This window comes from Rhizobium sp. BT04, assembly GCF_030053135.1.
Lineage (GTDB): Bacteria > Pseudomonadota > Alphaproteobacteria > Rhizobiales > Rhizobiaceae > Rhizobium > Rhizobium binxianense.
On sequence record NZ_CP125651.1, the window covers coordinates 519044 to 575434 of the forward strand.

The 56391-nt window shown below is 61.7% G+C and carries 54 protein-coding genes and 5 pseudogenes (2 of these 59 only partly in view); 35 read left to right on the forward strand and 24 right to left on the reverse strand.

Annotation, left to right across the window (positions count from 1 at the left end; all coding sequences use genetic code 11):
• Positions 1–780, reverse strand: partial view of a glycoside hydrolase family 38 C-terminal domain-containing protein gene (locus QMO82_RS07640; protein ID WP_183609726.1) — the 5' portion only. 2247 nt of this gene lie to the left of the window's left edge; only the first 780 of its 3027 coding nucleotides appear in the window; its start codon is at positions 778–780; the stop codon falls past the left edge of the window.
• A gap of 242 nt (positions 781–1022) precedes the next feature.
• On the opposite strand from QMO82_RS07640, the gene QMO82_RS07645 reads away from it, so the two are divergent.
• From QMO82_RS07645 to QMO82_RS07655, 3 genes are all read left to right on the forward strand, one after another.
• Positions 1023–1208, forward strand: a complete 186-nt coding sequence (locus QMO82_RS07645; protein ID WP_183609725.1) for a hypothetical protein — start codon at positions 1023–1025, stop codon at positions 1206–1208.
• Positions 1120–1308: a hypothetical protein gene (locus tag QMO82_RS07650; RefSeq protein ID WP_246718390.1), complete on the forward strand. Its 189-nt coding sequence runs from the start codon at positions 1120–1122 to the stop codon at positions 1306–1308. Before QMO82_RS07645 ends, QMO82_RS07650 begins: the two co-directional genes overlap by 89 nt.
• Before the next feature lie 207 nt (positions 1309–1515).
• On the forward strand, positions 1516–2655 hold the full coding sequence (locus QMO82_RS07655) for an ROK family transcriptional regulator (protein WP_183609724.1): 1140 nt from the start codon (positions 1516–1518) through the stop codon (positions 2653–2655).
• Positions 2656–2666: 11 nt separating this feature from the next.
• On the opposite strand, the gene QMO82_RS07660 is transcribed toward QMO82_RS07655, so the two are convergent.
• Positions 2667–3713 carry a Gfo/Idh/MocA family protein gene (locus QMO82_RS07660; protein ID WP_183609723.1) on the reverse strand — a complete coding sequence of 349 codons (1047 nt, stop codon included), beginning with the start codon at positions 3711–3713 and terminating at the stop codon, positions 2667–2669.
• Positions 3714–4086: 373 nt separating this feature from the next.
• On the opposite strand from QMO82_RS07660, the gene QMO82_RS07665 reads away from it, so the two are divergent.
• The 9 genes from QMO82_RS07665 (at position 4087) to repC (ending at position 14475) form a co-directional block, all read left to right on the forward strand.
• Positions 4087–5385, forward strand: coding sequence for an ABC transporter substrate-binding protein (locus tag QMO82_RS07665; RefSeq protein ID WP_183609722.1), 1299 nt, complete (start codon positions 4087–4089; stop codon positions 5383–5385).
• 86 nt (positions 5386–5471) lie between these two features.
• A complete protein-coding gene (locus tag QMO82_RS07670; protein WP_183609721.1) occupies positions 5472–6401 on the forward strand; it encodes a carbohydrate ABC transporter permease in 930 nt (309 codons plus the stop codon).
• Positions 6398–7240 carry a carbohydrate ABC transporter permease gene (locus QMO82_RS07675; protein WP_125848928.1) on the forward strand — a complete coding sequence of 281 codons (843 nt, stop codon included), beginning with the start codon at positions 6398–6400 and terminating at the stop codon, positions 7238–7240. Before QMO82_RS07670 ends, QMO82_RS07675 begins: the two co-directional genes overlap by 4 nt.
• A gap of 42 nt (positions 7241–7282) precedes the next feature.
• A complete protein-coding gene (locus tag QMO82_RS07680; protein WP_183609720.1) occupies positions 7283–8518 on the forward strand; it encodes an ROK family transcriptional regulator in 1236 nt (411 codons plus the stop codon).
• 26 nt (positions 8519–8544) lie between these two features.
• Positions 8545–9399 (forward strand): sugar phosphate isomerase/epimerase, encoded by an 855-nt coding sequence (locus QMO82_RS07685; protein ID WP_183609719.1) that lies wholly within the window; start codon positions 8545–8547, stop codon positions 9397–9399.
• A gap of 22 nt (positions 9400–9421) precedes the next feature.
• Positions 9422–10483 (forward strand): ABC transporter ATP-binding protein, encoded by a 1062-nt coding sequence (locus tag QMO82_RS07690; protein WP_183609718.1) that lies wholly within the window; start codon positions 9422–9424, stop codon positions 10481–10483.
• Between the two features lie 240 nt (positions 10484–10723).
• Positions 10724–11932, forward strand: coding sequence for a plasmid partitioning protein RepA (gene repA / locus QMO82_RS07695; RefSeq protein WP_183609717.1), 1209 nt, complete (start codon positions 10724–10726; stop codon positions 11930–11932).
• Between the two features lie 70 nt (positions 11933–12002).
• Entirely contained in the window at positions 12003–12977 is a 975-nt protein-coding gene (gene repB / locus QMO82_RS07700) for a plasmid partitioning protein RepB (RefSeq protein WP_183609716.1), read from the forward strand.
• A 211-nt stretch (positions 12978–13188) separates the two neighbouring features.
• A complete protein-coding gene (repC, locus tag QMO82_RS07705; RefSeq protein ID WP_183609715.1) occupies positions 13189–14475 on the forward strand; it encodes a plasmid replication protein RepC in 1287 nt (428 codons plus the stop codon).
• Between the two features lie 11 nt (positions 14476–14486).
• Here the strand turns inward: repC and QMO82_RS07710 are convergent, their stop codons facing one another.
• The 3 genes from QMO82_RS07710 to QMO82_RS07720 all read right to left on the reverse strand — a co-directional run bounded on the left by QMO82_RS07710 (position 14487) and on the right by QMO82_RS07720 (position 17945).
• Positions 14487–16292 (reverse strand): methyl-accepting chemotaxis protein, encoded by a 1806-nt coding sequence (locus QMO82_RS07710; protein WP_183609714.1) that lies wholly within the window; start codon positions 16290–16292, stop codon positions 14487–14489.
• Between the two features lie 9 nt (positions 16293–16301).
• Positions 16302–17288: a cytochrome-c peroxidase gene (locus QMO82_RS07715; RefSeq protein ID WP_183609713.1), complete on the reverse strand. Its 987-nt coding sequence runs from the start codon at positions 17286–17288 to the stop codon at positions 16302–16304.
• Between the two features lie 174 nt (positions 17289–17462).
• Positions 17463–17945 carry a ProQ/FINO family protein gene (locus QMO82_RS07720; protein ID WP_097620563.1) on the reverse strand — a complete coding sequence of 161 codons (483 nt, stop codon included), beginning with the start codon at positions 17943–17945 and terminating at the stop codon, positions 17463–17465.
• 233 nt (positions 17946–18178) lie between these two features.
• On the opposite strand from QMO82_RS07720, the gene panC reads away from it, so the two are divergent.
• From panC to QMO82_RS07735, 3 genes are all read left to right on the forward strand, one after another.
• Positions 18179–19114, forward strand: a complete 936-nt coding sequence (panC, locus tag QMO82_RS07725) for a pantoate--beta-alanine ligase (RefSeq protein WP_183609712.1) — start codon at positions 18179–18181, stop codon at positions 19112–19114.
• Positions 19111–19932: a 3-methyl-2-oxobutanoate hydroxymethyltransferase gene (panB, locus tag QMO82_RS07730; protein ID WP_183609711.1), complete on the forward strand. Its 822-nt coding sequence runs from the start codon at positions 19111–19113 to the stop codon at positions 19930–19932. The genes panC and panB overlap by 4 nt, the downstream gene beginning before the upstream one ends.
• A gap of 99 nt (positions 19933–20031) precedes the next feature.
• Positions 20032–20448 (forward strand): hypothetical protein, encoded by a 417-nt coding sequence (locus QMO82_RS07735; RefSeq protein WP_183610957.1) that lies wholly within the window; start codon positions 20032–20034, stop codon positions 20446–20448.
• Between the two features lie 146 nt (positions 20449–20594).
• Here QMO82_RS07735 and QMO82_RS07740 read toward each other — a convergent pair whose 3' ends face one another.
• A complete protein-coding gene (locus QMO82_RS07740) occupies positions 20595–21512 on the reverse strand; it encodes a hydrogen peroxide-inducible genes activator (protein ID WP_183609709.1) in 918 nt (305 codons plus the stop codon).
• A 144-nt stretch (positions 21513–21656) separates the two neighbouring features.
• On the opposite strand from QMO82_RS07740, the gene katG reads away from it, so the two are divergent.
• A complete protein-coding gene (katG, locus tag QMO82_RS07745) occupies positions 21657–23846 on the forward strand; it encodes a catalase/peroxidase HPI (RefSeq protein WP_183609708.1) in 2190 nt (729 codons plus the stop codon).
• A 64-nt stretch (positions 23847–23910) separates the two neighbouring features.
• Here katG and QMO82_RS07750 read toward each other — a convergent pair whose 3' ends face one another.
• From QMO82_RS07750 to QMO82_RS07765, 4 genes are all read right to left on the reverse strand, one after another.
• Positions 23911–24321: a type II toxin-antitoxin system VapC family toxin gene (locus QMO82_RS07750; RefSeq protein WP_183609707.1), complete on the reverse strand. Its 411-nt coding sequence runs from the start codon at positions 24319–24321 to the stop codon at positions 23911–23913.
• Complete coding sequence (locus QMO82_RS07755; protein ID WP_183609706.1) at positions 24318–24578, reverse strand: antitoxin; 261 nt, start codon at positions 24576–24578, stop codon at positions 24318–24320. Before QMO82_RS07755 ends, QMO82_RS07750 begins: the two co-directional genes overlap by 4 nt.
• Before the next feature lie 121 nt (positions 24579–24699).
• Positions 24700–25257, reverse strand: coding sequence for a DUF3299 domain-containing protein (locus QMO82_RS07760; protein ID WP_183609705.1), 558 nt, complete (start codon positions 25255–25257; stop codon positions 24700–24702).
• A 210-nt stretch (positions 25258–25467) separates the two neighbouring features.
• Positions 25468–25935 carry an SgcJ/EcaC family oxidoreductase gene (locus tag QMO82_RS07765; RefSeq protein ID WP_183609704.1) on the reverse strand — a complete coding sequence of 156 codons (468 nt, stop codon included), beginning with the start codon at positions 25933–25935 and terminating at the stop codon, positions 25468–25470.
• Between QMO82_RS07765 and QMO82_RS33790 the strand changes: the two are divergent.
• The 3 genes and pseudogenes from QMO82_RS33790 to QMO82_RS07780 form a co-directional block, all read left to right on the forward strand.
• A pseudogene (locus QMO82_RS33790) lies at positions 25928–25999 on the forward strand (hypothetical protein); the annotation flags it as partial. The gene QMO82_RS07765 and the pseudogene QMO82_RS33790 sit on opposite strands and share 8 nt — an antisense overlap.
• Before the next feature lie 184 nt (positions 26000–26183).
• The gene (locus tag QMO82_RS07775) at positions 26184–26810 is read left to right on the forward strand and encodes a sensor histidine kinase KdpD (RefSeq protein ID WP_283196508.1); all 627 of its coding nucleotides are present in this window, start codon (positions 26184–26186) and stop codon (positions 26808–26810) included.
• Between the two features lie 2 nt (positions 26811–26812).
• Positions 26813–27279: pseudogene (locus tag QMO82_RS07780) on the forward strand (response regulator).
• Between the two features lie 11 nt (positions 27280–27290).
• On the opposite strand, the gene QMO82_RS07785 reads toward QMO82_RS07780, so the two are convergent.
• Positions 27291–28436, reverse strand: a complete 1146-nt coding sequence (locus tag QMO82_RS07785) for an ROK family transcriptional regulator (RefSeq protein ID WP_183609703.1) — start codon at positions 28434–28436, stop codon at positions 27291–27293.
• A gap of 119 nt (positions 28437–28555) precedes the next feature.
• On the opposite strand from QMO82_RS07785, the gene QMO82_RS07790 reads away from it, so the two are divergent.
• From QMO82_RS07790 to QMO82_RS07810, 5 genes are read left to right on the forward strand one after another with little or no spacing between them, the layout of a single operon-like run.
• Positions 28556–29626, forward strand: coding sequence for an ABC transporter ATP-binding protein (locus QMO82_RS07790; protein WP_183609702.1), 1071 nt, complete (start codon positions 28556–28558; stop codon positions 29624–29626).
• A gap of 53 nt (positions 29627–29679) precedes the next feature.
• Positions 29680–30498 carry an ABC transporter permease gene (locus QMO82_RS07795; protein WP_183609880.1) on the forward strand — a complete coding sequence of 273 codons (819 nt, stop codon included), beginning with the start codon at positions 29680–29682 and terminating at the stop codon, positions 30496–30498.
• Positions 30498–31322 (forward strand): ABC transporter permease, encoded by an 825-nt coding sequence (locus QMO82_RS07800; RefSeq protein ID WP_183609701.1) that lies wholly within the window; start codon positions 30498–30500, stop codon positions 31320–31322. Before QMO82_RS07795 ends, QMO82_RS07800 begins: the two co-directional genes overlap by 1 nt.
• A 32-nt stretch (positions 31323–31354) precedes the next feature.
• Positions 31355–32446 (forward strand): ABC transporter substrate-binding protein, encoded by a 1092-nt coding sequence (locus QMO82_RS07805; protein WP_183609700.1) that lies wholly within the window; start codon positions 31355–31357, stop codon positions 32444–32446.
• A gap of 16 nt (positions 32447–32462) precedes the next feature.
• The gene (locus tag QMO82_RS07810; protein ID WP_183609699.1) at positions 32463–33200 is read left to right on the forward strand and encodes a DUF1868 domain-containing protein; all 738 of its coding nucleotides are present in this window, start codon (positions 32463–32465) and stop codon (positions 33198–33200) included.
• 66 nt (positions 33201–33266) lie between these two features.
• Here the strand turns inward: QMO82_RS07810 and QMO82_RS07815 are convergent, their stop codons facing one another.
• The gene (locus QMO82_RS07815) at positions 33267–33731 is read right to left on the reverse strand and encodes a nuclear transport factor 2 family protein (protein ID WP_183609698.1); all 465 of its coding nucleotides are present in this window, start codon (positions 33729–33731) and stop codon (positions 33267–33269) included.
• A gap of 136 nt (positions 33732–33867) precedes the next feature.
• On the opposite strand from QMO82_RS07815, the gene QMO82_RS07820 reads away from it, so the two are divergent.
• On the forward strand, positions 33868–34239 hold the full coding sequence (locus QMO82_RS07820) for a helix-turn-helix domain-containing protein (protein WP_183609697.1): 372 nt from the start codon (positions 33868–33870) through the stop codon (positions 34237–34239).
• Positions 34240–34258: 19 nt separating this feature from the next.
• On the opposite strand, the gene QMO82_RS07825 is transcribed toward QMO82_RS07820, so the two are convergent.
• Complete coding sequence (locus QMO82_RS07825; RefSeq protein WP_183609696.1) at positions 34259–35227, reverse strand: zinc-dependent alcohol dehydrogenase family protein; 969 nt, start codon at positions 35225–35227, stop codon at positions 34259–34261.
• A 53-nt stretch (positions 35228–35280) separates the two neighbouring features.
• Between QMO82_RS07825 and QMO82_RS07830 the strand changes: the two genes are divergently transcribed.
• The 5 genes from QMO82_RS07830 to QMO82_RS07850 all read left to right on the forward strand — a co-directional run bounded on the left by QMO82_RS07830 (position 35281) and on the right by QMO82_RS07850 (position 40000).
• Positions 35281–35691 carry a thioesterase family protein gene (locus tag QMO82_RS07830; RefSeq protein ID WP_183609695.1) on the forward strand — a complete coding sequence of 137 codons (411 nt, stop codon included), beginning with the start codon at positions 35281–35283 and terminating at the stop codon, positions 35689–35691.
• Between the two features lie 28 nt (positions 35692–35719).
• On the forward strand, positions 35720–37243 hold the full coding sequence (locus tag QMO82_RS07835; protein ID WP_183609694.1) for a class I adenylate-forming enzyme family protein: 1524 nt from the start codon (positions 35720–35722) through the stop codon (positions 37241–37243).
• Entirely contained in the window at positions 37221–38420 is a 1200-nt protein-coding gene (locus tag QMO82_RS07840; protein ID WP_183609693.1) for a thiolase family protein, read from the forward strand. Before QMO82_RS07835 ends, QMO82_RS07840 begins: the two co-directional genes overlap by 23 nt.
• Positions 38421–38788: 368 nt before the next feature.
• Positions 38789–39553: an SDR family oxidoreductase gene (locus QMO82_RS07845; protein WP_183609692.1), complete on the forward strand. Its 765-nt coding sequence runs from the start codon at positions 38789–38791 to the stop codon at positions 39551–39553.
• A gap of 33 nt (positions 39554–39586) precedes the next feature.
• Entirely contained in the window at positions 39587–40000 is a 414-nt protein-coding gene (locus QMO82_RS07850; protein WP_183609691.1) for a cupin domain-containing protein, read from the forward strand.
• Positions 40001–40048: 48 nt separating this feature from the next.
• Here the strand turns inward: QMO82_RS07850 and QMO82_RS07855 are convergent, their stop codons facing one another.
• Positions 40049–41332: a cystathionine gamma-synthase family protein gene (locus tag QMO82_RS07855; RefSeq protein WP_183609690.1), complete on the reverse strand. Its 1284-nt coding sequence runs from the start codon at positions 41330–41332 to the stop codon at positions 40049–40051.
• Positions 41333–41418: 86 nt separating this feature from the next.
• On the reverse strand, positions 41419–42489 hold the full coding sequence (locus QMO82_RS07860) for a YihY/virulence factor BrkB family protein (RefSeq protein ID WP_183609689.1): 1071 nt from the start codon (positions 42487–42489) through the stop codon (positions 41419–41421).
• 286 nt (positions 42490–42775) lie between these two features.
• Between QMO82_RS07860 and QMO82_RS07865 the strand changes: the two genes are divergently transcribed.
• Positions 42776–43204 (forward strand): hypothetical protein, encoded by a 429-nt coding sequence (locus QMO82_RS07865; RefSeq protein ID WP_183609688.1) that lies wholly within the window; start codon positions 42776–42778, stop codon positions 43202–43204.
• A gap of 295 nt (positions 43205–43499) precedes the next feature.
• Positions 43500–44120: pseudogene (locus QMO82_RS07870) on the forward strand (transposase); the annotation flags it as partial.
• A gap of 1025 nt (positions 44121–45145) precedes the next feature.
• Here the strand turns inward: QMO82_RS07870 and QMO82_RS07875 are convergent.
• A pseudogene (locus QMO82_RS07875) lies at positions 45146–46037 on the reverse strand (protein-L-isoaspartate O-methyltransferase).
• 295 nt (positions 46038–46332) lie between these two features.
• A complete protein-coding gene (locus QMO82_RS07880) occupies positions 46333–46842 on the reverse strand; it encodes a GNAT family N-acetyltransferase (RefSeq protein WP_183609687.1) in 510 nt (169 codons plus the stop codon).
• A gap of 119 nt (positions 46843–46961) precedes the next feature.
• Here QMO82_RS07880 and QMO82_RS07885 point away from each other — a divergent pair.
• Positions 46962–47261 (forward strand): annotated as a pseudogene (locus QMO82_RS07885) (FCD domain-containing protein); the annotation flags it as partial.
• Between the two features lie 159 nt (positions 47262–47420).
• Positions 47421–47741, forward strand: a complete 321-nt coding sequence (locus QMO82_RS07890; protein ID WP_183609686.1) for a hypothetical protein — start codon at positions 47421–47423, stop codon at positions 47739–47741.
• Positions 47742–47834: 93 nt separating this feature from the next.
• On the opposite strand, the gene QMO82_RS07895 is transcribed toward QMO82_RS07890, so the two are convergent.
• From QMO82_RS07895 to QMO82_RS07925, 7 genes are read right to left on the reverse strand one after another with little or no spacing between them, the layout of a single operon-like run.
• A complete protein-coding gene (locus QMO82_RS07895; protein ID WP_272784387.1) occupies positions 47835–47969 on the reverse strand; it encodes a hypothetical protein in 135 nt (44 codons plus the stop codon).
• Between the two features lie 55 nt (positions 47970–48024).
• On the reverse strand, positions 48025–49089 hold the full coding sequence (locus QMO82_RS07900; RefSeq protein WP_183609685.1) for a GDP-L-fucose synthase: 1065 nt from the start codon (positions 49087–49089) through the stop codon (positions 48025–48027).
• Positions 49082–50185, reverse strand: a complete 1104-nt coding sequence (gene gmd, locus QMO82_RS07905) for a GDP-mannose 4,6-dehydratase (RefSeq protein WP_183609684.1) — start codon at positions 50183–50185, stop codon at positions 49082–49084. The genes QMO82_RS07900 and gmd overlap by 8 nt, the downstream gene beginning before the upstream one ends.
• Positions 50186–50206: 21 nt before the next feature.
• Positions 50207–52486: a tyrosine-protein kinase domain-containing protein gene (locus tag QMO82_RS07910; protein WP_183609683.1), complete on the reverse strand. Its 2280-nt coding sequence runs from the start codon at positions 52484–52486 to the stop codon at positions 50207–50209.
• Positions 52483–53625, reverse strand: coding sequence for a glycosyltransferase (locus QMO82_RS07915; RefSeq protein ID WP_183609682.1), 1143 nt, complete (start codon positions 53623–53625; stop codon positions 52483–52485). The genes QMO82_RS07910 and QMO82_RS07915 overlap by 4 nt, the downstream gene beginning before the upstream one ends.
• Positions 53619–54719: a glycosyltransferase family 4 protein gene (locus QMO82_RS07920; protein ID WP_183609681.1), complete on the reverse strand. Its 1101-nt coding sequence runs from the start codon at positions 54717–54719 to the stop codon at positions 53619–53621. The genes QMO82_RS07915 and QMO82_RS07920 overlap by 7 nt, the downstream gene beginning before the upstream one ends.
• The gene (locus tag QMO82_RS07925) at positions 54716–55666 is read right to left on the reverse strand and encodes a glycosyltransferase (RefSeq protein WP_183609680.1); all 951 of its coding nucleotides are present in this window, start codon (positions 55664–55666) and stop codon (positions 54716–54718) included. Before QMO82_RS07925 ends, QMO82_RS07920 begins: the two co-directional genes overlap by 4 nt.
• Positions 55667–56291: 625 nt before the next feature.
• Here QMO82_RS07925 and QMO82_RS07930 point away from each other — a divergent pair.
• Positions 56292–56391, forward strand: partial view of an O-antigen ligase gene (locus QMO82_RS07930; RefSeq protein WP_183609879.1) — the beginning only. 1220 nt of this gene lie beyond the right edge of the window; the window shows 100 of its 1320 coding nt (coding positions 1–100); the start codon lies at positions 56292–56294; its stop codon lies beyond the right edge, outside the window.

The window sequence follows — 56391 nt, forward strand, 5'->3', positions numbered from 1 at the left end:
GAGCCAGGCGAGATCGATATGCGCATGACCGGTCAGCAGCAGTTCGCCATTCGGGGGAAAACGCTTCTGCAGCTCCTTCAGCCGCGCCGTCAGAACCTCGAAAGCCGACGCCGCCGAGGCGCTCTGCTCATCGCTCAGTCCCGCCGGGTTAGCTTCAAGCTCCGGCAGCTCCCAGATCTTCTGCTGCATGACCGCGTCAGAGGTGCGCGAGACATAAGCCGCCGTATCCGACGGCCAATCCAGGCTGCGCAACGCGTGTTCTGCGGCATGCATGAGATGCGGCACGACTTCATGCTCGCCAAGCACGTCGATTGCCTCGGCGACCTGCTTCAACAGAAGATGCAGGCGATGGGCCGGGCCGTCGAGCCAGATAAACCGGGCCTTGTTCAACCTCGGCGCCCGGTTCGGTTCGCCGAACGGAAAACGGGCAACGCTTTCCGTCGCGATCGAAAAGCGGCGGCCTTTCAGCGGAAATTCCTGGTGATAGGGATCAAGGCCGAATGTCTCCGTCTCTCCGTCGGGATAGCTTAGCGTGATCAGGCTCTCGCCGCCGAGGTCGAGTTGCAGCCGGATATCTTCGAGCGGCCAGCCCTCCGGCGCCTCGGCGCTTACGGCAAAATGCACCACGCCCTGGCGATGCGGCCAATCCTGATGATGGCCGATCGGCTCACCCTCAAACGTCCAGCCATCGATCGCGGCGCTGTGCCGATCCCGCCAATGCGCCAGCTCGGCAATACGGACTTTCAGGCGATCGAGGCGTTGAGTAATGGTCAGAGGCATGGCTTATCCTGTTGAAAAATCGGCGGCGAACGATCCGGAGTCATGGCTTTGGGAGATGAAGATGGTGCGACGGATATCGCGAATTGCCGGCCCCTCCTCCCAGCGAGTCCAACCAGCCCTTTAGATTAAGTAACTTTGATTTGTCGTCAAGTCTGCACGGTATCCATTCGTTCGGCATGCAGATGTCATATCCCATTGCGCAATCGAAGCCCGCGACAAGGCTCCCAGGAAATAACGGAATCTTGATCGACGACGACAGTTACCGGATGCCGAACCGGCCCTACTTGCCCGGCAATGACGCTGAAATCGCTGCCCCTGGCGAGCGATGGGGAGGGTGGGATGCTTCGGATTCGCAAATTATTGGCAGCGGTCACAGCCGTTATCGTGATTGCCGTATCGTCGTCATCCTGCACGACGACCTCGAATGACTCGATGCAAACCGGATCGGTTGGATACACCGGCGCCGACTTTTCACTCAGACCTGCCTGCCGTGATGGATTCGGCAACGATCATCCTTGCAGCTATTAGCGATCGATGGAGCGAAGCTCCGATTGCCGTGTCGTTTCGACGATTTGTTGCCGCGTTTGCGACATCGCCCGCCGCGCTTCGTCAGCGCCGTAATGGCCCTGTCCCGATTGATATGATGTTCGGCCCAAAAAGCGGCTGCCAAGTCCGGCTTTCCCATAGCCCGCGGATGAAGTACACAATCGCGATGGTGCTCTAGGAAAGACGGTCATGCGGTATCTTCGGTCAGGGCCGCGTCGGCTTTACACCCAGGAGATGGGCGGTCCGCGCGCCAAAACGGTGGGTCTGAGGTCGGGGGAAATCGCCGACCGGAATATTCGCGTCATCCTGGAAGCGATCCGCCGGCATGGACCTCTGACCCGGACCGAGCTTGGGCGGCATAGCGGGCTGACCGGGCCCGGCATTACCAATATTCTGCGGCGGCTGGCGGAGGAGAAACTCGTCACGTCAAACCGCCGCAATGGGCTCGGGGGTGGCGCAACCGCCACCGAATTCGCGCTTCGGCCGGAGGGTGCCTTCTCGGTCGGGGTCAAGCTTCGCCAGAGGCGTGGCGAGATGGTGCTCATCGATCTCAGCGGCCAGGTGCATGACCGGGTCTATTTCGGCCTGGATCCAGCAGACAAGGTCGCGCTGGTGCATGCGGCCGTCAGAGAGATGGTCGATCGCCACGCGACATTGCCGATCATCGGGCTCGGCATCGCCGCCAGCGATTGGACGGACGATCAAAGCGATCAAATCGCCGCGATGTCGACGATCGCTCGTCCCTATGTCGAAAACGAGTGTACCGCGGGCCTTCTCGCCGAGCGCACGATCGGCAGGGCCATGCGGGAAGGCGGACTGGCGATGATCATCATCGATGACGACGTCCAAGCCGGCTTTCTCATTCGGGGCGTACCCTATTCCGGCGTGCATGGCCGGGCGGGCAGCATCGGCGAAATGCTGACCGGCCCCGACAATGTCCAACTGAACACGGTCGTCGGTTTCGAGGCCCTGCGGTCGCGGATCGGTGAGGACGAATTCATCCGGCTGCTGCAAGGCCAGCAGGTCTCCTCCCCGTCGCTGTCGCAATGGATAAGGGACGCTGCGGGCCATCTGCTCGACCCGATCATCGCCATGGCCGGCTTCCTTGCCCCGAGCGTCGTCATGATCGGCAGCGATCTGCCGCAGGGCGTGATCGAAGCGCTCATCCATCAACTCTCCATCGAGCGGCGCGACACCTCGACGAGACCGTTGCTGACACCCTGGATTTCGCCGATGAAGCCGGCAAGCTTCAGCGGCGGCGGCGTGGCGCTCGGTGCCGCCCTCCTGCCCTTCCTCAACACCCTGCTGCTGCCGCCGGCTTCGGCGTGATGCATGCCAGCTCAGCCGAGCGCCTCGTCGGCGTGGCTGAGGTCGGAGGCGATCGCCTTGTCGAGGACTTTCTGGATATTGGCGGCGCGGCGGAACGACGGTTCCTGGGTCTTGCCGGCCCGGACCGCCTGGACGAAACGCTGGTAGTTGGTCTCGACCGGATCGAAGGGCACATCACGCCAGGTCGCCGTGTGCACATCTTCGCCGAGACAGGCGCGCAGCGTCGATTGGCCGGTATCGTAGATCATCTCGACCGAGCCGGTTTCGCCATAGACCCGCAGGCGAAGCTGATCCATCTGGCCGGCGGCGGTGCGTGTCGCCTGGATCGTGCCGATCGCGCCATTGGTGAAATCGACATTCATGGTGAAGCTGTCATTGGCATCGAGATCATATTCGCCAATCCTGTCGCCTGGCGCTTTATTGAAGGTCTTCAGCCGCGCGAAGACATGGACGACGTCGAGGCCGGAGCCGTAGGAGGCGAAATCGACGATGTGGATGCCGATATCGCCGAGCGCGCCGTTCGACCCATGCTTTTTGCTCAGCCGCCACAGCCATTTGCTTTCGCTCCTCCAGTCGCCCCAGTGGCGGCCGACCAGCCAGCTCTGCAGATGGGAGGCCTCGACGTGGCGCACCGCGCCGATCTCGCCGGCGAGTACCATCTGCCGGCCTTTCTGCAGGGCGGGCGAGTTGCGATAGGTGAAGTTGACCATGCCGACCTTGCCCGCTCGCTCGATCGCCTCGGTCATTTCCATGGCTTTGACCGCATCGGTGGCGAGCGGCTTTTCGCAGAAGACATGCTTGCCGGCGGCGATCGCCTGAAGCGTTGTCGGGTGGTGGATGCTGTCAGGCGTGACATTCGCCACCGCGTCGAATTCGCCCCAGGCGAGCGCCTCTTCGAGCGAGGTGAAATGTTTGGCAATGCCGTGTTCGGTGCAGAAGGCAGTCAGCCTTTCCGGGACGACGTCGACGCCGCCGACGACGCTGACGCCCTCGATCGCCTTGAAGCGCGCGGCGTGCTGGTTGGCCATGCCGCCGGTGCCGAGAATGAGTAGACGCATCTTCTCCTCCATGGAATTCGAGTTTCCGGCCGCCGTGGCAGCCGGGCCAAAACCAGAGCGACACCATCGCGGCCATCCGCGATCGGCTCGCACTCTTCTTCAGGAAAATTGCAGTTGGATGTGTTGGGCCTCCGTGAGGCGCGCGCCGACACTTTCATTTAGCAGTTTAATTTGACGCGCATCCCTTTCGAAAATGCAGATGCGCGCTAGCTGCTGTTGAATGTCGCCAGCATCTCAACCTCCCAGGCTCTCGCCCCCAAGCTGTGGCTTGACATCAAATCAAAGTAACTTAATCTAATTAATGCAGCACGGAAATGAGGAGAGGTCAACCGACCGCCAGGCTGTATTCGTTCAAAATGGGGAGGAGACCCAGATGAAGAGCGCCACCGTCAGCGCATTGACGCTGAGCACTGTCTTATTTTCAGCATCCACGATTTTTGCCCAGGAACTTGCCACCAAAGACCGGATCGGCCTTGCCGATGCGCCAAAGACCCTCGTCGTCCGCCTGACGAACGACAGCCCGAACAATTCGGATCCCAATATCGCCGAGGGCTACCAGAAGCTCTTCGTCGACTTCATCAAGAAGCACCCGGACTGGAAATTGCAGATGCAATTCATGTCCTCCGACATCGGCACCGAACAGGCCAAGATGCTGGAGCAGGCCAAGGCCGGCAACGCGCCGGATTGCGCCGCCGTCGATTCCTTCGTGCTGTCGCAGTTCATGGTCAACCACGTGCTGGCTGATTTCACGCCCTATTTCTCCAAGGAAGAAGTGGACGATCTCTTCCCCTTCATCCGCAACGGCATCACCGACAAGGACAAGACCGTCCGCGCCTGGTGGTGGGATACGGACCTTCGCGTGCTCTACCGCAACAAATCGGTCGTCGCAGATGCGCCGCAGACCTGGGACGACCTGAAGAAGGCGGCCCTTGCCTCCACCAAGGAAGGCATGGAAGGCGTTCTCTTCAACGGCGGCCGCTGGGAAGGCACGACCTTCGATTGGCTGGCCAACTACTGGGCGCTCGGCGGCAAGCTCGTCGACGACAGCGGCAAGCCGGTGTTCGGCGAAGGCGAGAACAAGGAGAAATTCCTGAAGGCGCTGAGCTATTTCAAGGATCTCGTCGATTCCGGCGCCGCACCCAAGCGCGTCACCACGATCGCCAACTACGACGACATGAACGCTGCGGCCGCAGCGGCAACGACGGCGCTCTTCATCGGCGGCAACTGGCAATATGCGCAGCTGAAGGCAACGCTCGACGAAGACGAATTCAAAAACTGGACCTTCTCGCCGATCCCCGGCCCCTCGGCCGACCAGAAGTCGACAGGCACCGGCGGCTGGACGATCGCATCCTTCAGCAAGGACAAGGACAAGGTCGAGATGTGCGCCAATCTCGCCCGCGAAGTCTATATGGGACCGGCAAACGCACTGCAGCAGCAGCTGCCGACCCGCAAGTCGCTCTTCGACAAGTATGAGGTCTTCTCGACGGAAGCAAACAAGACCTTCGCCAAGGCTCTGGTCGACGGACAGGCGCGCCCGGGCGTGCCGATCTATCCTGAAATCTCAAACCAGATCCAGATCATGATGGGCGACGTGCTGTCGGGAACGAAGAAACCGGAAGAGGCCCTGGATGCCGCATTCAGCGCGGCGATGGAGGCTTACAAGCGGCTCTGATCCCGGGCGTGCATGACCCTTGCGACCGTGACGGCGCCTGTCCTTGAGGCGCCGTCGACAGTGCCAAACCCGGACAGAGAAGCCAAATGAGCCCCATTGCCATCGAGGCTGACAGCCCGCCTCAAAGCAGAACGTTCATGCGCCGGTTCGCCGGCGCGCCCCTGCCCTGGATCATGCCCGTGATCGTCGTGATCGGGATATTCTATCTCTATCCCGTCATCGACGTTTTCCGGCTCTCCTTCACCAATGCGACGCTGATCGGCGACAATCAGGACTATACGCTGGGGTCGATCGCCAATGCGCTGAGCTCGCCGCAGCTGCCGGATATTCTCTGGGCGACCCTGATCTTCGTCGGCGGCAGCGTCATCGGCCAGCAGATCCTCGGCCTTGCGGTCGCCGTCACCGTCATCCGCGGCGAAAAGCGCGGCCTGTTCGGCACCACGATCCTGAGGACGACGGCACTCGTCGCCTGGGTCGTGCCGGGCATTGCCGGCGGCATCATCTGGCAGATGCTGTTTTCCGAAGCGCCTTACGGCGCGCTGAACAGCATTTTGAGGCTGATGCACATGCCGACCGTTGCCTGGCTTTCGGACCCCGCAATGGCGCCATGGTCGACACTGATCTCGAACATCTGGCGCGGCACCGCCTTTTCGATGGTCGTCATGTATGCGGCGCTGAAGGCGATCGATCCCTCGCTTTACGAAGCGGCCGAGGTCGATGGCGCCACGGCATCGCAGCAGTTCTTCTTCGTGACGCTTCCGCAGCTGCGCGCCGCCATCCTTGTCAACATGATCCTGATCACCATCCAGACGGTGAACACTTTCGATGCGATCATCACGCTGACGGGCGGCGGACCCGGACGCGCGACCGAGGTGATCTCGCTCTACGTCTTCAACATCGTTTTCCGAAACTACGACCTCTCCGGCGGCAGCGTGCTTTCCGTGCTGATGCTGCTCATCAGCCTCGGGCTTGCCTTCGTCTACGCCTCGTTCCTGCCGAAGGAGGAAGAGCAATGAGCGGACGCACCGGAACGCGGCTCGGCGATGCCTTCAGCTATCTCTTCATGCTGGCGATGTTCATCTTCTTCGCCGGCCCCCTCAGCTATCTCCTGTCGATGGCGCTGCGTGACAAACGCGAAGTCTATCGCGGCGCCGCTCGCTATATACCCGACAATCCCACCATCCAGAATTTCATCACCGTCCTGAACAACAGCTATTTTCCGATCTATCTGTGGAACGGTCTCAAGCTTGCGGCGCTCAGCGGCTTCGGCGTGCTGATCGTTGCGTTGCCCGCCGCCTACGCTTTTTCCCGCTTTCAATTCCGCGGCAAAGGCCTGTCGATGATGGCGCTGCTTCTCTTCCAGATGATCTCGCCGCTCGTCATCATGGTGCCGCTCTACCGCTACATGAACCGCCTCGGCCTGCTGGACACGCATTTCGCCGTCGTCATGGTCTATATCGCGCTCGGCGTTCCCTTGGCGACCTGGCTCCTGAAAAGCACCGTCGACGGCATCCCGCGCAGCCTCGACGAAGCGGCGATGATTGACGGCTGCAACCGGTTCTCGGTCTTCTGGCGCATCATCCTTCCCCTGTCGGCGCCGGGCATCGCCTCCGTCTTCATCATCACCGTCATTGCCGGCTGGTCGCAATTTCTGGTGCCTTTCCTGCTGCTCACGAAAAATGACCTGATGCCGATCGGCGTCGGAATCTTTAACTTCCGCGGCATGCAGACCGACTCGTCCATCCAGCTGCTTGCCGCCGCCTGCCTGATCTCGGTCGTTCCGGCGATCGTGGCCTTCCTGTCGCTGCAGAGGCTGATCCTCGGGGCGATGACCAGCGGCGCGGTGAAGGGATGACGGTCGGTTTCAGTCTCCATGCGCGATGAAGGATTTCGATCGATGAACCAGACACCCGGCGCTAGGCTCTCCCCCGATCTCACCGGCGCCAATGTCGAGGATGCAGGCGAGCACAACAGGGCCGTCGTCCTGCGCTGCATCCACCGCCAGGCACCGATTTCGCGCGCCGAGATCGCCCGGCGGACGGGTTTCACCAAACCGGCGATCGCCCGCATCGTCGACCGCCTGCTGGACGAGGGCCTGATCATGGAGGCCCGCCGCCGCCATGGGCTCCGAGGCCAGCCGGCGATCGAGCTCGAGATCAATCCGGATTCCTGTTTCGCCATCGGCATCAATATCGATCGCGATCATCTGACGATCCTGGCGGTCGACGCTGTCGGCAATGTCCGCGCCCGCGTGCATCATGAAAAGCGCTTCATCCTGCCGGCGGAATTCCTGCAGCTGACGGCCGATGCGATTTCGCATTTCCAGCGCAGCCGGCTGATCGACGACGCGCGCCTGGCCGGCATCGGTCTGGCCATGCCGGATTGGCTTGGGGAGATTTCGCTCCTCGGCAAGCCCAAGGCCTATCAGGAATGGACTGATTTCGATGTGCGCGCGGCACTGGAGAACCTGACGCAGCATCCTGTCTTTATCGAAAACGAAGCCAACGCCGCAGCCCTTGCCGAGCTCGATTACGGGCTGGGTGCCGAGAGCAGCAGCTTCTTCTACATCGCCGTCAATGCCTGCCCTGGCGGCGGCCTGGTTCTCGACGGCAACGGCCATCGCGGCGCCATGGGCCTCAGCGGCGAAATCGGCTGGCTCCCCATCGCCGATGGCGACGGGGAGGCGCACAAGGTCCAGCTTCTCGGCGAGATATTCTCGCTGTTCTTCCTCTATGATTTCCTGGCGCGGCATGGTGTCGAGGTGAGTTTTCCGCAGGATCTTCTGACGCTCGACGCACGCGGCAAGCGCCTGGTTTCGCAGTGGCTGAAGGAGATGAGCGCGCATCTGGCCGTCGCCGTCAAACATATCGCCATGATCGTCGATCCCGACGCCGTGCTCGTCGGCGGCAGGCTGCCGATCCGCATCGTCGACGAATTGCTGCGTTATGTGCACGAGCATCTCGACCCCGAGGATACGAACCTGCCCTCGCTCCATCGCGCCTCGATCGGCGAGGATGCCTCGGCCATGGGCGCGGCGGCGATGCCGATGGCGGCAGCCCTGATGCTCGCATCCGCCGACGTCGCACAGCGCACACGCTCGCCGCTGAAATTCATGGATCGGCTGAACAATTGAAACGGCCGCAAGGCCAGGAGGATATGGTGAAGATCGGCTTCTATACCTCGACATTCAATGACCGCCCGCTGGAGGAAGTGGTGGATTTCGCCGCATCGGTGGGGTTCGACGCGATCGAGATCGATGTCGGCGGCCATATCAGGACGCCGGACCGGGTGGAGGACGCCGTCTCTCTTGCCAGGAGCCGCGGTCTCTTCGTCTCCTCCATCACCTATTTCGGCAACCAGCTCGACGCTGACCGCGACAAGCGCCGGGAGCTTCGGACAAGGACGGCGGAATTTGCCAAGGCGATCGGCCAGGCCGGCGTTCCGATCTTCGTGATCTTCCCCGGCCGGGACGACACCGCGAGCGACGAAGCCAATTATGACGACTTCGCCGACTTCGCGAACGGGTTGATCGCAGAAACGCAATCGAGCGGCCTCACCTTCGCGATCGAGAACTGGCCGGGGCCTGGAGATAATTTCATCGGCACGACGCCCAAGGGTTGGCAGGAGCTTTTCTTGAGGATTCCGGATCGCCGTTTCGTGCTCGAATTCGATCCCTCGCATCTCATCCGCATCGGCGTCGATCCCTATCGGGCGATGGAAGCGGTAAAAGATCGCATCGCCATTCTGCACGCAAAGGACACGGCTATTAACGCCGAGACCCTGCAGGCAATCGGTTATCACGGCAAGGGCTGGTGGCAGTACAAGCTGCCGGGGCTCGGCTTGCTCGACTGGCCGCGTTTCCTCCGCCAGGCGCGCGGCCACGGCTTTGACGGCACGCTTTCGATCGAGCACGAGGATTCCGCTTATGGCTGGCCGGGCAAGGATCTGGCTGCCCGCAAGCAGGGCGAGCGCCTCGGCCTCGATTATCTCAAAAGTGTCTTGAACGGACTTTGACGGCGATTTCGGGAGGAGTTTCATGGCCCATGTTTCGGTCAACAATGCGCGCAAGGATTACGGCGCGTTCAAAGCTATCAAAGGCGTATCGGTCGATATCGGCGACGGCGAATTCGTCGTGCTGGTCGGTCCCTCGGGCTGCGGGAAATCCACCTTGCTCAGAATGATCGCCGGCCTCGAAGGCATCACCTCGGGGAAGATCCAGATCGGCAGGCATATCGTCAACGAGCTTGCGCCCAAGGACCGGGATATCGCCATGGTGTTCCAGAACTACGCGCTCTATCCGCATATGACGGTCGCCAAGAATATGGGCTTTTCCCTGCGGCTGAAGCGCATGCCGAAATCGGAGATCGACCAGCGGGTCGGCAACGCCGCCAAGATCCTCGGTCTCGAGACCCTTCTCGAAAGGTATCCGAAGCAATTGTCGGGCGGCCAGCGGCAGCGCGTCGCCATGGGCCGGGCGATCGTGCGCGACCCGGCCGTCTTCCTGTTCGACGAGCCCCTGTCGAACCTCGATGCCAAGCTCCGGGTGCAGATGCGCTCGGAGATCAAGGAGCTGCACCAGCGGCTGCAGACGACGACGATCTATGTGACCCACGACCAGATCGAAGCCATGACCATGGCCGACAAGATCGTCGTCATGAAGGACGGGCTGATCGAGCAGTCGGGCTCGCCGCTGGAGCTCTACGACCGGCCGAACAACCTGTTCGTCGCCGGCTTCATCGGCTCTCCGGCAATGAATTTCATCCAGGGCAACATGACGGAAAACGGGTTCCGCACCGAAGACGGGCTGCTGCTGCCGAGCGAGCGCCGCCCGCGGGATGCTGTGACCTACGGCATTCGTCCCGAACATCTCAGGCTCGACCCCGACGGCATCGAGGCAACGACCGTCGTCGTGGAGCCGACCGGCTCGGAAACCCTCGTCATCGTCCGGCTTGGCACGCAGACGCTAACCTGCGTCTTCCGCGAGCGGATCAGGGCTGCGCCCGGCGACATCTTGAGGATCGCGCCCGGCCACGACACCGTCCATCTGTTCGGCGCCGACGAACAGCGCATCACATCAGGCGAAGCGCCGCTGAGCTAAGCCCGCCGAATGCCCCCTCCCCTTCGGCCGGGCGCCGCCGGGGGCGCGTTCGCCGCGCCCCCGGCCCAAAACTCCCGGCCCCTCCAGACCATCATGCAGCACGGCCAAGTGTTTGAACGGGCACCAAAAAGGTTAATATGCGTTAACCTTAAAAATCTTGGCCGGCATCGGAGAATCGCGGATAATAACGGTTAGAGGGGCTTCTGATCCCGAAAATCGTTATCCGAGAGATTGCTGCCGATGAACGCTAATTTGAACGCCTTGAGAGAGGCGCCGTTGCATTTCGAGGATCAGATTCTCGAGCAGGGCGACGTGATTTCGAAGAAGCTGCATCTCTTGAGCGTGCAGCGCTTCCCGCCCAATGCAAAAAAGACGTTGCGCAGCTTTTCTCTCGCCGAGGTCGCCCATTATGTCGGGGCGTCGCAGAGCACGCTGAAGAAACTGCATCTCGAAGGGAAAGGCCCCTGCCCGCAGACCTCGCCTTCCGGGCGGCGCTCCTACAGCGCCGCGCAGATGCTGGAGCTGAGGCGCTATCTCGATGCGCATGGCCGCTCTGAAAGCCGCATGTATGTTCCCCATCGCCGCGACCATGAAAAGCTGCAGGTGATCGCCGTCGTCAACTTCAAGGGCGGCTCGGGCAAGACAACGACCGCCGCCCATCTCGCCCAGCATCTGGCGCTGACCGGCCACCGCGTGCTTGCCGTCGATCTCGATCCGCAAGCGTCGCTCTCCTCCCTTCACGGCTTCCAGCCGGAGTTCGACCAGGCCTCGTCGCTCTATGAAGCGATCCGCTACGACGGCGAGAAGAAGAAGCTCTCTGAGATCATCCACAAGACGAATTTTCCCGGCCTCGATATCGTGCCGGCCAATCTCGACCTGCAGGAATACGAATACGATACGCCGCTCGCCATGGCCGACAAATCGACCAATGACGGCAAGACCTTCTTCACCCGCATCTCGCGGGCGCTCGCCGAGATCGATGATCGCTATGACGTCGTCGTCATTGATTGCCCGCCGCAGCTCGGCTACCTCACGCTGACGGCGCTGACGGCGGCGACGAGCGTTTTGATCACCATCCATCCGCAGATGCTCGACGTCATGTCGATGGGCCAATTCCTGCTCATGCTCGGCGGCATCCTGAAGCCGATCCGCGCCGCCGGCGCCGAAGTGAACCTCTCCTGGTACCGCTATCTCATCACCCGCTACGAGCCGACCGACGTGCCGCAGGCGCAGATGGTCGGCTTCATGTCGACGATGTTCCACGAGTTCATGCTGAAGAACCAGATGGTCAAATCGACAGCGATCTCCGATGCCGGGATCACCAAACAGACGCTTTACGAGGTCGAGCGCGCCTCAATGAACCGGGGAACCTACGACCGGGCGCTGGAAGCGATGGACGCCGTCAATGCAGAGATCGCCGATCTCATTCATCAGGCTTGGGGACGGTGAATTTGTCGGCTGACAAATTCACGGTTTCCTCAAACCGAATCAATTGGTTCACTGCCGATCGGAGGACGTGATGGCACGAAAGAATCTGCTGGAAGGGCTGGCCGGCATGCCGGACGAGAGTGCGGCGCCGAACTATCCGATGCGCGGCGCGGGCCGGTCGCTGGTCCGCTCGCTGGATGAGCTCGCCAAACAGGCGGAAAAATTCCTGGAGGGCGAGGCGGTCGTCGATCTCGACCCCGATGTCGTGGAAGCTTCCTTCGTCAAGGACCGCCTGTCCGAAGACGACGAGGATTTTCAAGCGCTGGTCGCGGCGATCCGCGCCCGCGGCCAGGATACGCCCATCCTGGTGCGTCCCCACGGCAAGATCGACGGACGCTACCAGGTCGTCTTCGGCCATCGCCGGCTGCGCGCGGCCCGCGAGCTCGGCCGCAATGTCAGGGCCGTCGTCAAGACGATGGACGACCGCACCCATGTGATCGCCCAGGGGCAGGAGAATTCGGCCCGCGCCGATCTCACCTTCATCGAGCGCGCGCTGTTTGCCAGCCGGCTGGAAGAACTCGGCTACGACAGGCAGGTCATCTCGACCGCACTTGCCGCCAATGCGGCGTCGGTCTCGAAGATGATTTCGGTCATGGATCGCATTTCGCCGGAAGTCGTCCAGGCGATCGGCCCGGCACCCGGCGTCGGCCGCGAACGCTGGGTGGAGCTTTCGCTGCTCGCCGGCAAGGCATCCAATGCGGCAGATATCGCCAAGCTCATGGACGAGGACAGCTTTCCCCAGTTGCCTTCCGACAAACGTTTCGAAGCGCTCTACACGGGGCTGAACAAAAGCGCCCGGCCGGTGAGAAAGGCGCAGGTGGCAGCAGCGAAGATCAAATGGCAGCCGCGGGACAAGGCCGTCCAAGCGGAAATGAAGAATGACGGCAAGGCGTTTTCGCTCTCGATGAAGGCGAAAAATGCCGGCCGCTTCGGAGAATTTCTCTCCAGCAGGCTGGATGCGCTCTATGAGCAATTCCTCGCCGAGGAGGGCAAACAAGGAGTCTGAAACCGCAAAAGAAAAAGGCCCCCAAACGAACGAGTCGTGGAAGCCCTTCTCACATCCTTAAGCAAGACAGAGAATCGCATTTTCACGAATCCCAGTCAAGAGTCCTGCAGCGCTGCGCGTCCTTTAAGACGCACAAATAACGCTGCAGCACTCTCAACCCTCGCATCGTTTTGGTGAGCGGATTTCTTTTGCCTGATCAAAGGTGAAGGAAATGGAGAGTGAATATGTGACGACGCCCTTCGGGCGGCGGTCGATGTCGCTTGCCATGCTGCTGAAACAGCGGCGGGGCGAAGCGATCGAGGCCGGGACGACGCGTAACAAGTGGAAGCTGTTCCGATCGGTCTGCGAAGCCAGGGCAGGGCTTGACGTGACCGACCGGGCACTCACAGTGCTCGATGCGCTGCTGACCTTTTATCCCGAGGACGACCTCTCCAGCGAAAAACCGCTGGTCGTCTTCCCCTCGAACGCGCAGCTTTTGCTGCGAGCCCGCGGCATGGCCGCCGCGACGCTGCGTCGGCACCTCGCCGTGCTCGTCGAGGCCGGCCTCATCTCCCGCAAGGACAGCCCGAACGGCAAGCGTTACGTGCGTCGCGGCCGGGAAGGCGGGATCGACGAAGCCTATGGCTTCAACCTCGCCCCGCTTCTCGCCCGCGCCACCGAGATCGAAGCGATCGCAGCGAGGATCGCCGCCAACCGGCAGATGCTGCGCGCAATGAAGGAGCGGCTGACGATCTGCAGGCGCGACATCGCCAAGCTCATCTCCGCAGCCATCGAGGAAGCCGTTCCCGGCGACTGGGAGCGCGCCTCTTCGATGTTTCATGCGCTGTTGCAGCGCATTCCGAGGGCCGCAACGCTGGAAAACCTCGCACCGATCCTCGAAGAACTCGAGACAATCCGGCTTGGCGTCATCAACACATTGGAAACTCAAGAGAAAATTCGAATAGCGAGCACCAATGAATCCCAGAATGAGCGTCACATACAGAATTCGAGTCCCGAATCCACATCTGAATCTGAACCGGGTTTGGAAACGGGACAAGAGGCGGGCCGGCATCACGAGCCGAGAGAAGAACTGGACAGCCATGAACCCGGAATGGCCGGGAATGGCGGGGAGGGATCGGGGGCCATGGCCCCGAGGAATGCCGGGCGATTGAATTCTTTCCCACTCGGCACTGTTCTTCAGTCCTGCCCTGATATCGTCGACTACGGGCCAGGCGGCGCGATCGCCAGCTGGCGGGATCTGATGATGGCGGCCGCCGTCGTGCGCTCGATGCTGGGCGTCAGCCCATCGGCCTATGAGCAAGCCGCCTCGGTAATGGGGCTGGAGAACGCCGCCACCGTCATGGCCTGTATTCTGCAGAGGGGAGGGTGCATCAACTCCGCCGGCGGCTATCTCAGGGACCTCACGCGGCGGACCGAACGCGGTGAATTCGCGCTTGGCCCGATGCTGATGGCGCTGCTGCGGGTGAAAAGCCTGGCTGACAGCCGGGCCGGTACATGATCGTGCTTCGCTCAGGCCGCGTCGCGATAGCTTCGCGTGCCGGGCTCCGCTCTGCCGAGTTCGAACTGGGTGACCAGTTCGCGCAGGCGCTCGGCCTCGCCGGCGAGCGTGACGCCGGCGGCTGTGGTTTCCTCCACCATCGCGGCATTCTGCTGGGTCACCTGGTCGAGCTGACGCATCGCCGAATTGACTTCCGACAGGCTTGTGGCCTGTTCGCGTGCCGAGGCCGCCAGCGCATCCATGCGCTGGTTGATATCGACGATGAAGCGGCCGATGTCGCCGAGGGCGGCGCCCGTCTGATTGACCAGTTCGACGCCGCCGGCGACCTTGGAGGATGCCCGCCCGATCAGATCCTTGATCTCCCTGGCGGCCTGCGCCGAACGTTGTGCGAGTTCGCGCACCTCCTGGGCGACGACGGCAAAACCCTTGCCGGCCTCGCCGGCGCGCGCGGCCTCGACACCGGCATTCAGCGCCAGCAGGTTGGTCTGGAAGGCAATTTGGTCGATGACGGCGATGATATTGTTGATCTGCCTGGAGGATTCCTCGATCTGGCCCATCGCGTCGACCGTCTGGGCCACCACCTTGCCCGATGCCAGCGCGCTGCGATTGGCGTCGTCGGCGACGCTGCGGGCCTCCTCGGCGATCTCGAAGGCTTCGGTGACCTTGGTGGTGACGGCACTCAGCGCCGCGGCGGTCTCTTCGAGCGTCGCCGCCTGCCGCTCGGTGCGGCCGGAGAGTTCGTTGGAGCCGTTGCTGATCTCGCGGGTGCCGGCATTGATGATCGACACGCTTTCGGAAACGGAAAGCAGCGTGCGCCCGAGTTGCTCGACGGAGGCGTTGAAATCATGCCTGAGCGGTTCGAATTCCGGCGCGAACCGCTCCGAGAGTTTGAACGCAAGATCGCCCTCCGCGAGCCGCTTCAGCCCGGCCGCCAGCCCCGATGTGGCGACCGTCAGCCGCTCGGCCGCCCTCCGTTCCGCCTGCTCCTGGTCGACCAGCCGGTTTGCTTCCGCCAGTCGCCGGTTCTCCTCGGCCTCGCTTTCGAGCCGGGTGCGGGCGATGGCGTTCTGGCGGAAGACTTCCACCGAACCCGCCATCAGGCCGATCTCGTCGCGGCGCCCGGCATAGGGGATCGCCTTATCCGTCTCGCCGTTCGCGAGTTCCTGCATGGATTGGGTGATGCGCTGGATCGGGCGCGACACATGCCGAGCGATGGCGATCAGGATGCCGAGGCCAATGATGGCGGCGAGGCCCGCCAAGGCCAATTCGACTTCGATCTTCGTCTCCAGCGCGCTGCCGGCATCGGCCACACTCTCTGTCGCGATCTTATCGACGATGGCGTTGACCGCCGCAATTCCGGTCAGGATTGCCTGCTGCGAGCGCGCCAACTTCTCGGCTGTCGGCACTTCGTCCGCCGGCTGCAGGCCGAGGCTGACCCTGACGTCCTTTTCCCAGACATCATGCGCCTGGCGGAGAGACCGTACCCCCTCGGTCAGCGACGTCGCGAGATCGATGCCGCCGAGTTCGTCGAGCGACTGCGTCAGCGCGCCGTTGCTGTCGTCGAACTCGGTCTTGATCTCGGCCGCCGAAACGAAATTCGTCATCGACAGCACCCGGTCGACGACCGATGTGGCCTGCCTGAACTGTTGCTCGATATGGGCGGAGGCCAGCTTGGCGTTCACCGCCTCCTGCACCACCGCGGCGACCCGGGTCTGGCCGGTGACCGCCTGGTAACCGATCAGGAATGCGCTGCCGAAGCCGACGACGATCGTCGCCACCATCGGAACGAGAATCTGCATGCGTATGGAAAGTGTCATGCCTGCACCTCAGTTCGGCAGCGTCGGAAGGGGGATGTCCTGCTTCTCGGCGGTCAAGGTTCCGAGAAAGGCGATCAGATCGCTGCGTTCCTGGTCCGTCAGCAGAAAGGCCGACATGTCGGGATCGAGCGACGGACGGCTGACGCCGCCACTTTCGTAATGGGCAATCACCTCGTCCATGCTCTTCAAGCTGCCGTCATGCATATAGGGACCACGGTAGAGCGTGTTGCGCAGGCCGGGCGTCTTGAAAGCATATTTGTTGCCAGGACTGCTCGGATCGATCTTATAGCGGCCGATATCCTCGCTCGGCAGGCCGATGTCATGGAACTTGTTGTCGGTGAAATTCCAGCCGGAATGGCAGGCGGAACAGCCAGCCGTGCCGGTGAACAGGTCGAAGCCGCGCTTGGCGCTGTCGGAGACCGCCTTCTCGTCGCCGTCCACCCAGCGGTCGAAGGGCGACCAGTTGGAAACCACCGTCCGCTCATAGGTGGCAATCGCCGTCAGCAGCGTCTCCTTGGAGATGCCCTTATCCGGGAAGACCTCGCCGAACCACTTCTTGTAATCGGGTATGTCTTGCATTTCGGTGACGGCGGTATCGAGCTTGCCGTTCATTTCGGCCGAGGCCGTGATCGGGCCGGCGGCCTGCTCCTCCAGGTTTGGCGCGCGGCCGTCCCAAAAGAAAGGCGTGACCCAGGCAACGTTCAATACCGTGGGGGCCTGGCGCCCGAGCGCGGTATTGGCCGCGCCAATTGGCGTTTTGACAGGCGTCTCGAAACCGAAGGACGGGTTATGACAGCTGGCGCAGGTCATGTTCTTGTTGCCGGAAAGCCTGGGGTCGAAGAACAGCATCTTGCCGAGCGTCGCCAACTGAGGGGAATAGGCCGTCACCCCCTCGAAAGGCACCGTAAGCGGCCGTTTATAGGCGGAAAGATCGGCGGCAGCACCGGGCTGGACTACAGCCAGTGCAAATAGGGAAGCAACAATCAGGAAACGCATCGTTCTAGCAAGTCCGGAGGAAGTTTCTGGTTGATGCTAGATTTAGCGCAATTGCATTAACGGTCTGTAAAGCAAACTATACTTGAGGACAGCGCGAAGGTTTTAACAATGCGCCATCGCGATCGTCAGCAGGCGCAAACTATGGAACGCGACGCAGTATTCCCCGATCTCGGCTTAGCCGGCTCGGGCTGACGAACTCTTCCTGCTGAGAAGGGCTGCGCGAATCTGTTCGTTCTTGCTCAGAAGGGGAGGGGGAGGCGGGGCTGGCTCCTCGGGCGCCTCGGCCTTGCCGGCATTCTGCTTGAGGCTCAGGAAGCGTTTTTGCGCGACCAGCCGATCTTCTGACGACAGCGGTTCGACCGGTTCGCCGTCAAGGCCGTGGCGCATGGAATCGGGCTGGGCGCTGGCGAAATAATAGCGCCGGCAATGAACATAGGCGGCCGTCGCGCGCCTCAGTGTCGTCACGCCGGCATCGGGCTTCAGGAGCGGGCGCAGCTCGTTGAAGAGGCCGACGGCAAAGGGGAGGACAGGATCTCCCGGCTTGGCGGGAAGCACGCCGACCGGCCGGATCAACAGCATGTTGATCGCGTTTGCCTTCTCCACATCGAGCTCGGCTGCCGCAATCGGCCCGCGGCTGATCTTCCAGGGTTTATCCATGCATCCTCCATAGCGACCGACTGTGATGGTATCTTGACGGACAGGGCCAATAGCGGCGCAGTTCGCACATTGTCAGCCCTGCCGCAAGCCGCCATTTCCGCGCAGACACAGGCTGGTCTTATCGGCCTGCCATTCCATCTAATCGTTTTTATCACCGAATATGCATTGACCTCCAGCATCGATTACACTTCTTATCCGCGCCCAAGAAGAGTGACCGGCCGCGGGGAGGATATATGCGGGTTTTCTCGAGCATTGACGAGCTGCGCCACACGCTCGATGCGTTGAAGCGCCAGGGGCGTACCGTGGCCCTGGTGCCGACGATGGGCTATCTCCATGCCGGTCATATGGAGCTCGTATCGCGCGCCCGGGCCGAGAACGACCTCGTCGTCGTGTCGATTTTCGTCAATCCGCTGCAGTTCGGTCAAGCGGAAGACCTCAGCAAATATCCGCGCGATCTGGAACGCGATTCAGCCATGCTCAAGCAGGCCGGTGTCAATTTCCTTTTCGCGCCCGGTGTCGAAGACATGTATCCGCGCCCGATACTGGCTGTCGTCGATGTTCCCGATCTCGGCCGCGAACTCGAAGGTGCGGTCAGGCCTGGGCATTTTGCCGGCGTCGCCACCGTCGTCTCCAAGCTGTTCAACATCGTGCAGCCGCAGACCGCCTATTTCGGAGAGAAGGACTACCAGCAGGTGGTCATCATCAAGCGCATGGTGGAGGATCTCGCCATACCGGTGCGGGTGATATCGGTGCCGACCGTCAGGGATGCCGATGGCCTCGCCTTCTCGTCGCGCAATGTCTATCTCAGTGCTGAGGAGCGGCGTGCCGCGGCGATCGTCCCGCAGACCCTCGACGAGGCCGAGCGCCTGGTTGCCGACGGCCTGACGGATGCCAGGGAATTGGAAGCAAAGCTCACGACCTTTCTCGGTCGCGAGCCTCTGGCAAAGCCCGAAGTCGTCGCCGTCAGAGATGCTTCGACACTGGAGCCGGTCGGCTCGATTGAAGAGCCTGTCGTCGTCGCACTCTTCGTTCGGTTCGGCTCGACGCGGCTTCTCGACAACCGCGTGATCGGCAGCAACCGGGCTGCCGGGAGCAACCGGATTGCCGGGGTTATCGGCGGGAAGGGCCAAACGGGAAAGAGCCAGCCGGGAAAGGGGGTAACGAAATGAGCGCCACCGGATCTCAAAAGCGCCTGACGCCGACCCGCATCTCAGCCATGAAGGGCGGCAAACCGATCGTCTGCCTGACCGCCTATACAACGCCGATGGCGCGCCTGCTCGATGAGCATTGCGATCTCCTGCTGGTCGGGGATTCGCTCGGCATGGTGCTCTACGGCATGGAGACCACCATCGGCGTCACGCTCGACATGATGATCGCCCATGGCAAGGCGGTGATGCGCGGCGCCGGCCAAGCCTGCGTCGTCGTCGACATGCCGTTCGGCAGTTATCAGGAATCGAAAGAGGTTGCCTTCCGCAATGCCGTCCGCATCCTGCAGGACACCGGCTGCGATGCCGTCAAGCTGGAGGGCGGCGAGGAGATGGCCGAGACCATCGCCTTTTTGACGAAGCGGGGCATTCCGGTCATGGGGCATATCGGCCTGATGCCGCAGCAGGTCCAAACCGCGGGCGGCTATCGTTCCGTCGGCCATTCCGAACACGAGACCTCGAAGATCCGGCGCGACGCGCATGCCATCGGCGGCTCGGGCGCCTTTGCCGTCGTCGTCGAAGGCACGGTGGAGCCGCTCGCCCGGGAAGTGACTTCGGCCATCCACATACCGACCATCGGTATCGGTGCGTCCGCCGCCTGCGACGGCCAGGTTCTGGTCTCCGATGACATCCTCGGGCTCTTCAACGATTTCACCCCGCGTTTCGTCAAACGCTACGACGAACTCGGCAAGAGGATCGCCGCGGCCGTCTCCACCTATGCCGACGAGGTGCGATCGCGAAAGTTTCCGGCCGCGGAGCACACGTTCAAGCGCCGCTCCTAGAGCAATTCCTGGCAAAGCGTGAAGCGCTTTTGCCGGGAATTGCGTAAAACAAAGGGATAAAACGTCGTGACCCAGCTGACATCCGAGGGCTCCCCCCGGTTGGACGCCGGCGTGGTCGCGGGATGGTACACCTTGTCGCCGAAATGGCAGGGCATCTGGGGAGACAAGTCCTCGCCTGCACCCGTTTCCGATTCCGTGAAGAAAGTCATGGTGTTCATGACCGACGGCGAAACGAACACCCAATACGACCCGAGCGACAAGTTCGACTGGATCTGCTCTCAAACACAATCATCGGCGTGCAACGCCTTTGCCACTTCCGTGATGCAGACCGCATGCACGGCGATGAAGAAGAGCGGTATCGAAATCTATACGCTTTCCTATAGCGCCGATGCCGACGTGGTGAACATCCGCAACTGCGCCACCAATGGCGCCCATTTCTTCACCGCCCCATCAAGACCGTCTACGAGGCGATCGCCGCTGCGATCCGCGGAAATAATTTTGCGGCTGACGCAGTAATCGTCGGCCGAAGACCTTTCAGGGACTAACCCGCGGCGGGGTTCTGCCACCCAGACACGCCACTCCAATGCTGTGTCGTCAGGAATGAAATGCGAGGGCGCAAGGGAAAAGCCCTCCCCCTTGTGGGGAGGGGTTGGGGAGGGGTCTTAGGCACCCCGGGCATATTGCTCGCGCATCGTCTCAGCCGAGCGGCGCACGGCCTCGGCGACTTCCTGCAACTGCTTGGCCATCGGCGTCGAATTGCGCCAGACCATGCCGATTGTCCGCGACGGCTGCGGCGAAGGGAAGCGGGAGATCGAGACATGCGCCGAGCGCGTTTCGACGGGAACGGCCATCTCCGGAATGAGGGTGACGCCGATGCCGGCGCCGACCATCTGGACGAGGGTGGAGAGCGAGCTGCCTTCCATGATTTCCCGCGGGCGGGCCGGCCCGACCTTGCAGAAGGACAGCGCCTGGTCGCGGAAGCAGTGGCCTTCCTCGAGCAGCAGCAGCCGCATTTCGCGCAGCGCCTCGCGTTCGGGCACCGGCTTATCTCCATCCTCGTGCCGCCTGACCAGCACGAATTCTTCCCTGAAAAGCTCGAGTTCGGTGAGCGATGGTTCCGACACCGGCAGCGCGACGATCGCCATATCAAGCTGGCCCTGCGCCAATTCCTGAACCAGCTTGCCCGTCTGCGTCTCGCGCACCTCGATCTGAATTCCGGCGAAGGTTTTGTTGAGATCGTTTATAATAGCCGGCAGCAGATAGGGCGCAATCGTCGGGATGATGCCGATGCGCAGCCGCGTGAGGAAGGAATCGCGCGAGGCACGGGCAAACTCCCCCAGCTCCTCCACGGCCCGTAGGATATCGCGGACCCTCAGCGCGAAGATCTGGCCGAAAGGGGTGAGCTTTACCTCGCGCGCGCTGCGCTCGAAGAGTTCGCTGCCCAATTCCTGCTCGAGTTCTTTGATCTGCATGGAGAGCGCCGGCTGGGAGATGGCGCAGGCATCGGCGGCACGGCGGAAACGGCCGTCCCTTGCCAGGGCTTCAAAATAGCGTAGCTGTTTCAGGGTAAGATTCTTCATAAGCTCAACTTATCGCAGCAATCAGTAAATCCAACTTAAAATTATTGGACGCTTCCGATATGAAGGCTGCAGGGGAGAGAGTGGGGCGCCAGCCCGGCTCATCTTTTTGAACGGCAGACAGACCAATCAATGAAGGAGACGATCATGGACAACCCCACTGATAGCGCAGGCAAATGTCCTGTTGCCCACACGCATAAGGCTCCGACCGCCCGGACGAACCGCGACTGGTGGCCGAACCAGCTGAACGTGCAGATTCTTCACCACGGTTCCGGCCGCGCCGATCCGCTCGGCCAAGCCTTCGACTATGCCGAGGAGTTCAAGAAGCTCGATCTCGACGGCCTGAAGAAGGATCTGCACGCGCTGATGACGGATTCGCAGGACTGGTGGCCGGCCGATTTCGGTCATTACGGCGGCCTGTTCATCCGTATGGCCTGGCACAGCGCCGGCACCTACCGCATCACCGACGGCCGCGGCGGCGCCGGCCAGGGCCAGCAGCGTTTCGCGCCGCTCAACAGCTGGCCTGACAATGCCAACCTCGACAAGGCCCGCCGTCTGCTCTGGCCGATCAAGCAGAAATACGGCAACCGCATCTCCTGGGCCGATCTTCTGATCCTCACCGGCAACGTCGCGCTCGAATCTATGGGTTTCAAGACCTTCGGTTTCGCCGGCGGTCGCGCCGACGTCTGGGAGCCTGAGGAACTGTTCTGGGGTCCTGAGGGAACCTGGCTGGGTGACGAGCGCTACAGCGGCGAACGCGAACTGGCGGAGCCGCTCGGCGCCGTGCAGATGGGCCTCATCTATGTCAACCCCGAGGGCCCGAACGGCAATTCCGATCCGCTCTCTTCCGCCCGCGACATTCGCGAAACCTTCGCTCGCATGGCAATGAACGACGAAGAGACCGTGGCACTGATCGCCGGCGGCCATACCTTCGGCAAGACGCATGGCGCCGGCGACCCGTCCCTGATCGGCCCCGAACCAGAAGGCGGCGCGATCGAGGACCAGGGTCTCGGCTGGAAGAGCTCGTTCGGCACCGGCGTCGGCAAGGATGCCATCACCGCCGGCCTCGAAGTCACCTGGTCGCAGACGCCGACCAAGTGGAGCAACTACTTCTTCGAAAACCTCTTCGGCTTCGAATGGGAACTGACGACGAGCCCGGCCGGCGCGAAGCAGTGGCAGGCCAAGAACGCCGAAGCCTCCATTCCGGATGCCTACGACGCCGCGAAGCGGCACCTGCCGACCATGCTGACGAGCGATCTGGCGCTGCGTTTCGATCCGGCCTACGAGAAGATCTCGCGCCGCTTCCTCGAAAATCCCGGTGAGTTCGCCGACGCTTTTGCCCGCGCCTGGTTCAAGCTGACCCACCGCGACATGGGACCGAAGGTACGCTATCTCGGCCCGGAAGTTCCGGCCGAAGACCTGATCTGGCAGGATGTGATCCCGGCCGTCGACCATCCGCTCGTTGACGCCAAGGACATTGCCGAACTGAAGGAAAAGGTTCTCACCACCGGCCTCACCGTGCAGGAGCTGGTCTCGACCGCATGGGCATCGGCCTCGACCTTCCGCGGCTCCGACAAGCGCGGCGGCGCCAATGGCGCACGCATCCGCCTTGCCCCGCAGAAGGACTGGGACGCCAATCAGCCGGCGCAGCTCGCCAAGGTGCTCGGCGTTCTCGAAGGCATCCAGAAGGACTTCAACACCGCCCAGACCGGGACTAAGAAGATCTCGCTGGCCGACCTGATCGTTCTCGCCGGTGCAGCCGGCGTCGAGAAGGCGGCGGCAGCCGGCGGCAACGCCGTCAGCGTGCCCTTCACGCCGGGCCGGATGGATGCTTCCGAAGAGCAGACCGACGTGCATTCCTTCGCAGCGCTCGAGCCGCGTATCGACGGCTTCCGCAACTACGTGAACGGCAAGCGCCATCAGTTCATGAAGCCGGAAGAAGCGCTCGTCGACCGCGCCCAGCTCTTGACGCTGACCGGGCCCGAAATGACCGTTCTCGTCGGCGGCCTGCGCGTGCTGAAGGCAGGCGCCCCCGAGCACGGCGTCTTCACCACGCGTCCCGAGACGCTGACGAACGACTTCTTCGTCAACCTGCTCGACATGGGCACGCAGTGGGTTCCCCTCGCCGGCAAGGAAGGCGTCTATGAAGGCCGCGACCGCAAGACGGGTGCTGCCAAGTGGACCGGCACCCGCGTCGACCTGATCTTCGGCTCGCACTCACAGCTTCGCGCCTTCGCCGAAATCTACGGCCAGGCCGACGCCAAGGGGAAGTTCGTCAAGGACTTCGTCGCGGCTTGGACCAAGGTCATGAACGCCGATCGTTTCGATCTCGTCTGATCGGCAGCATTTCGCCCGGGCGCCGTTTCGGCTGCGCCCGGGCATTTTTTATCGTAGACCGGACCTACCGCCCGACCGTCCAGTCCTCGACACGCAGGCCATCGACGCGGCGGAATTCCCCGACATTGTTGGTGACGAGAACCAGATCCCGGGTCCTGGCCTGGGCGGCGATCAGGACATCATAGGGACCGATCGGCGTTCCCTTTGTCGCCAATGCGGCACGGATCTTCCCAGCGGCTAACGCATCCTCCTGCTCGAAACCGATGACTGAGAACTCTGCCATGAACAGGCGCAGCGTTTCGAGATTGTAGGAGATCTTCGCGCTTTTATAGGCGCCATAATAGAGCTCGTGCATCACCACGGTCGAAAGCCCGATCGATCCCTCGTCGTTGTCGATCACGCGCTTCAGCAGTGTTTCGGATTTCCTGCCGATCAGAGCGATCACCGCATTGGTGTCGATAAGATGTGTGATCACTTGAACAGGTCCTGAAGATCAGGCCGCTCCTGCCCCTCCGGCTGCTCTCGCCCTTCCGCCATGAAATCGTCGCTGAGGCCGCGCTCCAAGGCGCTATGCAACGATGCCCACCGCACGCCGCGCTCGGCCCGTGGCCGAAGAATGACAGCATCGCCTTCCCGCGTCACCTCCACCTGGTCGACGTCGAAGCGGAACTCTTTCGGCAGCCGGACGGCTTGCGAATTGCCGGATTGAAATACACGCGCATATTGCGGCATGAGTGCTCTCCAAGCTTTGTATATATGCCGATGTATATACGCGATTGACGGGGTTCGTTCAAGATTTTCTGCACCATTTTTCGACCGGCAGGACAGTGCGCAGCACCCGTCTCCGCGCTTTCTACTGGCGAGGCAGAATGCCGAAAGGCGAAAGTGACAGCAGATCGGGATCGGTCGTCGCCGTTGCTGTCGCGACATGGGCATGGCCTATACTGTAGCCGTAGGTGAGGACGCGGTTACCGTCGATCATGAAGAATTGCGCCTGATCCAGGCCGGGCCGCAGACTACCCGTCACGGTGACGGTCTCGTATAGTCTTGCCAGATGCAAAGGTTCTTCCGGAACGACACGAACCAGTTGGTTGGGCGGAGGGGAGGGCATGTGGCTGCAGGCTCCGGCCCAGGGCACCAGCATGAATTCGTAGACAAGATCGCCATCCTGGTCGATCGGCAGAACAAAACCCGTCAATTCGATCGGATCCTCGCCATGCCAGGCGAGTGTTTCGCCCTGTGGGCCGCTCACCGCCTTGCCCGACAGCGGCACCGTCGCTTTGGCCTGATCGGCCGGCCGTAAAGCGCTCCAGAAAATGGGCTGAGCTGCAGCGAAGGCGCCGGAAATCGGCCATGCGCAACCTAATGCCAGCGCCGCGAACGTCAGGAGGAAAGGCTTGTGCTTCATCATTGCATCTCCCGAGCCGGCCGCTTTAACCACACTGCCGCTGCCGCGCGGATGCTACTCCCGATCCCGCTTAGCCGTCAAAGCTTCGGGCGTGGACCAATCAGGGTTTTGCCGGGCAGAGGGGTACGGCAGACCTCCCATCGTCATACGATGAAAGACCCCGCGTGGGGTGAACGCGGGGTCTCCCTGCCGAGGCGACAGGCTGGTGTGGCCTTACTTCTCCGGCATCATCGAGGAGTGGTGCGAGGTGATCAGCCAGTTTCCGTCCTTGAACTCATAGGTGTGGGTATAGCGGGCAGGGACCTTCGACCCGTCTTTCATCGTGAAGGTGTAGGTGCGGGTGTCGACGGCCCAGTTGCAACCGGTCTTGATATCACGGCTGTCGATGTGGCCCTTGGGCTCCTTCGCCAGGAAGTGCTCGAAATAATCGATGCGTTCCGCCTGGGTCAGGCGCAGCTTGTTTGCCAGCGTCGCCAGCAGAACGGAGTCCTCGCTGTAGTTCTTGGCGACTTCCTGGGGGCTCAGCGTTGCAAGCGAGCTGTTCCAGCGGTCGAAGAGATTTGCGACTTGCTCCTCGCTCACCGGGGCGCAGGTCGCTGTTTCGGCGGCCGCAGCCGCCTGGACATGGACGAAACCGAGGACGAGGGCGGCAGCAGAGGCGGAGGGCTGGCGGCTGCGCAAGGACGGGTCGCGGTTCTGGTCGCATGTCGTCGTCACCGCCCTACACGACGAAACGGGCCGGCTGCGCGGCTTTTCCAAGATCACCCGGGACATTACCGAGCGCAAGCAATGCGAGGAGGCCCTGCTTGCCGCCCGCGAGGATGCGATCCGTGCCAGCAACGCCAAGAGCGAGTTCCTGTCGCGCATGAGCCACGAGCTGCGCGCCGCTGAATGCCGTGCTCGGTTTCGCGCAGCTTCTGGAAATGGACGTGACCTATGCCGAGTCCAGGGAGAGCGTCGCGCAGATCCTAAGGGCCGGCCGGCATCTGCTGAGCCTGATCGACGAGGTTCTCGATATGGCCAGAATCGAGGGCGGCCGCATGGATCTCACTGTCGAGCCGCAACCTGTTGCCGAAGTGAGGCCGCTCTGCGGCAAACAGCAGATCCGCATCGAGGTCGTCGCGCCGGAGGAGGCGGATCTGATGGTGCTCGCCGACCGGCGGCGCCTGCTGCAGGTGTTCCTGAACCTCCTCTCCAATGCGGTGAAATACAATCGGCCCTTGGGAAGCGTGATCGTCAGCCACCGTGCAATGAGTGACCGCATCGGCATCGAAGTCAGCGATACCGGCCCCGGCATCCCGGGCGACCGCGTCGCACGGCTGTTCATCCCGTTCGACCGGCTGGGGGCCGAGCGGATCAGCCAGAAGGGAACCGGCCTCGGGCTTGCGCTGTCGAAACATCTGATCGATGCCATGGGCGGTGCGCTCGGCTTCCGCAATCGGCCGGAAGGCGGCGCTAGTTTCCATGTCGATCTGCCGCGCGCGCCGGCGACGAGGCAGGAAGCTCAAGGGCAGGATCTCGTTATCAGGTCAGCATCGCTTTCCACGAAAATTTAGCTATGACAGATTCCACCGATATCGTGCGCCGATCGACAATCCTGATCGTCGATGACGAGCCCGCCAATGTTTCGCTGCTGGAGCGCATTCTCAGGCGCGAAGGTTTTACGGCGCTGATCAGCACCACCGAGCCGCGCGAAGCCCTGCGGCTCTTCCGCGAGCATCCCGTCGATCTCGTCCTTCTGACCTGATGATGCCCGATCTGGACGGCTTCGCTTTGCTCGAGACCTTTGCAAGGCTCATCCCGGAGAACAGCTATCTGCCGATCCTGGTACTCACTGCGGATGCGACCTTGCCGACTCGCCGGCGCGCACTTTCGCTCGGCGCGTAGGATTTTCTGACGAAGCCCTTCGATGCGATCGAGGCGGTACTGCGCATCTTCAACCTTCTCGAAACCCGCATCCTGACACTGGAACTCGCCAAACACGGACTGGCGACACCGAAATCGGAGCGCCCCCGGATTGATTGATCGCGCCGGCCTTACCTCGTACGATAGGCATTGGCCCTCGGCGAATGCTGGCCGAGCAGTTCGGCGGCAATCGGCAACAGTGAGGCTGCCTCCGCAAGCCCGGCAGGACCCAAGAGACGGGTTACGGCAAGCGTCGGCCTGGTCAGCGGCCGCCGGCCGGCCACGTCGAGGGCGCCGAGATCGATCCGCTCGCAAAGCCGCTCCAGTACCTTGCGCGGGAAGAAGCCGCCGACGACGATCGCATCGGGATTGAAAAGCTGCACCACGGTTGCCAGCGGCCTCGACAGCTTCCTGCCGCGGTCATCGATCCAGGCGAGCAGGCGGGAATCTCCCTCCTGAAACAGCGCCGAGAGGAAGTCCTCCGAGAGTCGCTCCAGGGAGCAGCCGAGATGGCGGGCGAGATCGGAAAGGTTCGGCCGGGGGCCGGTTTCGGGAATGAGCGCACCGATATTCGACGCCTGGTTATAGGCGCCGCGAAAGACAGTGCCCTTGGTAACGACTCCGCCGCCGATGCCGAAATCCAGCGAGATATAGAAGAGGCAGCGGTGATCTGTGTGCGGGCGATGCGCTTCGAAAGCCGCGGCGCAATAAGCGCCGTTATCCCAATAGACAGGAAGCCTGAAGCGGGCGCTGATCCTCTCGGCAAGCTCCGACAGGGGCAAAGCAGCCTGTGTCGGCGTCACCTCGAATAGCGTGCCGTCCTCGCCGACGAGGGCGGGAACGGCGTGCCCGACACCAAGGATAGGCGATGGCGACGTCTCGATGAGGCGGGCGATATCGTCGAGGATCGGCTCGATCAGCGCATCGACCTGCCGTGACACGCGCTCTTGGATATTGCCGCTGAGGTCGGAGCGGGTAACGGCATAAAGCCCCTGCCTGATATAGATGCCGATGCTGTGAAAGGCGTTGTCGTTCAGCGAAAGCCGGAGCGGCGGCTGGCCGCGTTCGCCGTCATCGAGCGTGGCGCGTTCCTCGCGGACCAGTTTGAAACGATCGAAATTGGCGACGGCCTTGGTCAGCATCGATTTCGACAGGCCGAGCGCTGCGGCAATCTCCGTCCGGCTTTTCCCCGGATGCAGACGGATATGGCGCAGGACGGCATATTCGATGTCGGTCAGGCTGACCGGTCGCGGCCAAGGTCCCAGATCTGCGTGCAAGCGGGCGAACTTTCCGAAAAGAGACGAGCGAATCCCAGAATAGGCCGTCGTCATATTCATGTCATGCACTTAATATAAATGCACGCCGTGAACTTAAACAGGTCGATCGGGAGAGAACATTGGCGAGCTTGTCCATCCAGGGAGTGAGCAAGACCTTCGCGAACGGGCATAGGGTTCTTGATGACATCACGATCGACGTTGCATCGGGGGAGTTCCTGACGTTGCTCGGGCCGTCGGGATGCGGCAAGACCACGCTTTTGAAGGCGATCGCCGGATTCCATCCGCTCACGTCAGGCCGCTTCCTGATCGACGGCAAAGACGTCACCGCGCTGCCGCCGGAGAGCCGCAACACGGCAATGTGTTTCCAGTCCTATGCACTCTTCCCACACATGACCGTGGCCGAAAACATCCTATTCGGTCCCCGGCAGAGCGGCGCGGGCAAGGCCGAATGCCATGCGAGGCTCGACGCCGCCCTGCAACAGGTGGACCTTGTCGCGCATGCCACGAAGCTGCCGTCTGCCCTCTCAGGCGGGCAACAGCAGCGCGTGGCGCTTGCCCGCGCCATGGCGATGCGGCCTGGTGTGATCCTGTTCGACGAACCGCTTTCCAATCTCGACGCCAAGCTACGCGAGCAGGTGCGCTTCGAAATCCGCGCGCTTCAGGCAAAACACGGCTTCACCGCGATCTACGTCACCCATGACCAAGCCGAGGCGCTCGCCATGTCCGACAGGATCGTCGTGCTGAATGGCGGCCGTATCGAGCAGATCGATACGCCGGCTGCGATCTACGACCGCCCAGCCAGCCGTTTCGTCGCCGATTTCATCGGCGCCGCCAATATCCTCAAGGCCGATATTCTGGGCTTGGAAGCTGAAACGACCTGGCGTGTGCGCACCGATCTCGGGGAATTCGACATCCGCTCGGAGAGCGACCCCAAGGCGTCGAACCATTTCGTCTGCTGGCGGCCGGAAGCGGCCGAGATCGTCTTGGAGGCGCAAACGCCCCAATCCAATACATTCCAGGCCGTCGTAACGGCCCAGGCCTTCCAGGGCAATGTCACCGACGTGCTTGTCAGAAGCGGCAAAAGCGATGCCGCCTATCGCATCCAGACGCGCCGGCCGCTGACCGTCGGAGCCTCCGTCATGGTGCGCGTCGATCCCGCAAGCTTCTGTTTCCTGGAGGCGACGCATTGACATCCGCTGCCGCCACCAATTGGAAACAGGCAATCTTCATCGGCCTGCTGCTGATGACAGGGATCGGCCCGATCGTGCTTCTGGTCGGAACCGTGCTGGGCATGGCCGTCGCCCAGTCCTTCGGCTATTTCAACTTCGCCGGCGCAAGCGGCTTTTCCCTGGAGTTCTGGGCAAAACAGCTCCCCAGCCCGCTGCTCAGGGCCTCGCTCCTCTATTCCCTGAAGATCGCCTTCGTCTCAGCGATCGTCTCGGTGGCGCTCGCCTATCCCATCGCGCTCTGGCTGCGCAATCCCTTTCCGGGTTCGATAACGCTCGGCGCGCTGATCAAGGCGCCGATGATGGTGCCGGGCCTGGTCGCCGCCTTTCTCTTCGTCAACCTCATCGCCTTCCACGGCTTTCTGAACGAGGTGCTGCTCGGCCTCGGCCTGATCTCAAAGCCCTTCCGGATGCAGAACGACCGCTATGGCGCCGGCGTCATGCTGCTCCAGGTCTGGAAGAACATGCCTTTCGCCCTGCTGCTGCTCGGCGGCGCGGTCCGGTCGATCCACACCGATCTGCTCGACGCGGCCCGCGATCTCGGCGCCGGCGCCTGGGCACGCTTCCGCAAGATCATCCTGCCGCTCACCCTGAAGGCCATGCAGGCCGCCCTGGTGATCATCTTCATCGGTGCCGCCGGCGACTATTCCTTCCAGGCGATCGCCGGTCCGACGAGCGTCAGCTCTCTCGCCCTGTACATGTACACCGTGCAGCATGAATTCGGCCAATGGAACGAGGCGGCCGTCGTCGCGATCGTCCTGATGGCCACAGCCCTGCTCGGGTCGTTGATCCTGGCTGCGGCAGCCCATATCCTCTTTGGCGGCAGGAGAGCGTGATGTCGGGAAAATCCTGGAATCGCCTGCTCGCCATCGGCCTCGGCCTCGTGCTGATCGTCTGGCTCGTCGTTCCCTTCGCCATGGCGGTGCTCTGGTCGCTGGTTGATCCCGACAAGGCCTGGAGTTATCCCGACCTCCTGCCGCAGAAACTCTCCTTCCGCCGCTGGACCGAGATGTGGGAGACGACCAATCTCGCGGTCGCCATCGCCAACAGCTATACGCTGGCGCCGATCGTGGCATGCGCCACGCTGATGCTGGCCGCGCCCACGGCCTATGCCTTCGGACGCCTCGAATTCAGAGGCAAGTCGGTAGCGCAATTCACAGCGCTCCTGCCGCTCGTGCTGCCGGGCTTTGTCATCGCGCTGTTCTTCAGCGCGCTTTTGAATCGGATCGGCATCTACAACAAATTTCTCGGCATCGTGATCGGCCACACCGTGCTGTTCCTGCCCTATGCGATCCGCATTCTCTCCGTCTCCTATTCGCTGGTCCGCCAGGACCTGATCGACGCGGCGCGCGATCTCGGCGCCAGCCGCTGGGCACGCTTCTCCGCCGCCTATCTGCCGGTGCTCAAACCCGGGATCCTGGCGGCGCTGGTCATCGTCTTCATTCAGAGCATCGAGGAATTCGCCCTCTCCTTCGTGCTCGGCTCGCCTGACTTCACCACCGTTCCGACGATCCTCTATTCCTATCTGGGCTATAATTTCATCCGGCCGAACGCGGCAGTCGTGTCGCTGATCCTGGTCGTCCCCAACATCATCCTGATGCTTCTCTTCGAACGGCTGCTGAAGAGCAACGGCGCCGTTGCGCTTGGCGGCAAGGGATGACGTCCATCCAATCCAACCATCGGAGCAATCGCATGTCACAACGCCTGATCCCGCTGCTGATCGCAGCGGCAGCCTTCGCCACGCCCGCCGCGGCAGCCGACGACCTTCTGAAGAGGCCGTGGGATGATATCGTTGCCCAGGCCAAGCAGGAAGGCGAGGTCGTCTGGTACAACTGGTTCCTCCAGCCCCGCTTCCGCGAACTGAGCAAGGGCTTCGAAGAGAAATACGGGATCAAGGTGACCATTCCCGATGGTACCTCCGACGGAAACCAGAACAAATTCCTTGCCGAACGCGACCGCGCCGAAGGCGATATCGACGTGATGTCGCTCGGCGGCGATCAGTTGCCGAAGTTCGACGTCACCGCCTATTTCCTTGGCCCACTCGATATCTTGCCCGGCTATTCCAAGCTGCGCACCCAGATCAATGGCGGTGACGGCAAGGGCTATGCAGTCGCCTTCTGGGGCAACCAGACGGGTCTCGCCTATGACCCGGCGCAAGTCGACGAGGCAAAGCTGCCGCAGACCTTCGATGATCTCACCAAGTGGATCAAGGAGAACCCGCAGGCTTTCGCCTTCAACGATACCCGCGGCGGCGGCGCCGGCAAGGCCTTCCTGCAAACCGTGGTCCGCTCGACCGTCAAGCCGGAAGATATCGCCGCAGGCAACTTTCAGGCCGCCTGGGACTGGTTTGCCGCCAACAAGCCGAATTACGGCTTCGCCTCGTCCAACGCCGATAGCCTGACCCGCCTGAATGGCGGCGAGTTCCAGATCGTCTCGGCCTGGGAAGACCATCTCGCCGGCCTGCAGCAGAAGGGCGAGATCGACAAGCGGATGAAGTTCTACATCCCAACATTCGGCATGCCCGGCGGCGGCAATGTCGTCGGTATCGCTGCCAATGCCAAGCACAAGGCCGCTTCGCTTCTCTTTGTCGACTGGCTGACCTCGGCCGAAACCCAGACGCTGCTCGCCAAAGAGATGGGTTCGGCGCCCGTCAACAGCGACGCGGTGAAAATGGCAGACGGCGTGCCGGCCGAGCAGCGCGCCTATGCGGTCGACTGGTTCCCGGTCAAGCAGTCCGACGCCATCACGGCGCAGTTCCTCGAAAAAGTCGTCATGGGTCAGTAAGGAACCAGACGATATCATGCAGCAATCTCAAGATCATAAGGAGCGTCAGCCATCGGCTGGCGCTCAAGGCGCCTTTCCCACCGGCGTCCATACGAAGTTCAATGTCGACGGCAGCGTCCGGCCCTTTCCCGGCAATACGATCATCTGCCACCTCGCTGCGACCAGCCGGCTCTATGCCGCCCTTTCGAGCCTTTACGGCGCGCTGGAGCAAAGCGATCTATCAGAACTCTATTCGCTGCTGCCGCCGTCGAGCTGGCATATGACGGTGTTCGAAGGCGTCTGCGACCAGGTCCGGCGGCCGGGCTTCTGGCCTGCCGATCTCGGCCTCGATGCGCCCTTGGCCGAATGCGATGGGCTCTTCGCGGACAAGCTTTCCGCCTTCGATCGCTCCTGCGATCCGCCCTACCGCCTGCGCATTGCCGGCTGGCAACCGCTCGTCAACGGCATCGCCCTCAGGCTCGCGCCGACAACGAGCGGAGAGGAAACGCGTCTCAGACACCTGCGCGACCGGCTGTCGGACCTGCTCCAGCTCCGTCATCCCGGGCATGAGGACTACGTGTTCCACCTCAGCATCGCCTATCTGATCCGCTATCCCAATGAGGAGCAGCAGGCCGCGCTTTCGGCGCTGCTGTTTAAACTCCTCTCCGGTCTGCCGGCGGAGTTCGAACTCGGCGCACCGGAATTCTGCCGGTTCGACGACATGTTCGCCTTCCGTCGCCAGTTCTTCCTACAGAGCCCGGCAAGAGGCGGCTGAACCCAGGCGCGCAATGCCGAGACAATGGGCCGACAATGGGGCCGGCCGGGAGCCGGCCCACTGCATTTAAAACATCGTGTTCTTGTTGGCAGCCTCGTTCGGAACCGCCTGGATCACGTCCCAGTGCTCGACGATCTTGCCGTCCTTGACGCGGAAGATATCGACGATCGCCTGGCCGCGGTCATCAGCACTGTTCGTCGCGTGCACATGCAGCCAGACGAGGTCACCATCGGCGGCGCTGCGGACGATCTCCGCCTTCGATTGGGCATTGCCCTTGAAGAAGCCGGAGAAGAAGGAAATCAAAGGCTTCTTGCCGTCGGGAACCTGCGGATTGTGCTGCCGGTAGTCGTCGGCGACGACGGACGCGGCCTCCAGATCGTGCTTGTTGAAGAAGCGGTCGTAGAACTCCACCACCAGCTTCCGGTTGGCTTCCTCGACCTTCAAATCCCGCGAGGCCGATTCAGCAAAAGCGCCCGAAGGCGCGGCGATGCCCGCCAGAATGGCGAGTGCGAAAAGCGATTGAAATCTCATGCATCAAACTCCTTGGTATGGATCAGCGATCTAGTCTAAAAAAGAGACTATCAATCAGGTCTATGAAACCTGGACATGCCGAGCAAGAAGGCATGTTTTGGTGGCAAGGTCAGCCTGCGATGACCAGGGAGAAGGCATGCCTGCAAAAACGGACGAGCCGAAACAGCAGCCTGGGGTGGGATGCCCGGTCAGAGGCGTGCTCGATCGCATCGGCGATCAATGGAGCCTGCTCACCCTCGAGGCGCTGGAAGACGAGAAGAAGCGCTTCAACCAGTTGCTGCGGGAGATCGGCGACATCTCGAAACAGATGCTCTCCAAGACGCTGCGGCATCTGGAGCAGGACGGCTTCATCAGGCGCACCGTCTATCCCGAGGTTCCGCCGCGCGTGGAATATGAACTGACGGAGCTGGGGCGATCATTCCTCATCCCGATGAAAGCCCTGGTCGGATGGGCCGAGCAGAACCATGCGGCGATCAACAGCGCGCGTCGGCGATACGAAACCGCTTAGCGTGGAGTTTAAGAGAGCGTCAGGCGATCAGCACCTTGCCGCCCGTCCGGAACGGAAGGGCGGATTGCAGCGCCTGGCCGATCCTTTCCAGAGGAAACACCTCCCGCACCTCGGTCGCGATGACCTTCGAAGCGATCTGCGCAGCAATCTCCGAATAGGCGCGCTGGACCTCGCTCATCGCTTCGGCATGGACCCATTCCCGGAGATGACAATAGGAAAAGGCGATATCGGGATGGGAGGCCCAGAAGGAAGCCGGAATGCTCTGGCCCGAAAGCAGTCCGTAATGCACGAAATGCCCGCCGGGTTTCAGCGCATCGGCGAGGATGGAGGCGCGTGCGCCGCCGACGCAATCGAGCACTGCGTCGAGCCCGTGTCGGCCGGCAAGCCCTGCGGCCAGATCACCGTCTGCCCTGTCGATAATAACAGCCTCGAGCCGGCCGCGCAGGCGCTCAAGCGATTGCTCGCTGCGGATGAGCGCCACCGGCTCCACACCGGCGGCATTGGCGAGCCCGATCAGGATCGCCCCGATCGAGGAGGCGGCGGCATTGATGGCGATGCGCATGCCCGGCCTCAGCCCGATCTTCTTGTGCAGCATCAGCCAGGCCGTCATCGGGTTGACATAGCTCGTCACCGCTTCGAAGTCGGAGAGCGCGTCCGGAACACGAAGGCACCAGCCGGGATCGGTGTCCTTGAATTCCTGCCATCCGCCGGCGCTGCGCACCGGCAGCACACGAGTGCCCGGCGCAAGCCCGTAGACCTCTTCACCGCACGCTTCGACCACGCCGAAGGCTTCGAACCCGGGAATGAAGGGCAGGGCCGTGCGTCCGGCATAGGCGCCCGATATGGTGATGATATCGGAGGGATTGATCGACCGCGCCAACAACCGCACCCGGACCTGGTCGCGCGCGAGCATCGGCAGTTCGGCCCGCTCGATCCCGACGACCTCCTCGGCCGGGCCGAAATTTCGCACGACCGCCTGATATTGCATTGCATCCCCCTGACAACAGCGGTTAGAACACGCCTTCGAATTTTGGTGATCGAATGAGCGTTGACGACAGGCCTTTAGCATCGTTCCGGGTCTCGATGCGAGACATCGACATCTATGGTCATGTCCATAACTCGGTTTACCTCGACTATTGCGAGGATGCGGTCGTCGAATTCCTGCGGCACCGGCAAATCCTCGGCCATTTCCGCCACACCACCTCGGGTGTGGCCTATCACGTGAAGAAGGCGGAGATCACTTTTCACAACCCCATCGACGTCGACGATGTCGTCGAAGCGAAGGTCAATGTCGAGAAAATCGGGCGTACGAGCCTGTCCTTTACGATCGAACTCTTTCGACGGCGCGATGGCGCCCATTGCGCATCGGCGGGGCTCGTCTGGGTCTGCGTCGGCCTTTCCGACAGCCGCCCCACGCCGATCCCCGACGCCACCAGAGCCGCTTTAGGCTGACGGCCGATCTTCAAACCAGCGGGTGTCCATGCCGATCCATGCGCAGCTTCTTCGACATGCAACGCACAGGCCGGACAAACCGGCCCTGGTGATCGACGGCCGCTCCCTGAGCTATCGCGAACTCGCTTCGCGCGCCACCGCGATTGACCGCTTTCTCCGGGAACTGCCGCGCTCGACCCGCCGCACGCTCGATCTGCCCGGCGTGGAGAAACTTACCGCCCTCAGCCTCGGCAACCACATCGGCTTCGCCGAATATTTCGTCGCCGCCACCGCCTTGCCGAACGCCTGCGCGGTGATCGACCCGATGATGCCGGCAGAAAGGATCGAACGCATTCTCGAGCGGCTGGCGCCTGACGTGCTTGTCGTCGAAGACGATGCGGGCTCAAGCGCCGAAATCGGCCGCCGGCTCGGCATATCGGTCGTCACCGCCGGAGCGGAGCCCTTCGATCTCGCCGAGACGGAAGGCGATCTGGCAGATGATGCCGAGGGCATTTTCCTGATCGGCTTCACCTCGGGCACAACAGCCGAGCCGAAGGCCTATTACCGCTCGCGCGAGCAATGGCGCCGCAGCCTCGATCGCGGACGCGTGGTTTTCGAACTTGAAGACGCCCCGTCGACCCTATGCCCCGGAGCCCTGGCGCATGGGCTGGCGCTTTACGCCATGGTCGAAGCCCTGGATGCCGGGGCCACCTTCCATTCGATCCGGAAATGGGATGCCGCTGCCGTCGCGCACATTCTCTCTTCCGGACGAGTCGAACGGCTGGTTGCCGTTCCCACCCATATAGCGGGCATTGCCCGGGCCTGGGCCGCCGAACCCGCTTTGACCGCCCTGCGCGATGTCCTGACCGCCGGCGCCAAGCTCGAGGTCAACGGGGTCGAATCCATGCGGCGGCTTTTTCCGAGGGCGCGCATCCGGGAATATTACGGCGCATCCGAGATCGGTTTCATGACCGTCTCGACCCTCGTCGGCGGCGAGATCGATTTTCCGATCGACCGGGTCGGGCAGGCCTATCCCGGCGTGGAGATTTCCATTCGCGATCCTGATGAAAACGATGTCGGCACCGATGTGCCGGGCACGATCTTCGTCAGCAGCGACCTGATCGCCGACGGCTATCTCTGGGGCGACGACGGCCAGGCGTTCCGGGTCACCCAGGCCGGAGCCACGGTCGGGGATCTCGGCGAACTCGATGAAAACGGCATGCTGCGGGTGATCGGCAGGGCGGGCGGCATGATGATATCAGGCGGCAACAACGTCTATCCCGCCGAAGTCGAGAGCGCGCTCAAAGCCTGCTCGGGCGTCGAGGATGCCGTCGTCTTCGGGCTGCCGGATGCCTATTACGGCCAACGGATCGTCGCCGTCGTCTCGGGCGAGGCGACAGACGCGAAAATGCTGGCCGACCATTGCGCGCTGGTGCTCGCCAGGTTCAAGATCCCCAGGCAGTTCTACCATATCGCCTCCTGGCCGATGACAAGCAGCGGCAAGATTTCCAGGGGGCAGGTGGAAGCTGCGGTCATTTCGGGAGTCGGTCTTGTCCTACGCCTATCAGCCTGACGAGGATTGGCAGCCGGTCGTGGTTGCCGCTTACCGTACCCCGATCGGCCGGGCCTTCGGATCGCTTTCGACGGTCGCAGCCGAAGACCTGCTTGCACCGATCATCCGCCGGATCGTTGCTGAAGCAGGCATTGCGCCAGAGGCGATAGACGACGTGCTGGTCGGCAATGCCGCCGGCGGCGGCGGCAATATCGGCCGGCTAGCAGCACTTACCGCCGGCCTGCCGATGGCGGTCCCCGGTGTGATGATCGATCGGCAATGCGGGTCGGGCCTGGAAGCGATCATCCTCGCCGCACGACTGATCCAGGCGAAAGCCGGTTCGTGCTTTCTTGCCGGCGGCGTCGAAAGCGTCAGCACCGCGCCATGGCGCGTCGAACGGCCGAAAGCCAATGGGGCCTTGCCGCGCTTTTACGGCCGCGCCCGCTTTTCCCCGGAAACGGTGGGCGACCCTGATATGGGCATTGCCGCCGAAAACGTCGCCCGGCAATTCGCCATATCGCGCCAGAGACAGGATGAATTCGCGCTGCGCAGCCACAGGCTCGCCGTCGCGGCGGCCGAGGCGGGCATCCTTCAGCCCGAGATCGTCGAAATCTCCACTGCCCACGGGCTGGTCGACCGCGACGAATGTCCGCGCCCATCCACATCGATCGAGGCGCTCGCAAACCTCCGGCCGGCATTTCTCCCCGACGGCTCGGTGACGGCGGGCAATGCCTGCCCGCTGAATGACGGCGCCTGCCTGGTGCTCGTCATGAGCCGCGGCATGGCGAGAAGCCTCGGCATCGACAAGGGCCTCGCCTTCATCGACAGTGCTGCGGCCGGCGTCGATCCCAACCTGCTCGGCATCGGCCCGGTCGCTTCGACCCAAAAGCTCATGCAGCGCCAGCCCGGGCTCTCGCTCTCCGATATCGATGCCATCGAATTCAACGAGGCTTTCGCCGCCCAGGTGCTGGCATCGCTGGATCAACTCGACATCCCTGCCGACACGGTGAACAGGGAGGGCGGAGCCCTGGCGCTCGGGCATCCGTTCGGGGCCTCCGGTGCGATTCTCGTTAGCCGGCTATACAGTCAGTTGGTCCGCGGGGATAGCTGGCCGCCCGCCGCCACCGGCCTCGCCACGATCGGCATCGGCGGCGGCATCGGCCTGACGGCGCTGTTTGAGGCTGTCAAGCTCTCCTGAAGAGACGACCGTATTGAGAGTGAGAGGAACCGAGATCGGCGCGCCATATGCTCTCATCCCCTCGGGGAGAAGAGACACGCCGCTCCCTCTCCGCTCCTCTCAACGCCGGATAACGCAGATCTCCTCCATTTCCGCACCATGGCTCGATCGCAGGGCGAGCCGCCCTACACCTTCGCATAGGGCGACAGCGACTGAGGGAGAATGGTTCAAAGCCGCGATCAAGCGCATTCTCATGCCGATCGGTTCCGGCCGATGAAGCCGCTTGGCTCCGTCACGGTTTCGGCACTCCGAGCAGTTCCTGCTCGCCTTCATATCAGCAAAGGCACGTCAACAGAGGACATTCCTCGCGAAAGACAAGGAGACTACCCATGAAGATCGTCATTATCGGTGGTACCGGCCTCATCGGCTCGAAGACCGTGGAAAGATTGCGCACTAAGGGCCACGACGTCTTGGCGGCTTCGCCAAATTCGGGCGTCGATACGATCACCGGCAAGGGGCTTGCCGAAGCGCTGGCAGGCGCTGAGGTGGTGCTCGACCTCGCCAACTCCCCTTCCTTCGAGGACAAGGCGGTTCTCGAATTCTTCCAGACCTCGGGCCGCAACCTGCTCAAGGCTGCGGCCGACGCCGGCGTGAAACATCACATCGCGCTCTCGATCGTCGGCATGGAGCGCCTTCAGGGCAGCGGCTACATGCGCGCCAAGATGGCCCAGGAACAGTTGATCAAGAGTTCCGGTATCCCCTACACCATCGTGCACTCCACCCAGTTTCACGAATTCATGGCAGGCATCGCCCAGTCGGGCACATCAGGCCAGATGGTGCATTTGTCGCCGGCCTATGTGCAGCCGATCGCCTCCGACGATGTCGCCGACGTCATGGCCGAGGTGGCGCTAGCGGCACCCGTTAACGGCACGATCGAAATCGGCGGGCCGGAGAAAGTCCGCCTTACCGAAATCGTGACGCGCCTCTTCAAGGCGACGAACGATCCGCGCCAGGTCGTGGCCGATCCGCATGCCCGCTATTTCGGCGTCGAGCTCGAGGACAACTCGCTCGTCACCGGAGCCAAGGCGAGGCTCGGCCGGATCCGCTTCGACGACTGGCTGAGCCGGCAGCCGCCGCAGAAAAAGAGCGCCTGACGATCCATTTCCCATCAACTGAGGAGACCAGACATGCTCAGAAAAATGATCTCAGCGGCCACACTCGCCATTGTCCTTGCCGCCGGCACCCAGGCTCATGCCGCCGGCGGCGACGCGAAGGTTCGCATCGTTTTCGACCAGAAGCTTCCCAACGTTCCCGGCAAGAGCATGCGGGCGGTGCTCGTCGAATATGGGCCGGGCGGCTCGTCGCCCGGCCATACGCACCCGGCCTCGGCCTTCATCTATGCCACCGTTCTCGAAGGGGCGATCACCAGCAAGGTGAATGATGGGCCGGAGAAGGTTTATAAGGCAGGCGAAAGCTTTCCTGAATTTCCGGGCGATCATCATGCCGTCAGCAAGAACGCCAGCAAGACAAAGCCGGCGCGCCTGCTTGCGGTCTTTGTGCTGAACACCGACGAAAAAGAACTGACGACCGACGACAAGTGACCTCACACTCGATGCCCGGCGCCGCCGGGCATCGCTTCCTCCACCGCCTCAGGCCGCCTGCAATGCGATCTCCAGGTCGGCGATCAGATCATCCGGATGCTCGATGCCGATCGACAGCCGGATGGTCGATTCCAGAACGCCGATCCGCTCCCTGATATCAGCGGGCACGCCGGAATGGGTCATCGTGGCCGGGTGGCTTGCGAGCGACTCCGTCCCCCCGAGGCTGACGGCGAGCTTGAAGACCTGGAGCGCGTTCAGGAATTTGAAGGAAGCCGGCTGGCCGCCGCGGATATCGAAGGAGAAGGTCGAGCCGGCGCCGGTGCATTGCGCGGTGAAGGTGCGCCCCAGCGGCGAATCCGGATCGTGGTAGGAGAGATAGTGAACCTTCTCGACCTTCGGGTGCTCGCGCAGGAAATCGGCAACGGCGCGTGCATTGTTGTTGGCCCGCTCCATGCGCAGCTGCAGCGTTTCCAGCGAGCGGCCGAGCATCCAGCAGGAATGCGGATCGAGCTGCGTGCCGATCGCGCCGCGCAGCGCCTTGACCTGCTTGACGACCGCCTTGCGGCCGAGAACCGCGCCGGCGATCAGATCGGAATGGCCGCCGACATATTTGGTCAGCGAATAGAGCGAGATATCGGCGCCGTGCTCGATCGGTCGCTGGAAGACCGGTCCGAGCAGGGTGTTGTCGCAGACGACGATCGGCGTATGCCCCTGCCTTGCGCCGATCGCATCGGCCACGCGCCGGATCATCGCGACATCGACCAGGCTGTTGGTCGGGTTGGCGGGCGTCTCGATCAGGATGACGGAGACCCGGCCTTTGGCGACGGCCTCATCTGCTGCCTTCTGCACCGAGCCCTCGCTGACGCCGTCGGCAAAGCCGATGGCGGCGACGCCGAGATTCAGGAAGGTCTTGGCCAACAATGTCTCCGTCCCCCCGTAAAGCGGCTGCGAATGCAGGACCGCATCGCCCGGCCGGACGAAGGCGAGCAGCGTGGTGGCGATCGCCGCCATCCCTGAGGAAAACAGCACGCCGCTTTCCGTCCGCTCATAGACGGCGAGCCGATCCTCGACGATCTCGCTATTCGGATGATTGAAACGCGAATAGACGAGGCCCGCGCCCTTGCCCGCCGGCGGCTCGCGGCGGCCTGAGACGTAATCGAAGAAGTCACGGCCATCCTCGGCGGAGTTGAAGACGAAAGTCGAGGTGAGGAATACCGGCGGCTTGACCGCCCCTTCCGAGAGTTCGGGATCGTAGCCGTAATTCAGCATCTGCGTTTCGGGATGCAGTGCATGATTGCCGATATGGGTTTTGGAAGGATGCGGGGCCGTCATGATCGTCTCCTCTGTCGGGATTGCCCAGGGATAAACTACATCAAAACTGCACTGGAGGAGCAATGATCGATGCCGCTCCTTAACGGTTAGCCCACGGTCTCGCCCAAAGTGTCCGCAACATAGGCGCCACGCGCGCCCATCGGCAGTGGGGGTCCCGTCGTTGTGTCCTTCGCGGTCTGATGTTCCAGTTCGGCGTTGAGTTCTGCGCCGATGACGAGAATGACGACGGAAAGCCAGATCCAGACGAGGAAACCGATCAGCGCCCCGAGCGTGCCGTAGGTCGCATTGTAATTGGCGAAATGATCGAGGTAGAAGGAAAAGCCGAGGGACATGGCGGCCCATGCGACCGTCGTCAGAACCGCGCCCCAGGTCATCCAGCGAAGCTTGGCAGGCTGCCGACTGGGACCGAAGCGATAGATCGACGTCACCGCCACCGCAACGACGAGCAGAAGCAGCGGCCACCGCAGGAGAAGTGCCATGTGCTCCTTGAATTGATCGAGCCAGAGATAGGAAAGCACGACCGGCATCACCCCGATGAGCACGACCATGACAATCGTCAACAGCATGGCACACAGCGTGAAACACAGAGCGATCAGGTTCAGCCGGACCAATCCCCGCTTCTCGGTCTCCTCATAGGCGACGTTCATCACGTCGAAGATCGCCAGCGTGCCGCTATGCGTGCTCCAGAGCGCAATGCCGAGACCGACGAAGAAAGTGATGCCGAGCGCACTGTCGCGCCGATTGACGAGTTCCTTGATCTGGTCGGCCAGCAGATCGAAGGCTCCCGGCGGCATGAGCACCGCCAGTTCACGCAGGTGTTCGGATATGGTGATCGGATCGGCAACCAGCCCGTAGAGGGCGACCAAGGCCGCCATCGCCGGAAACAGCGCCAGCAGCAGATAAAAGGTCACACCCGCGGCAATCAGCGTCACCCGGTCGTCCAACACTTCACGGTAAAGGCGCCAGAACACATCGCGAAGACCCGGGAATGGTATCGCCTCGGGCACGGCGGCGTTGCGCCCGTGAGCGTCCTCCGCCCTGCCGGCCACCGCCGGCGGGCCGGCCTGCCTTGCCTGCATCAACACAAATGCCCCGACCGCTGCGGCCATCATCGCGGCCGCGATGGAGAACCTCTTGAGCGGGAGCACGTCTGCCATTACCCTATCCTCTGATTTGCTATCCTCTGATTTGCTGGGTGGATAACGCGGGGTGTCGCAAAAGGATGCAAGCCGTTGCTTTCTCGCACGGTTTGGGTTCGGGGGAGGGCGATTGGAGCCCACGGCGCCATAGAAGGCCAAGACTTCGCAGATTTCAATCCGCTGATTTTATTGAGTTTCCTACCCAATACGGAACCGAACACGGACTTTAGTTTCGTTACTGCTGCGGGAGGGATATTTCGACACCCGTCGGCAGCGCCGCGAAATGATGGGGCCAGAGGCGAAAATGGCATGTCAGACGCCTTTTCAGATCTGGAATTCGGTCAGCCCCATCCTACTTTCGCACCCGCCAGTGACTGGCGCCAAGCATCCGGCGGCTGTTGAGAGCACGACAAACAAACCGAACGGAGCTGCCCTTAACAATAGCGCCGGCGGCAACGGCCAGCGATGGCGGCTGCCGTTATTCCCCGCCAAATTGGCCACCGCAACGAACCGGCTGCCTCATCCGAAGCCCGCGACAATCCCATCGCCCAAGCTCGCCGCTGCCAATGACCACTCGGCGGAGAACGGCTCGGATCGCGGCAGTGCATTGGCATCGGCCGAAGACGAAGCGCCGTCGCTCGATCGCCCAATTGTCCGCGGACAACTGGCCCCATCTCTGATCCAACAACAGGCGCGAAGCAATGCCGCGCGCGCCAAGAGAGCCTCAAACTGAGGCGCCCCGCAGGGCCTCGCAAGGAGCAGCGTTGGAGCGCCCCCTTCGAGGCTCCGGCCTCCGGCCTGCGCGCCCAGGATGAGGTATGTTGGAGGACGCCCTCAATAGGGAACCTTGGACGATGCTGCCCCTCAACAGAAAGTCAGGAATCTGCGCCTCGGTGCCCAGCCCTGCAGATGGTGGCGCGGCCACTGAAGCCGGACCAGCGCCCAAGAGAGCCTCATCCCGAGGCGCCCGCAGGGGCCTCGAGGGACGAGGCGGGTGCGCCAAAGATTGATCATCCGATTGTCCGCGGATGCGGCCGGCGCAGATCCCCCATATCGACGACGGCCGCATAGCGTTTGCTGCCCCCGTCACCCGCCGCCGTCAGCTCATCGACATGGCAGTCGCCGAGAAAGAACCGCCTCGAACATGCCCCGCAAGCCGTTGCCGCCCTGATCGGCGAGACCCTCGCCGCCCTCAAGACCCAGCTCGCCCGCGTCGATGCCGCCATCGCGCTTGCCATCGAGACCGAGCCCGATATTGCCGCACGCCGCGACCTGCTGCTGACCGCGCCCGGCATCGGCGAGATCGGCACCGCCGTGCGCATCGCCGAACTGCCAGAGCTCGGCGCCGTCGACGAAAGAAACTCGCAGCCCTCGTCGGCGTCGCGCCCATCGCCCACCAGAGCGGCGCCTGGCGCGGCCAGCGCCATATCGCTGGCGGCCGCGCCACCGTCCGATGCGCCCTCTACATGGCAACGCTCTCCGCCATCCGCTGCAGCCCGGCCATCAAAGCCTTCCACAAAAGGCTGCGCAACGCCGGCAAACCACCCAAGGTCGCCCTCGTCGCCGCCATGCGAAAGCTCATCATCATGATCAATACTATTCTTAGGCGACAAACCCCATGGAGCGAGCCACAACAACACGGTTGCTGAGGTGCCCCGCAGGGGGCCTCGAAGGACGGGGCTGGCGCATCCACGTCGATGAACGCAAGGAGCAGCGCCGAAGCGCGCCTTCGAGGCTCCGGCCTTTGGCCCACAACCTCAGGATCAGGCGCTGGAGGCTGCCGCCTTCAATAGGGAGCCTTGGACAATGCCGCTCCTCAACAGAAAGTCAGGAACCTGCGCCTCGGTGCCCGGCGCCGCAGATTGTGGCTCGGCCACTGAAGTTGGACCAGCGCCCAAGGGAGCCTCATCCTGAGGCGCCCCGCACGGGCCTCGAAGGGCGAGGCGGGTGCGTCAGAGGTTGATTATCCAATTGTCCGCGGACAACTCACCGAATGCGCCACGTCCAACTTCCAAAAGGGCCTCACCTTGGGTGCTGCGCAAGAGGCCTTTGAGGACAAGGCGGGTGCACCGGCGTCTGATGAATGCAAGGAGCAGCACTGCGACGTGTCCCTGCGAGGCTCCGGCCTTCGGCCTACCCAGCTCGGGATTAGGAGTCTTGGAGAATGCCGGCTCTCAATAAGCGGCGTTGGGGTGGCGTCAGAGGTTGATCATTGCAACGAGCGGCCCGCCGGTTTTAGGAATGAGCGGTCGCCTGGCGCAAGTTGTCCGCGGACAACGCGGCACCGAAACCGGCCACGCGCCATAGTCAGAGGCCGCGCCCAATTCAAGTTTCCTCCAGCCTCACCCGCCATGCGACCCAACCGACAAGCTTGAATCTGCCGCAGTGCGGCATTACCTCATGGCGAACCGAAGCACTTGACCCCTTCGGAGCCGCTTCGGTCCGACGGACAGCATTCCCCCTCCCAGGCTGTCGGTCACTCTCGAAGCCCGGCGCCCCTCTCCCGCGCCGGGCTTTCGTTATTTTGACGAACCACCGTCATCGCGGAACAGGCGCCGCCCAGCTTCTCCATTCCTGTCGCCCAGGCCCTCAAATGAAATGCCTGGACAACCGGCTGCCCAATAATTGCCCGCATCGTCAATCTGCGCCGTCGTCAGCCCATGGCGGTGAATGTTCAGGCATCGTCATAGCAGAGCGCCCATTGGTCGCCGACATACCAGCAGCGTCCTATCGGCGGCTCCTTGTTCCAGAGCAGGCTTTTGATGAACTCGATGCCGCCGCGTTTGAACGCGGCCGTCAGCTTCTCCACCTCGCTCTCGTCGATCGTCAATCCACCATTGGCGCAGACGAAATAAGCATTGCCGATCCAGCGCGCCGCAAATCCAGTCGCGCCGCGCTCGATACGAAGTGCGGCGCCATGGGATGCATGACGACCACCATTCGACGGCCGGGCCGGGCGCGGCACGCCGAGTGGCAGCACCAGGCGACCTCCGGGCCGCAGCCTTTCGATCCAGGACGCCGCAGGACGCCCGACGGCGAAATTCACGTAGATCGCATCGACCTCTTGCTGCGGCCATTGACTGCCGTCGGCGGTGACGACGCTGACATTGGCCCGATCGGCAAGCGCTGCTTGCGCGTGGCCGGCCAGATCGGGATCCATCTCGACGGCATGGACATGACCGGTGGCGCCCACCAGCTCCGCGAGAATGGCGCTGTAATAACCCGTGCCGGCACCGATATGCGCAATGCGATCACCAATTTGAACATCCAGTTCTGCGAGCAGCCGGGCATGCAGCGACGGACTGCCATTGTTGACGCCCTTGTCGGGCTGCAGAGCAAACAGCACATCCTGATAGGCCAGAACCAGATCAGAGGAGAGCAGGGGGCGATATCCCCCGCCCAGATTGGCGATCTGCCATGGCGGCGGGCAGGAATTTTTCGCGAGGGACGACGGCAAAGGCAGCTTCGATCCGCGGGTTCGTCGTTGCCGCGGTTGCCACCACCTGATGGGCGTAAGCGCGGCGGATCAACGCAAGTTCCTCGGCGGTGAACATCGCAGTCGGCATGACTAACCTCCGGATATGGCTTTTGGCGATCTGTTCCGTTTCTTGGGCCTTTGCGTGCTGCAGATCGATCCATCGATGCCTCATCACCATCGATAGCGCGGGGCAGCAGCCTCAAACAGCGGGCATTTGTGACGGAAGTTAAACGCGATTTTGTTTCCCTTGCAGAAAACTACGTTGTTACGTCATACGCTTAATATAGCCGGGGCAATTCGAACCCGTCACTGGACATCACTGACCTGCAAGCAGGCCGCACCGGCCTGCCGCGTTGACCTCTTCCTATAACGCCGTCGGTGCCTCAGGCGTCGGCCGTCGTGTGATGCCCGGCGCCGACGCTGAAACGTTTCTTGATCCGGTCGACCGGCGTCCCATCCAGAAGTGGAACCTGGAGCAGCCTGTCATAGGTCTCAAAGCCCATCTTCGCGTAATAGCCAAGTCCGCTGACATTGTCGGCGCGGATGGTCGCATTGATGAATTCGAGCCCGAGCTCTTTCGCCGCCGCCTTTGTCGCAGGAAAAAGCGCGCTGCCGACGCCTACGGTCTTCGGGTTCATACGGGCAAAGGTCGCAATGTCGGCGAAGCCTTTTGGCGGATCACCGTATAAGCTCAGCGATTGAAAGCCGACCAGCGACTGGTCGTGCTCTGCAACATGGCAGACAAGAGGAAACTTGCCGTCGATGAACCAATCGGCGAACTCGGCGGCCGAAAGCGGGGTCTCGAGCGCGGTCGTTCCCCCGGCTCGGATGATCTCGTTCAGGAGAGCGCTCAATTCCTCGGCGTCGGAGGAGACGGCGTTTCGAATATGCATGTCTTGGCTACCTCATTGTCAACCAACAACCTATCGGCGAGATCCAGAGATGACAAGTCGCCAGTTCGTCCGCCGGGATGAGGTATCGTCACGCCCGACATCATCAATTCCGAATTGGAATCATCGAGCGCCAGCGGATGTCGCTCGGGCGGGCCGAAGAGGTCATCGATGCGGATATGGAATTCCACACCCGCATCGCCCAGATCTCAGGCAATCCGATCTAGGTCGCCGTCAGCGAGGCCATGCTTGCCTGGCTGAAGGAATATCATACCGAGATGCTGATCTGGACCGGCAAGGAAAAGTTCACGCACGCCGAACACGACGAAATCGTCGATCGCCTCGAAGCCAACGACATCGACGGCTCCGAGATGGCGCTCCTCAAGCATCTCGAGCGCTCGCGAGCGCTTTACGCCAAGTAATCACCAACTCCCCGCTTGAGCGGCATGCCTTTCATCCTCTTAGCCGCACTGCGGCTTTCGAGCGCGAGAGAGCATTTGTCGGCAGCAACGGAACAATGCTCTGCCGACGAGGTTGTGGATAGGCCAAACACGCAACGATCCCCAAAGGAGGACACCCAGATGCGTATGAAACTCGTAGCAGCTTCGCTTTTTGCCCTCGGCATGGCCACCTCGGCTTTCGCCCAGTCCAACCCAGCGCCGGCCGGCGCCACGATCGACAAGAACCAGGCCGATCAGGGCGGTGGCGCGAGCGGCGACATGAAGGCCAAGAAGCCGATGGCGACGGATACCACCACGACAGGCTCCACCACCGGCGGCGCGATGAAAATGGACAAGACCAAGTGCCCCAATCCGGTTAACAATTCCGCCAACCTCCAGACGCAGGGCGGCACCAGCAACGCCACGCCGATGGACGAGGCCTGTGCAGCCCATAACAACTGATCAGCTCACCAGCAAAACCCCGCTTCGGCGGGGTTTTTGCGGACTGCATCCGGCAACGCAGGCCAAATCGGCGAGGAGAAACTGAAGCACTGACTATCTGCGCAATAGCGCGACAAGCGATACCGGCATTTCGACCGCGAAGAAATTCATTGCCGCACCGATAATAATCACCCACACGGCAATGACGAAAATGAGGGCTGCGATCCTGATTTCTACTGGCCCCAGCATATGCGTCCCCCCCCGAGACCAACCTTCATTACCCCTCGCGCAAATTCGCTATGCGCTAGGGATGTTGTGCGACTGGAGAGAGCATGGGCGCGTGCGGCGCCGAGGTCTTGGCTCTCTCAAAACTGATGTCGCTTGGACCGACCGCGTCGCCTGAGATAGCCCTGTTGCTGCGTTCGAGATAACGCCCATCGAGGAAGGAGCGGTAGGCATCTGCGATGCCCTCCTTCAGACCTACCTTCGGAGACCAGCCGAGAGCGCGAAGTCTGTCGACGCTCAAGAGTTTCCGTGGCGTGCCATCCGGCTTGGCGAGGTCGTGCGTGATCTTGCCTTCGAAACCAACGACCTCGGAGACGAGGCATGCCAATTCGAGGATGGTCATGTCTTCGCCGGAACCGACGTTCACATGGCTGTCGGCAGAATAGGTCTTCATGAGATGGAGGCAGGCGTCGGCGCAATCGTCGACATGCAGGAATTCGCGCCGTGGTGTGCCGCTACCCCAGATGCATATCTCTTGCTGCCGGTTAATCTTGGCCTCATGCGCCTTGCGTATGAGCGCCGGCATGACATGGCTCGACCCGAGGTCAAAATTATCCTCCGGGCCATAAAGATTGGTCGGCATGACCGAGATGAAATCCCTGCCGTGTTGTTTGCGATAGGCCTGGCAGAGCTTCAATCCGGCAATTTTGGCGATCGCATACCATTCGTTCGTCGGCTCAAGCGATCCGGTCAGCAGGGCGTCCTCAACGATCGGCTGATCGGCGAATTTTGGATAGATGCAGGACGAGCCCAGAAACATCAGCTTTTCGACGTCAGCCCTATGGGCTGCGTGGATGACGTTGGCTTGGAGAATCAAGTTGTCGTAAAGGAAGTCGGCCGGATAGCTATCGTTGGCGAGAATACCGCCGACCCTCGCAGCAGCCAGGAAGACGGCGTCGGGATGATTCCTGCTCATCCAGGCCTCCACCTGCTCCTGCCGTCTGAGATCGACCTCGGCGCGGGTGGCCGTCAAAACCTCGCAGCCCTCGGCAGCGAGACGCCGCACGATCGCAGAGCCCACCATGCCGCGGTGGCCCGCGACATAGACCCTTTTTCCGGCAAGGCTGTAGATCACCTCAGACATGGGCAAAACCTTTGGTGACACCTGCCGACGGAACATTTCGTGCCATGAGTTTCAGATCCTCGCGCACCATCTCGGCAACCAGCTGGTCAAGGCTGGTCTCATGTTTCCAGCCAAGCTTGGTGTGCGCCTTCGTCGGATCGCCGATCAGAAGATCGACTTCAGTCGGACGGAAATACGCTGGATCGATCTCCACCACACACCGACCGGATGCCTTGTCGTATCCCTTTTCCTCGACCCCGGTCCCACGCCAATCAATCGGCATGCCCACCTTTGCAAAGGCCTTGTCGACAAAGGAACGAACCGAGTGCGTTTCGCCGGTCGCAAGGACATAGTCCTCCGGTTCGTCCTGTTGCAGCATCAGCCACATGCCGCGGACATATTCCCGTGCATGTCCCCAGTCGCGCTTGGCATCCAGATTGCCGAGATAGAGCCTTTCCTGCAGTCCGAGATGGATCGCAGCCGCCGCCCGGGTGATTTTACGCGTCACGAATGTTTCGCCGCGGATCGGGCTTTCATGATTGAACAGAATGCCGTTCGAGGCGTGCATGCCATAGGCCTCGCGATAATTGACCACGATCCAATAGGCATAGAGCTTGGCCGCCGCGTAAGGGGATCGAGGGTAGAAAGGCGTCGTTTCGCTCTGCGGGACTTCCTGGACTTTGCCGTAGAGCTCCGAGGTGGACGCCTGATAGAAGCGGGTCTTCTTGGTCAGCCCGAGGAGGCGAATTGCTTCAAGCAGCCGCAGCGTGCCGGTTCCATCGGCGTTAGCCGTATATTCCGGCGTCTCGAAGGAGACTTGAACATGGCTCTGTGCAGCGAGATTATAGATCTCGTCCGGCTGCGTTTCCTGAACGACACGGATCAGATTGGTTGAATCCGTCATATCTCCGAAATGCAGGATAAAGCGAGGATTCTCGATATGCGGATCCTCGTAGAGATGCTCGATGCGGCTGGTGTTGAAGGAGGATGAGCGCCGCTTGAGGCCGTGAACGATGTAGCCCTTCTCCAAGAGCATTTCGGCCAGATACGCACCGTCCTGACCTGTTATACCCGTAATCAGCGCTACTTTTCGGTTCTCTCTCATTCTCATATCCATGATTGCCCTCCAACTCGAATACTAATGCAGAAGAAAGTAATGCTTCATGGTTCGGACAATTTTAAGAATTGAGCGATTGCCATTATGTGTGATGTATTCAGGATTTGGATCGTAGTATTTCATCAGAGATTTCGAAAAAAGCTCTGAGTCGCTGAAGTTATACAACGCGTGATTTTTGGTATTTACATTGTTGATCGCCACAACTATTTCCGAATTTCGCGAGCCTTTCATTTGCTGCAGGCTGAACTCGAATGCGCGGCGGCTCGTTTTTCCCCATCTGACAACTGCAAGCGTTCTTTCCGCCAGGGCAGCCAGATGCACGGTGTCTGCCGAGACGAGCACCGGCGCGCTGTCGAAGATGACAATCCGGCCGGCCGCGCCCCCCAACTCGATGATTTCTGCCAGGCCGTTCGAACGGACGCGCCGCTGGAGACTGAATCTTCCAGATGGAATGAAATCGATACCGCTTGGATGGTGGTAGACGATGTCGCGGAGATCGGCCTGACCAATCAGGAATTCGTTCAGTCCGTGCATTAACCCCGACCTGAAAAACGAATCGAGTTTTCCCCGCCGAAGGTCGCCATCGACTAGCAGCACCGGAACTGCGGCGGCGGCAAGTTCGATAGCCAGCGATCTCGCGACAAGCGACTTGCCGTCCCCGCTGTGAGCCGAGGTAACGACGATACTGCTCGGCAACTTGCCGCCGTTGGATTGCTTGAGTGAAAGCACCGCGGTACGGATTGCTTCGTCAAACATCGGGACCGGCATATGCTCGAACATCGTTCTTGAATTTTCCCGCCGCGCCAGACGCGGGATAAGGCCAGCCGGTATCGTGCGCGCTATTCCAGCTATCTGGTCGAAACTCCGAACCGTCCGATCCCACATTTCGATCACGAAAGCAGCCGTTACGGCTACCGAGATTGCAGCCAGGAGGGCGCCTACCAGATAGAAAAGCCGTCCACGTCCCTGTGGCGTGAGCGGCACTGAAGCCGGTGAGAAAACCTCCAGTTCCGCCCCCGGCAACCTGGCCTTGGCGGCAAGGTCACGGCGCTGGTCCTCAAGCTTGTCGAGTGCCGCTTGCTCCTTGTCGGCAATACGCTGCAGTCGCGTCAATTCCGTCTGCGCCAGGGCATCGCGCGTGCGCTTTTCCTGAGCATCAGCCAAGAGGGATTCCAGTGCGCTAGCTTCATGATCAAGCGCGGCGAGCTTGGCGCGCATCGTTTGCAGATATTGCTTGGTCGCAAGGTCGAGATCGGCACGGGATTGTTGGATCTTCCCACGTAAATCCACCACGGCCTCGGCATTGCCGTCATATGTCTGAAGAAGACGGGCGAGATCCTGCTCCTGCGCGTGAAGGTCGCGTTGCTTTGTGGCAATGTTGTCGGGAACGACGATATTCTGCACCGCGGCCGAAGCGTTATCCGCTGATTCCAGCGTGGATATCGTCGCCTTTACCTCGACCCGGCTTTCCTCGATTTTCCCTTCGCGGCCAGTGAGTTCCAGGAGTGATTTGATGCGTTCATCCTGAGCGTCCTCTTTTGAGACGATGTCCATCGATTCTTGATAGTTGCGGGCAGCGTCGCGAGCGGTATCTGCGCGAGCCTGCTGTTCGGCGACGCGCTGTCGGAGCCAGTCTCCCGCTGAAACCAGGCGGCCACGGACACTGTCCATCCGCTCATCGAGGTAAATGCTGACAACCCGGTTCGGAACCGCGGCTGCGAGTTCAGCATCATTCGCAGTGAAGCTGATCTGGATAACTTCACTCTTATCTTCGTGCCACACGCCGAGCGCCTGATAGTATTCCTGGATGGTGGCGTCGATGTTGTCTCCTGCCGGCAAGGTGGGTTTTTTCGTGTCGAACAGGCCGCGCAACGTCGCCCGGATCCTGTCAATGAACGATATCTTCCGCAGCGCTGGATTGAATTCCTGCCGCTCGTCAAGCCGCAGCTCGCGGACGACTCGCTCTGTGATGCCTCTGGATAGAAGCCGCTCGGTCTCCGATTTCACGTCAATGAGATCAGTACGGCTGGTATCGTCCACACTAAGTAATGTTGCGAGAGGCTGGCGGATAATCAATCGGGCCGATCCCTGATAGGCGGGCTTCAACCCAGAGATCATCATCGCCGCGGGCACCATAATCAGCACCGCTATCGTGATGATCACGATCATTCTTCGCCGGACGAGACCGACGGCGGCTCCCAGATCGAAGTGGTCCGCCTTGGTCTCAACCTGAAAGCGAGGGTCATAGCGCATCGGCGAGATCGGAAGGTTGCGGTCCGGCGGAAGAGTGGAAATCGTCATCGTGCGCCAACCATTGCTTGAGGTTTCGCGGAAACGGTTTCGTAAAGTTTCTCGAGCGACCGCATATAGGCCCTCATGCTGAAGTGGTTGAGGTAATGCGTGCGCCCCTGGGCCGCGAGCCGGATGCAGCTTTCAGGATCGGACACCAGCTTCGCCAGGGCTGCAGCCAGGGCATTCGGGTCTCCGACGGGGACGAAGATCCCGGTTTCACCGTCGGTAATGACTTCGTCATGCGCCCCGACACGCGTGGTAACGACTGCGAGCCCGTGGGACAGCCCTTCGAGCACGGCCATGGCCAGACCTTCGGCGTGCGAGGGCAAGACCAGGATATCTGCGCGCGCGCACAGGGCCCGCGCCTCACCGGCGTCAAGCCAGCCGGGCATCTCTACCAGATCTGAAAGCGCCAAGGCGTCAGCCTGACGGCGATAATCCTCGACGGGTCCGTCGCCCGCCAGCACAGCCCGCCACTGGAGTTCTTTCATGACCGGATGGCTCAGCGCCAACAGAAGCTCCGTGACACCTTTGCGTTCGCTCAACCGGCCGAGGAATACGATCAAGGGTGTCTGGCCGACACGAATATTGTGCGACCCGGGGTCGGGGACGCAATTATGGGCCACGACCGTGCGGCGCTCATCAACGCCAAGAAGTGTCGTCAGCGTCAAGCGATCGCGCTCGCCCAGCGCCACAACGCAATCGGCGTTCTGAAACATCCGACGGATGAGCCGCTGTTGACGCGGCGAGCGTTGCGCAAAGTCGCCGGCGTAATCGTAGTCGTGCAGGTGCAACATGTGGCAGCATCCGAACAAGCGGGCGGCCTCCGTCAGGATCAGCTTTCGCGACGTGCTGCCGCGGCCGGCGATATGGATATGGTGAATGCGGGCCGGCGCAACGATCCGGTCCTTTGCCATCGTCAGGATGGCGCCGAGCAGGCGTGCGGGTGACGTCACCTTCGACCATCGAGCTCCCCTGGTATCGGTGACGAAATGCTTTGTGCCGGTCTCTTTCGCCGTCTCTGTTATATAGCCGACCAGCCTGCCAATGCCGCCGCCGTTCTCGCAGCCGCCCGGAACATAGTGGCGGACGCTAGCCGCGCTCCCTACAGCCATTCGATTTCTGTCCGTGAGAGCCTCCATCAGCATGATCCGACCACCTCCCGATAAACCGCCGCCGCCTGGGCGCCGACCCGTTCCGGCGAATTCGGTCCTCTGGCCCATTCGAGCGCGTTGTCACCGAAAATGTTTCTGAGCGCGCCGTTGTCTGCCAATGTCCTGATGGCTGCCGCGAGCTCCTCGGCATCTCCGGGAGGGACCACTATTCCCAACCCATTGGGCTGAACCGTACCCCGCAACTCGCCGACATCAGTCACGATGACCGGTTTGCCAAACGCAGCGGCAAGGTTGAGCACACCGCTTTGAGATGCTTCCGTGTAGGGAAGCACGACGATGTCGGTGTCCAGGAAAAGCTGGGCGACCTCTGCATCCTCGATAAAGCGATTGCGAATATCGTAGCGGTTGGCATCCCCCATAAGCGGCTTGAATATCAGCGGATTGTCGCCACGGCCTGCGACCGTGATGCGTAGGTTGGGAAGGACATCCTTCAGCATCGCCTCGGCCCGGACCAGATGTTCCAGTCCCTTGTAGGCAAAAATCCGTCCGAAGAGCAGGACGCGGACGGTTCCATCCGCTTCGCGCGGCGCCATTTTCTGTTGCCGTGCGAGCTCCGCATAGCGAAGGATGGAGGGATGCGACAGGACATGGACACAGCCCGGCGATTTTGAATATCGGTCGAGGATCAGCCGCTTCAGACCCTCGCCGTGGACGACAAGATGTCCGGATTGCTTCACCATCAATTCGGGGGCCCAGCCGGGCAGCGTACGCGTATCGGAATCGCCGGGGTGGATTGCCACGTCATGAACGGTCGTCACAAGCGGGATCGGGCGCCAGAACGGCACGGCGAGGTTCAGCCAAAGTGTGGAATTGCTGAGGAGATGAATGAGGTTCGGCCGTTCCCGCCGGATCAGACGCGTAAGCTGGTACAGAAACCAGGGATTGGAGAGAGAACGGTGTCTCGGCCAGTCCAGAAGGTGCAGATCGACAGCCGGATCGAGGGAAGAGGCGAGATGTGCATAGCGCCGGCGCGGTACGGCAAGCACGACGTCCAGGTGTTGGGCAACGCCGCTGGCAAACGAGATGGTGTAGTCTTCCAGTTCGGAAACCAATAGCAGCGCCTTCATGTCGCTGCCTCCGACAAGCCGGCGTCCAGACCGAGCCGAGACAGGCCGCGCGCCGCGCGCAAACTATCGCGCGTCCGCCTGAGCAGGTTCGGTTCGCCGGCAAAGAAGAGGCCTTCGACGGCAAGCTTGAACCGGGTGCGTGCATCGGCTCCCTGCAGCTTTGCCGATGCGATGCGATAGGGATGGTGATCCGTCAGATGTAGTCTTGCCGGCAGTTCATGGGCTGAGAGAAACAGGTTCGTTGCTTCGACGGTGCGCTGCCAATGCGTCATCCGCCCCCTTAGTGTGGCGGCATCTTCGGTCGAGCGATACCAGTTGTTATTGTGGATGCGGTAGAATCCAAGCGGATCCGGCACGGCAATGACGTCCCCCAGAAACGGATAGATCCCCACGAGCCAGGCATCGGCCGATATGCGGAATTGTTCGGGAATGCTGCCCGCAGTATTCCATGCGCTTCGTCGCACCGCGACGGCTGACGTCATCGGAAAAGGCCACCAACCAGCCGATCTGGTGAGGAGCGGCGGCAAAGCGCCCGAACACAGGGTCCGAGGGATCGGCTTGGAAGTCGGCGTGCCATCGACAAGCGTGGGCTGCAGTCGGTGATAGACGAGCGATGCTTGAGGGTTTGCTCGGAACGCCGCAGCCGTCGCCGACAGCTTGCTCGGCGCCCACCAGTCATCGGCATCCAAAAAACAGAGAATCTCGCCCATGCTTGATTCGACAGCGGTATTGATCGCAGCGGCCTGTCCTGCGTTCTTCTGAAAGATCACCTTTACTCGGCTGCCATACGCTTCCAGAACGGACCGCGACTGGTCGGTAGAGCCGTCATCGACGACGATTATCTCGACATTGCCAGCATCTTGGCTCAACACGCTGTCTATCGCCCGCCCGACGAAGCGAGCGTAATTGTAATTATTGATGAGGACACTGAGGGCCGGGCGCTCCATGACGGGCGCTCAGGCGGGTTGCCGCGATGCACCGCCGTGCAGCAGCGCAAAGTTGCTTAAGAGTTTGACCTTGACGCAGCCATCGAGGTTTGAAGCCTCGGTGACGGGGCTATCCAAAATTCCCCGTCGGCCGAACAGCATCTCGTGCGGAGCCGATGAGATCGCCGCTGACAATGCCGCGACGTGTCGAGCGCCCGTCGTGTTGCATAGAGAACTAGGATCATGACGCAGAAACATGGCAATCCTAAACCTTCCAGGCTTCGACTGCAGAGAGAGCCTCTGTCAGAATTGTTGCCTCATTCCATTGGGCCGCGGCTTACCCACCACGCTCCGCAAGACATTCATCGCCACGGTAGCGGTGAATGGACACGTGCAACATCTGCTCTTAAGGGCAATCCCGCGGACATGGAGACCCGTCTTTTGGGTAATATCGGCGGAAAGCTTAAGCGCAACATCGTCTTTGGGTGTAGCGAAGGTGCAATAGGCGTAGTCCACCCTTCACTAGGACAGATTGACTGCGGATGTAGCCGGATGATTGCTTGAGAGCAGCGCAGCCACGAAGGCCGGCAGCTTTTTTATTGCCGCGATCAGCAGCCGCCTCTGTTCAAGTCAGTCGGGACGGAAAATGAAAGTAGATAGCCTCAGAACCGCCAGCGGACCAACCATCAGTTGGCGGGTCATCGAGTGCTGGGGCGCCGGCATATCCATTTTTCTTCAGGCAGGCG

Bases quoted from the DNA above. Each gene is read 5' to 3' on its own strand.
- QMO82_RS07650 (WP_246718390.1), top strand. From the start codon at position 1,120: ATGCTTCGGATTCGCAAATTATTGGCAGCGGTCACAGCCGTTATCGTG.
- QMO82_RS07655 (WP_183609724.1), top strand. From the start codon at position 1,516: ATGCGGTATCTTCGGTCAGGGCCGCGTCGGCTTTACACCCAGGAGATG.
- QMO82_RS07660 (WP_183609723.1), bottom strand. From the start codon at position 3,713: ATGCGTCTACTCATTCTCGGCACCGGCGGCATGGCCAACCAGCACGCC.
- QMO82_RS07665 (WP_183609722.1), top strand. From the start codon at position 4,087: ATGAAGAGCGCCACCGTCAGCGCATTGACGCTGAGCACTGTCTTATTT.
- QMO82_RS07670 (WP_183609721.1), top strand. From the start codon at position 5,472: ATGAGCCCCATTGCCATCGAGGCTGACAGCCCGCCTCAAAGCAGAACG.
- QMO82_RS07675 (WP_125848928.1), top strand. From the start codon at position 6,398: ATGAGCGGACGCACCGGAACGCGGCTCGGCGATGCCTTCAGCTATCTC.
- QMO82_RS07680 (WP_183609720.1), top strand. From the start codon at position 7,283: ATGAACCAGACACCCGGCGCTAGGCTCTCCCCCGATCTCACCGGCGCC.
- QMO82_RS07690 (WP_183609718.1), top strand. From the start codon at position 9,422: ATGGCCCATGTTTCGGTCAACAATGCGCGCAAGGATTACGGCGCGTTC.
- repA (WP_183609717.1), top strand. From the start codon at position 10,724: ATGAACGCTAATTTGAACGCCTTGAGAGAGGCGCCGTTGCATTTCGAG.
- repB (WP_183609716.1), top strand. From the start codon at position 12,003: ATGGCACGAAAGAATCTGCTGGAAGGGCTGGCCGGCATGCCGGACGAG.
- repC (WP_183609715.1), top strand. From the start codon at position 13,189: ATGGAGAGTGAATATGTGACGACGCCCTTCGGGCGGCGGTCGATGTCG.
- QMO82_RS07710 (WP_183609714.1), bottom strand. From the start codon at position 16,292: ATGACACTTTCCATACGCATGCAGATTCTCGTTCCGATGGTGGCGACG.
- QMO82_RS07715 (WP_183609713.1), bottom strand. From the start codon at position 17,288: ATGCGTTTCCTGATTGTTGCTTCCCTATTTGCACTGGCTGTAGTCCAG.
- QMO82_RS07720 (WP_097620563.1), bottom strand. From the start codon at position 17,945: ATGGATAAACCCTGGAAGATCAGCCGCGGGCCGATTGCGGCAGCCGAG.
- panC (WP_183609712.1), top strand. From the start codon at position 18,179: ATGCGGGTTTTCTCGAGCATTGACGAGCTGCGCCACACGCTCGATGCG.
- panB (WP_183609711.1), top strand. From the start codon at position 19,111: ATGAGCGCCACCGGATCTCAAAAGCGCCTGACGCCGACCCGCATCTCA.
- QMO82_RS07740 (WP_183609709.1), bottom strand. From the start codon at position 21,512: ATGAAGAATCTTACCCTGAAACAGCTACGCTATTTTGAAGCCCTGGCA.
- katG (WP_183609708.1), top strand. From the start codon at position 21,657: ATGGACAACCCCACTGATAGCGCAGGCAAATGTCCTGTTGCCCACACG.
- QMO82_RS07755 (WP_183609706.1), bottom strand. From the start codon at position 24,578: ATGCCGCAATATGCGCGTGTATTTCAATCCGGCAATTCGCAAGCCGTC.
- QMO82_RS07760 (WP_183609705.1), bottom strand. From the start codon at position 25,257: ATGATGAAGCACAAGCCTTTCCTCCTGACGTTCGCGGCGCTGGCATTA.
- QMO82_RS07795 (WP_183609880.1), top strand. From the start codon at position 29,680: ATGACAGGGATCGGCCCGATCGTGCTTCTGGTCGGAACCGTGCTGGGC.
- QMO82_RS07800 (WP_183609701.1), top strand. From the start codon at position 30,498: ATGTCGGGAAAATCCTGGAATCGCCTGCTCGCCATCGGCCTCGGCCTC.
- QMO82_RS07805 (WP_183609700.1), top strand. From the start codon at position 31,355: ATGTCACAACGCCTGATCCCGCTGCTGATCGCAGCGGCAGCCTTCGCC.
- QMO82_RS07810 (WP_183609699.1), top strand. From the start codon at position 32,463: ATGCAGCAATCTCAAGATCATAAGGAGCGTCAGCCATCGGCTGGCGCT.
- QMO82_RS07815 (WP_183609698.1), bottom strand. From the start codon at position 33,731: ATGAGATTTCAATCGCTTTTCGCACTCGCCATTCTGGCGGGCATCGCC.
- QMO82_RS07820 (WP_183609697.1), top strand. From the start codon at position 33,868: ATGCCTGCAAAAACGGACGAGCCGAAACAGCAGCCTGGGGTGGGATGC.
- QMO82_RS07825 (WP_183609696.1), bottom strand. From the start codon at position 35,227: ATGCAATATCAGGCGGTCGTGCGAAATTTCGGCCCGGCCGAGGAGGTC.
- QMO82_RS07830 (WP_183609695.1), top strand. From the start codon at position 35,281: ATGAGCGTTGACGACAGGCCTTTAGCATCGTTCCGGGTCTCGATGCGA.
- QMO82_RS07835 (WP_183609694.1), top strand. From the start codon at position 35,720: ATGCCGATCCATGCGCAGCTTCTTCGACATGCAACGCACAGGCCGGAC.
- QMO82_RS07845 (WP_183609692.1), top strand. From the start codon at position 38,789: ATGAAGATCGTCATTATCGGTGGTACCGGCCTCATCGGCTCGAAGACC.
- QMO82_RS07850 (WP_183609691.1), top strand. From the start codon at position 39,587: ATGCTCAGAAAAATGATCTCAGCGGCCACACTCGCCATTGTCCTTGCC.
- QMO82_RS07855 (WP_183609690.1), bottom strand. From the start codon at position 41,332: ATGACGGCCCCGCATCCTTCCAAAACCCATATCGGCAATCATGCACTG.
- QMO82_RS07860 (WP_183609689.1), bottom strand. From the start codon at position 42,489: ATGGCAGACGTGCTCCCGCTCAAGAGGTTCTCCATCGCGGCCGCGATG.
- QMO82_RS07865 (WP_183609688.1), top strand. From the start codon at position 42,776: ATGGCATGTCAGACGCCTTTTCAGATCTGGAATTCGGTCAGCCCCATC.
- QMO82_RS07880 (WP_183609687.1), bottom strand. From the start codon at position 46,842: ATGCATATTCGAAACGCCGTCTCCTCCGACGCCGAGGAATTGAGCGCT.
- QMO82_RS07890 (WP_183609686.1), top strand. From the start codon at position 47,421: ATGCGTATGAAACTCGTAGCAGCTTCGCTTTTTGCCCTCGGCATGGCC.
- QMO82_RS07895 (WP_272784387.1), bottom strand. From the start codon at position 47,969: ATGCTGGGGCCAGTAGAAATCAGGATCGCAGCCCTCATTTTCGTCATT.
- QMO82_RS07900 (WP_183609685.1), bottom strand. From the start codon at position 49,089: ATGTCTGAGGTGATCTACAGCCTTGCCGGAAAAAGGGTCTATGTCGCG.
- gmd (WP_183609684.1), bottom strand. From the start codon at position 50,185: ATGGATATGAGAATGAGAGAGAACCGAAAAGTAGCGCTGATTACGGGT.
- QMO82_RS07910 (WP_183609683.1), bottom strand. From the start codon at position 52,486: ATGACGATTTCCACTCTTCCGCCGGACCGCAACCTTCCGATCTCGCCG.
- QMO82_RS07915 (WP_183609682.1), bottom strand. From the start codon at position 53,625: ATGCTGATGGAGGCTCTCACGGACAGAAATCGAATGGCTGTAGGGAGC.
- QMO82_RS07920 (WP_183609681.1), bottom strand. From the start codon at position 54,719: ATGAAGGCGCTGCTATTGGTTTCCGAACTGGAAGACTACACCATCTCG.
- QMO82_RS07925 (WP_183609680.1), bottom strand. From the start codon at position 55,666: ATGGAGCGCCCGGCCCTCAGTGTCCTCATCAATAATTACAATTACGCT.